Genomic DNA, 56,423 nt, shown 5'->3' on the forward strand with positions numbered 1-56,423 from the left:
GACTTGCATGTGTTAGGCCTGCCGCCAGCGTTCAATCTGAGCCATGATCAAACTCTTCAATTTAAGATTTTGTTCGGCTCAATGAATACTGAACATTACATAAAGTAATGTTTGAATTGACTGTGCTCTTATTGGTTTTCACTTTTAAAAAGTGAAATAAAACAGCTCAAGGCTGCTTTCCAATTCGAATGGTCACTTCGTTTCATTGAAACCTAATTTGAAGCCGAAGCTTCTAATTGGATTATCATCAACGAGTGCCCACACAGATTGATAGGTCTATATTGTTAAAGAGCTTGCTTCGTAAGCTTTGCTATCGAAGCGGAGGCGTATTCTAAGGAATTAACTTTCAGTGTCAAACACTTTTTTAAATTAATTTTTAGAAGCTTTTCTTTCGCCTTATTGCCAATTGCTTTTGCGTTTCCGCTTTGCCCTGACAACGGAGGCGCATTATAGAGAGATGATTTTTCTTGGCAACCCCTTTTTAGAAAAAAAACTAAAAAAAAGCGTCGAGTGATTAAATCTCACTCAAACGCTTAATTTTAGCACTCAGTTGTTAACTTCAAGTAGCAAATAGGCAATCAGTATGTGTCTACCCAGCTCTCTTTAAAGCTGGTGATATCAAGATCCAGTGATTGCTCCGCTTCGATTTGCTCAATTGCCTCTAATTCTTTATTTACACTACTCATCGTCAATGTGTTGTTGTCTAACTCAAACACTTGTTGTTGCGTTGTGTAATAGAACTTAAGCGTAGTGAGCGCTTTTACATCGTCATTGCTCGCGGCTGCTTTAATGCTTTTTAGTTTACGAAATATTTTGTTGTGCAGTTGCTTGAGCTTCCAAACGTACAACACCTCTTCCATGTATGGCCGAGTTTTAATTTGATTCAATAAAGAGAGGGAAGTTGCGACTGCGAGAAGGACACCAATCAAATTCCAATGAAAGTTTCCCGTTGATTGTTCAGGTACGACTTCAGTGTTGCCAAACAAAACAATAAGCAAGGTACTAAAGGCAAGAGATGAGATAGCGAGCAACGCAACAAAACCGCCAATCACCAGGTTTACTTTCTTTTTATAAATGTCTTTATTTATCTTTTTGATTTCCATATACCGCTCCTAACAGGGTTGCCTCCTATTCTAACCAGCACACTCCGCACGACAATCGAAGCTTTGTAAGTAAGTTCACATTTACTATTAAACTCGCATCCGTTCCCTGCTTGGGTATATACTTCCGCGCATTCACTCTTCCTATATAGAGGCTAAATTCATGCGCTCTTTTGTTTTACGAGCTCGCGCGGCGCCAACCACCAGCAAAGCACTATTAGAAGGTGTTGGTAACGAGGCGCATACCGAGATCCTTGCTCATACCATGATGAACACCATGTTCGTTGCACAATCTCACCGTGAAGATGTGGTTGTCCACTTAGTATTAGAGAGCACAAAGGATTACTCGCGCACGATTACCATTCGTTCAAACGACATTACCAATATTGGCGGTTTTCACGAGTCAACGTTGATTGCAGCAGTGGCTCGCGCTTTGGATGCTTCGGTTGGTATGGGTAAAGAGCAACTTCGTGAAGTCGAACTTGGTATTACCGTTCGTACAGTGAGCTTTGAACGCCTAGTACAAGAGCTGGCAGAAGAGCACCAACTATATATGCTGGATAAGAAAGGCGAATTTGTTCGTGATGCAGAAATTGGTGAAAATCCATGTTTCTTGCTAACTGACCATATACCGATGCCGAAAAAGTCTTTTAACAGCTTAAAGCGCCTTGGCACAGAGAAGATCAGCTTAGGTCCTAAGATGCTTTTCGCTTCTCAGTGTGTAGTATTGATCCACAATGAGTTGGACATCCGCGAATTTTAGTTATTCGCGTACACGTTGCTAGATGATGAAAGAGGACTCGATTGAGTCCTCTTTTTTTGTTTCTGACTTTCTATGCAACGCTTATTTACCACCAATGCTCAAACGAGCAAAGCGAACGTCTGGCGAGAAGAAAGTGCGGCTATCGTTGATTAGCTGAGTATCACCTACTGCCTCAACTTCTTGCAGCATCTTGTAGAAGTTACCCGCTACCGTGATCCCACGAACTGGTTGAACGCGCTCTCCATCACGGCACAAGAAGCCACTCGCACCAAATGAGAAATCACCACTGACAGCATCTGCACCAGAGTGAACTCCTTGCAGTTCGACTAATTCTAGGTATTCACCTGCTTTGACTTCTGGCGCACTGCTGTTGCCTGTCGCAATCACTTTATGATTTGCCGATACGTCTAGGCTCGATTTTGCACCGCGAGCGGCACTTGCTGTCGAGACTGCGCCCAAGTAACTTGCGGTCTGGCTGTTGTGTAGCAAGGTTTTCAACTCACCATTAGCAATCATCACATTATCTTGAGTAGCGAAGCCTTCACTATCAAAACTCGCGATTGCCATACCATTTGGCATGTAAGCCGCATCGGTAAAGGTGATCAGTTCACTTGCAACGCTTTGACCAAGCTTGTCACCCAGTGGCGAGATGCCTTTCATCGCACTCACACCAGAAAACGCACTGCCGAATGCACCAAACAGGCTGCTTAAAGCATTGATGTGGAAAATAGCAGGGTAGTTACCTGTCGCAACCGGAGCGCCTTCCAGAAGATCGCGAGCAAGGTTGTAACCGCCTTCTATACAATAAGCTGGATCCAACTCATCAAAACGGCGACCTAGCGACATTCTTCCCGCCATCGACTGTTTGCCGTCTTTTTCAAACAAGGTATACGCGTAACAAGTGAACGATCGCTCGAAATGTTGACATAACGTACCTTGAGTATTCGCGATGATGAGCTGAGTTTCACCGTCACTGTAACCATTGTATGGTGAGCTTGAAGCGTGAGGCAGAGCCACAACACCTTGCTCAAGCGCAAGGGACAGTTCAATTTTCTCATCGACCGATGTGGTATCGTCTTGCGCAATCTCAGCAACATCAGTCGCGATTTGGCTGTTCACGCAACTAATAGTCTGATGTTCATCTTGCTTGGAAAAGCGAGCGCTTTGCAGTGCGTTGGTCAGCATCAAATCTAAGCTTGGTTGCTCTAGTGATTCAGAATAACTTGTCGCGACACGAGCATCTTTCACAACACGAACACCCAGAACTTGGCTTGAGCTTACTTTGTACTCATCCAACTGCCCTTGGTTCGCTTTCAGAGAAAAGCTGCTGTTGCGGTTTACAATGACGTCCGCTTCTGCGCCTTGGCGTTTTGCTTCTGATAGGACGTAATCAACCGCATTAAGAAGTTGTTGTTCTTGGCTCATTAGTTACCGCCTCCTACCAGAATGTTATCGACTTTCAGCGTTGGCTGACCGACAGTTGTTGGTACTGAACCACTTACAGAACCACACATGCCCGGCGCAAGCGCCATGTCTTTGCCGACCATGCTGATTTCTTTCAGCACTTTTGGACCCGTGCTGATCAGCGTTGCTGTTTTTAGAGGCTTGGTGATTTTGCCATTTTCAATGAGGTAAGCTTCACGAACGGCAAAGTTGAACTCGCCCGTTCCCGGTTGAACCGAACCACCGCCCATCTTCTTCGCATAGATGCCGCGTTCGATGCCAGCCAGCATGTCATCAAGTGAATGCTCGCCTTCTTCGATAAAGGTGTTACGCATACGCGAGGTTGGTGCAAACTTGTAGTTTTGACGACGACCAGAACCCGTAGGTTGGTAACCCGTCTTCATGCCACCCATTTTATCAACCATAAAGCTGGTTAGCTTACCGTCTTTGATCAATTGAGTTCGCTGAGTCTTCATGCCTTCGTCATCAACGTGAATCGAGCCCCATTCGTTGGTCATGGTGCCATCATCGACTGCATTCACTGCGGTGTGAGCAATCATTTCGCCCATCTTGTCGTGGAATACGGACGCTTTCTTCGCAACTGAAGTGGTTTCTAGCAAGTGACCACACGCTTCATGGAAGATAACGCCGCCAAAGCCGTTACCAATTACCACTGGCATTTCACCTGATGGACAAGCATCCGCGCCAAGTTTCACTAACGCTTGCTGCGCGATAGTTTGACCCAGCTCTTTTGCATCAAGCTGTTCGCTGAACTCCCAACCAGCAAGAGCGCCAGGACCTTCCATACCAGAAGACTGCTCATTACCTTTTTGAGCAACGGTGTTACCCGCCACACGAATGTAGTGACGCGTATCGTCTACATGCAAACCTTCTGAGTTGAAGATAGACACTTGCTGCTCGCGCTGAAGCACACTACCAATGAACTGGCTGATGTAATCACTTTCTGCACGCGCAGCTTGGTCAACTTTCAATAGAAACGCGATTTTTGAATCTAAGTTGGCATCCTGACTTAACGGCATGCGGCAACCGTGTTGGATTGGGTAGCGGTTCAAATTTAAAGAACCTGCTGACGCGATTTGCTCACGCTTGTCTTTTGCCGCAAGCAATGAGGTTACGCGTTTTAGCTCGGCTTCGTCCGTGCTATTGGTGTATCCATAAAGCACTTTGTGACCGAAGAAGAGGCGAATACCGATACCAAAATCAATCCCCGAATTGATCTTGTCCACCTCACCAGATGCGATCTGGACGGTGTTAGTTTGATGATGTTCAACGAATAGTTCAGCGAAATCAGCCCCTAAAAAGAGAGCATGATCGATCACTGACTTCGCTGTTGCAGAATTAAGCATGAAGTCTCCTTGCTCGATGATCGTCTTAGCCTTCCTAATTAACTGTCGAAAAGTTCAACAAAGTTAAATTGGCAACGCGTTAAATTTTAACAGTTTTTTAACCTTGTTTTGTGCTAATCCTTGCTTAGCGAGACCACGATTATTTATTAAATATTCCAGGTTCAGCTCTTTCACCAGAGCGTTGCACTAGTAAATTCCACACGACGAACCATTTAGATGCTTACTCTATCACTCACCTCGCATAATTGAATACTCAATAATAATTACTCTCAAAAAACGTATCCCTTCTACAAGGGTCCTGCTATCATCCGAGCGAAATAGTCGGGGGGCCACGCGATAAGCGTTGGCTGAGATCGAGATTCGAGACCCGTTGAACCTGATTCAGTTAGCACTGACGTAGGGAACTATGCGCACTTTGCCTTTCGCCGCTCCTCTTTGGCGAGCGAAACGATCGAACAATCGATCTATCCACAACGGTCAAAGTCAGTTCCTATACGTCTTGTAGTAGGAGCGACCATGACGCAGCAATCACAGCCATCTTTACACCAGGCACAATCACCTATAAACACCCCTGTTGTCTTAACCATCGCAGGCTCCGACAGCGGCGGCGGCGCAGGCATCCAAGCCGATATCAAAGCGATGTCCGCCACTGGCAGCTTTGCCTGCTCAGTGATTACCGCCATCACCTCACAAAACACGCAAGGCGTTTCTGCGATTTTCCCGATCCCACTTGATCACGTTGAAAACCAACTCGATGCGGTGTTTACCGATCTCAATATTGTGGCGGTAAAAGTCGGCATGCTGGCGGATTCGAACATCATCAAAGTGGTGGCAAGCAAAATAAGACAGTACCAACCCAAGCATCTTGTGATTGATCCCGTCATGGTCGCCACCAGCGGTGATTTGCTACTTGAGCAATCAGCAATCAGCACATTAAAAGAAGAACTAATTCCACTGGCAGACATCATTACTCCTAACCTGCCAGAAGGTGCAGCATTGACGGGTAAGCCAGTGCCTCAATCAGAATCTGAAATGAACGATATGATTACCGACCTTCGTGCACTTGGTGCCAAAGCCATTCTGCTCAAAGGCGGTCACCTTGAAGAAGATGAAAACAGCAACGATCTGCTGATCATGCAAAACAGTGCCGAGTTAATCAGCGCCAAGCGTTTCCCAACCCAAAACACCCACGGTACGGGCTGTACACTGTCTTCCGCCATTGCGTCTTACCTTGGTCAAGGCAACAACCTGCACAAAGCCGTACATTTAGGAAAACAGTACATCAGCCAAGCTATCGCACACGCTGATGAATTGGAAGTGGGGAAAGGTCACGGCCCTGTGAATCACTTTTTTTCGGGTCATACTTATGTTCGCTAACGCGATTGGCATTCAGCTTTCCGACGCCAGTTTGCAATACAAAGACAGCCAAACACCGACTTTAGCGGGAGTGAACATGACCATTCCTGTCGGTCAATGGACGGTATTACTCGGACGAAGTGGCTGCGGGAAAACCACAATATTGCGTTACTTAGCTGGCCTACTGGATGACCAAGTTGACTGGCATGGCGAACTCATCACAACCGATGGCGCTGCACTGCATGACCGTATCGCTTACATGGCTCAACAGGATTTATTGCTACCGTGGTTGAATGTGTTAGACAACGTCTGCCTCAGTTCTCGATTTTCTCAAGAGCAAGCAACAGAGCAAAATAGACAACGTGCACTGACTTTACTCAGCCAAGTGGGACTCGCCGATTACGCGGATGCTAAGCCAGCTCAGCTCTCTGGCGGTATGAGACAGCGTGTTGCCCTTGCTCGTACTCTGATGCAAGACAAGCCTCTGGTTCTGATGGATGAGCCCTTCTCTGCGCTGGACGCGGTTACTCGCCATAAGTTGCAAACCTTGTCTGCCGAATTATTGAAAGATAAGACGGTTGTTCTGATTACCCACGACCCACAAGAAGCGGTGCGATTAGCTCACCAACTCTATGTGTTGCAAGGCACGCCTGCGCAAGCTCAGCACTTGGTCGTTCCAGACTCCAAGCCGCCACGGGTTCTCGATGGAGAGTGCGCGGCGCTGCAACAAGCGATTTTGGATCAATTGGAGAAAGACTATGAGTGATATGACTCAGTACAACTCCGTTTCGGCACGCATTAGTAAAAAAGAACGCGTGACCCATCCGGCTCTGCGCTTGGTCATTAGCACAGCGGTGATCTTGGGATTGTGGCAGTTGGTTGTTATGGTATTCGACATGCCAAGCTTCATCTTACCTTCACCAATTGAAGTGCTGGATAGATTGGTCACTCGTTACGATGTCCTGCTCAAACATACTTGGGTTACCGCGCAAGAGATTTTACTTGGCTTGGCGCTTGGATTATCGATGGGTTTGCTGTTCGCATTGCAAATGCTGATGTTCGAGCCGCTGAAGCGTTGGTTACTGCCCATTCTGATTGCTAGCCAAGCGATCCCTGTGTTCGCCATCGCGCCAGTGCTCATGCTTTGGCTGGGTTACGGCATTGCTTCAAAAGTTGTTATGGCGGCGATCATCATCTTTTTCCCCGTCACGACATGTTGCTACGACGGCTTACGCAATACACCAACAGGTTACCTCGACCTTGCCAAGACCATGGGCGCGTCTAAATGGCAGTTACTTCGTCATATTCAATTGCCAGCCGCCCTACCAACTTTAGCTTCAGGTATTCGTGTTGCTGTCGTTATTGCGCCAATTGGAGCAGTGGTCGGTGAGTGGGTAGGTTCAAGTGAAGGCTTGGGTTATCTGATGCTCCAAGCCAACGCTCGCATGATCATTGATGAGATGTTTGCGGCGCTGTTTATCCTCGCCGTGCTGTCTATCTCACTCTACTTCATCACCGATAAATTATTGAAAAAAGCCATCCCTTGGGAAAGCAAGTAATTACAGAAAATAACCAAAGAAAATTGGGAAAGAAAAGGAAGAACCCCGTGAATAAAAACAAACTTATGAGCGCTGCTGCTCTACTCGCTTCAGTGGTATCAACCAACGTGCTTGCTGCTGAAAAAGAGATGACACTGATGTTGGATTGGTTCGTCAATCCAAACCATGGCCCTATCGTTATTGCCAAAGAGCGTGGTTACTTCAAAGAGCAAGGTTTGAAGGTCAACATTCAAGAGCCGGCAGATCCAAGCACACCACCTAAGTTGGTCGCGGCGGGTAAAGTCGACATGGCGATTTCTTACCAACCAAGCCTGACCATCGATGTCGCGGCTGGTTTGCCACTAATCCGCTCTGCGACTTTGATTGCTACGCCACTCAACACGCTGATGGTGTTGGACAACGGTAAGAATGAAAACCTTGGCGACTTAAAAGGCAAGAAGATCGGTATTGCGATCGCAGGCAACGAAGAAGCAACAATCGGCACCATGCTTGCGCAAGAGAACGTGAAGTTTTCTGACGTACAAATCATCAACGTAGGTTGGGCGCTGTCTTCGTCCCTTGCGTCTGGCAAGGTGGATGCGATTTGGGGCGGTCTACGTAACTTCGAAACCAACCAACTGGCACTAGAAGGTTATAAAGCTAAAGCCTTCTTCCCTGAAGAACACGGAGTACCAGCGTATGACGAGTTAGTCTTCGTAGCCAATGCAAAAACCTACGACAAACAAGCCATCAAGGCATTCAACAAAGCACTAGAGCAAGCGACCACTTACATCGTTAACCATCCAAAAGAGTCGTGGAAAGAGTTTGTGGCTTATTCACCAGACACACTCAACAACGATCTTAACCAACGCGCTTGGAATGACACTCTAACTCGTTTCGCTCTTCGTCCATCTGCAGTAGATCTGAAGCGCTACGATGATTATGCCGAATTCATGTATTCACAAAAAATCATCGAAACACTGCCAAAAGCGAAAGATTACGTACCGAGCTTTGACTAATTCTACTGACCTTAGGATCTAAGCCTAGGGTCGTTTGATAACGAGATACCCATAATGAAATACCAAGATTTGATCGACGCTTGCCGCCAAGATTGGCAAGAATACACTGAGCATGCTTTCGTGCAGCAATTGGCGCGAGGCACTCTGGCTCAGCCTTGTTTTCTGCACTATCTAAAGCAGGATTTTCTTTTCCTAAAGCAGTACGCACGAGCTTATGCGCTGGCAATCTACAAAGCACGTACGTTAGACGACATGCGCCGCGCACTACCAAGTGTACATGCGCTTTTAGACTCAGAGATTGCCCACCATGTTACCTACTGCGGTCAGTGGGGATTGACGGAATCTGATCTCGAAAACGAGCCGGAAGATTTTGGCACGGTGGCTTACACGCGCTACGTATTGGATGCAGGCATGACGGGCGACTTAGTTGACTTGTATGCCGCGCTCGCCCCTTGCTCCATCGGCTACGCCGTCATTGGTAAAATGCTGATTGAAGATGAAAACACGGTATTCGAAGGCAATCCTTACGCAAGTTGGATTAACTTGTACGGCGGTGAAGAGTTCCAATCAGGCGTGGCAAGTGGGGCCGAACACTTTAACCAGTTGCTGGCTGAAATCGACATCCACAGCCAGCGCGGTCAAAACCTGATTCAGGTCTTCAAAACCGCAACGCGTATGGAAGTGGCGTTTTGGCAACAAGGTCTAAACGCACAATAAGGTTAATTGGAGAATCTCATGTTAATAGAACAAATCACTCAAGCATTAACCGCAGTGCGTCAGAAAAAGCCTTTAGTCGTGAACATTACCAACTACGTGGTGATGAACAACACGGCGAACGCTTTGCTGGCTATCGGTGCTTCGCCAATCATGGCGCATTCAAAGCAAGAAATGGCAGAAATGATGTCGTTTGCTGGCGCTTTGGTGATCAACATCGGCACCCTAGACAGCGTTTGGACGCCGCGCATGAGCTATGCCGTCGAGCAAGCCAACTCGAACGGTAAAATTGTTGTGCTCGACCCTGTCGGTTGCGGTGCAAGTTCACTACGCACCGAAACCTCGCGCGAAATCGCCCGCCTTGCAAACAAGTTAATCATTCGTGGTAATGCTTCCGAAATCATTGCTCTCGCTGGTGAGCAAGCGCAAAGCAAAGGTGTAGATGCACTCGACAGTAGTGATGCAGCCCTTGGGGCGGCTCACTTCTTAGTTGAAGAATACGGAGCGAGCGTGGTGATCTCCGGCGAAACTGACTACATCGTGACAAAAGAGCAAACCGTCCAGCTGAATAATGGTCACGAGATGATGCCATACGTAACGGGCATGGGTTGCACGTTAACCGCACTGACAGGCGCGTTCGCAGCAATCGGCGACGAAACAGGCCTTGCTGCGGCAGCGGTGCTTGGCGTTGTGGGTGAAATTGCGGCAGAGCAAGCGCGAGGGCCAGGTAGCTTGCAAATGCATCTTTTGGATGAGCTTTACCAACTGGATGAAGAAACACTGGCAACACGTCTTAAATTACAAGTGAGATAAATCACTTCTCAATGCTTTAAACGCCTCTCACTCCAAAGACAGTGGGAGGCAAAAGGAAACATAATGAACGCCTATCGTTTGTATTTGGTCACCGACGACCAACAAGATTTATCCACTCTCAAACACGTTGTAAGAAAGGCGGTAGAAGGTGGGGTAACCATGGTACAGGTACGCGAAAAACATGGTGACGTTCGTGCATTTATTGAACGAGCTCAAGCCGTAAAGACGGTCCTTGAAGGCACTGACGTCCCGTTAATCATCAATGATCGTGTTGATGTTGCCCTTGCCGTCGATGCCGATGGGGTTCACCTCGGGCAGTCAGACATGCCAGCAGAGATCGCTCGTCAATTGATTGGCCCAAACAAGATTCTAGGCTTGTCGATTGAGACTGAAGAGCAGTTGGCAGAGGCGGATTCTCTGCCCATTGATTACATCGGTTTGAGTGCCATCTTCGCTACACCAACCAAAACCAACACCAAAAAACACTGGGGTATTGAAGGTTTGAAGATGGCGCTGAACACCACGTCTTTACCAATCGTCGCTATTGGTGGCATCAACGAAACCAACATTCCTACACTGAGTGCGACAGGTGTGCATGGTTTGGCTTTGGTTTCTGCCATTTGTCATGCAGAAAACCCAACCAAAGCAGCAGAATACTTACGTTCTCTGATGGATTAAGACCCCAACGCTTAAGGATGAGCGCCTTTACCCTCCGGATAAATGTCATCAATTCATCACTCAGCCTTCATTCTCTCGTCAAATTGACAAAGCGTTGATAAGTTTTTCACGCCAGATAACGTAAGATAAGCCCCTTATTTTCACGTGGTTGAATAACCCTCAATAAAACAAAACGCTCTCAATGAAAACCAAAAAATATGGATTGATGATGCTCGCCTTGTTTGTTCTTGGCATCATCCCAATGTCGCTGTTTGGCTCTTATCACGATCTCACCTCACAGGTGCCAGAAAGTCTGGGTATTACTCTTACTTTGCTCACTGACTCTGCTGGCAGCAAAGGCTTTTTAATTACCTTAACACTGCTACTGCTTTCTTTATTTTGCTTTAAACCAAGTCGCACTGAGTGGATGCAAAAACTCTCAATGTTAGTGCTGTTACTTGTGATTGGCTTTGCCAGCAAAACGGGGCTAAAACTGATGACAGAAAGCCCGCGCCCGTACACGGAATTGCTCGCAGCAGAACAATTGATTGAAACACCAGAAACGTTTTATCAGTTAGATACAAAACAACAAGCCAACGTAATTAACCAGATTTCTGAACACGTCAGTGATTGGCGGACACGCCATTGGCAAGGCGAGAAAGACTATTCTTTCCCGTCCGGCCATACGATTTTCGTTTCGATTTGTTTGGCTTTCTTTGGTGGGTTGTTCTTACAGAACAAGTGCTATATCTCTGCACTGTCATTATGGATGTGGGGAATGAGCGTCGCATATAGCCGCTTATGGCTGGGCATGCATCGCCCTGAAGATTTAATAGGTTCGGTCTTGTTTGTCGCGATTGTATTTACTTTACTCCCGACATTTCAGATTAAGAAACAGATGCCGTTTGTTTCTCTCGCTTCGCGCTAATGCGAACGATGACTAGATAAAAAAGAAGCCAGCGATTCGCTGGCTTCTTGCTTTCAAGCGCTACTTTTTTCTAGCCATTTTTTGGTGGTTCAAACGCTGTTAGTTCTAATTCTGGGCCAGTGTATTTTTCAATACGAACCAGTGCCGAGTTCGCCGCACAGCCGTTTGCAAGTCGAGAGGTCGGAATATCCAACGTTAACACATTACAACCGCCGTTCTTACAAATGCCGGTTTTCGGATCCAGATCCGGCCAACCGCCTTCATGAATACACACTGAACCTTGCTTGATTCGGTCAGTCACTTCTGCGCCAACCAATACTTGGCCACGGTTGTTAAACGCACGAACTAGATCGCCCGTTTTAATACCACGCGCTTTCGCATCTTCAGGGTGAATCCAAATAGGTTCACGGTTTGCAATTGCGTACTCTTCTCGAATCTTCGCGTAGTTAAACTGGCTGTGTAGACGATGCGCTGCGTGCGCGGTCATTAGCTGCAACTCGCCATCTTTTGCATTGCCAGTGTACTCGGTTGGTGCCATCCACGTTGGGTGTGGAGGACAGTCTTCCAACTGGTAACCTTCAATCGTTTTCGAGAAGATTTCAATCTTACCACTTGGCGTACCTAGCGGGTTCATGATCGGGTCTTCACGGAAATCCGCGTAACGAACAAACTGTGCGTTCTTCTCGTTCCACTTCATCTCGATCAGTTGGTTATCTTCCCAGAACTTGCTGAAGTTCGGCATTGCTACGCGAGAGCCACGGCCACCTTGTTGCGCCGCCTTGTAGAAGCCGTACAGCCATTCCATTTCAGTCTTGCCTTCGGTGTACACGTCACGGCCACCCGGAGCTAGCATCTCTGCCATGTCCGCGAATACATCGAAGTCATTACGCGCTTCACCTTGCGGCTCAACCACTTTCTTCATTGGCACCAAGTGTTGGTTACTGTAGTCACCCGTCATCGTTAAGTCGTTACGCTCGAACGATGTGGTGATTGGCAGAACGATGTCCGCATGCTTCGCAGCCGCAGTCCAGTAAGGTTCTGAAATCACGATCAGCTCAGGCTTTTGCCATGCTTTAATCAAGCGGTTGGTGTCTTGGTGGTGAGTAAAGTTCGCACCACCTGCCCACCAAATCATCTTGATATCTGGGAACGTCAGTTCATGACCGTTGTGATGGTAGGATTGACCTGGGTTTTCCAACGCCTCGACAATACGCGCCACAGGGAAGCTTTGCACCGCGCCAGATACCGCCCAGTCGTTACCCGCAGAAGAGCCGCCACCCAGTGATGCTGAAATCGCAGGAAGCACGCCAGCGTCACGAGCAGGGTTACCACCGTTTGAGTAGTGGTAAGAGAAACCAAAACCACCACCCGGTAAACCGATTTGACCCAACATTGTTGCCAGTGTAACCAGCATCCAGTGACGCTGTTCACCGTATTGTTGGCGCTGCATGCCCCAACCCGCCATCAGCATGGTGCGGTTTTTACTGAAGATGTCAGCCAGTAGCTCAAGTTGCTTCGCAGGTACGCCACAGATTTGCGATGCCCACTCCGCTGATTTTTCTACGCCGTCTTCTTCGCCCATCAGGTACGCTTCAAATTTGTCGTAACCAGCGGTGTATTTATCGAGGAAGGCTTTATCGTGCTTACCTTGTTTCACCAAGGTGTGTGCGATACCCATCATCATCGCTACGTCGGTCATTGGGTGAGGAGCAATCCACTCCGCATTCTCACCAAAAAACTCAATGGTTTCAGAACGAATAGGGTCAATCGCAATAACCGTCTTGCCTGATTTTTTCAATTGATGGAAGAACTCAAGCCCCGCGCAGTCTGTTGAACTCCACGCGATTTTTAGGGTGTTGATCGGGTTTAAGCCCCAAAGCACAACCACATCACTGTGCTCTAGCACCACTGGGTACGTGGTTTGTTGCTCGTACACTTCGATAGAGCCCACAACGTGCGGCATGATGATCTGCGCAGCACCCGTTGAGTAGTCACCCAAGTGGCCTGAATAGCCACCCGCCATACTCATGTAACGTTGCAGCAAGGTTTGTGCTTTGTGCAGCACGCCACTTGAACGCCAGCCGTAAGAGCCTGCAAACACAGAAGCTGGGCCATATTCTTTACGAATGCGCATGTGCTGTTCGTGGATCAGCTTGTAAGCCTCATCCCAAGACACACGCACAAACTCATCACTACCGCGCACACCTTCTGGCGACGATGGGTTTGCCAAGTAGCCTTTACGTACCATTGGGTACTTCACACGCGCCTTGGTATGCACTTGGTCAGGCCCAGTAGTTTGTAGACTATTTGGTACAGTTTGTGGCAGAGCATTAGTGGTCGATACTAGCTTGCCATCTTTCACTTCACATAACATTGGGCCCATGCGGCCCGCAGTCAAAATGCCCTTACCACGCTGGTTTGAAGACGCAACAGACATAGGCGCAAAAGAAGTAAATGCCATGGCGCCAGCCGCCAGACCTGTGCCTTTTAGAAATCCACGACGGGTTAAATTAGTCATAATCTTATCCTTCTATTTATCGTTAGTGACCAACCACATCTTTCGCGTGGTGCTGGAAGAACTTAGTAAGAATTTCTAGGTTTTCGGCAGTGATGTCTGTTCGATCACCCATACTCTTCGCCACTGGTCCCCATGCGTTCACTGTGAAGTGATTTGAAGGAATTTTCGCGTGACAAGTTGCACAATAAACGTTGTCTAGCTCTTCTGCGTATGACCAAACTGGGTCAAGCGTATCCACAACAGGAGAATCGATCGTGCCTGTTAGTGACACTGCGCGCCATTCGTTGCCGTAAACGTCGGCCTTAAACTCACCGCCCTCAAGAGCTTGCTGACCTTGCTCGGTTAGCGTTGCTACGATGGCACGTTGACCTTCACCCATGTACAGCACTTGCTCTGCGCCTTTCATTTGGAATGCGTCCAACTTAACAGTACGCTCATCACCTTCAGAGCTGATTACTTCTAACTTCGTCGTTGGGTTAATTTTACCCATTTCACCCATTGCGATTTCAGTCACAGGGTAAACGACTTTGGCACCAGGTGATGTTTTTGTGGTGAAGCTCATCAACGTTTCAAATGCCTTGCTGTCTAGCTCAGCTTCTGGTGCAAAGTGAGCAACGCCTTTGTGACAATCGATACACGTTTGATCGTTCACTTTTGCGTACTCGTGCATTTTCGCTGCATCGCGAGATTGCTCAAATTCTTCCATCGCGTCAAAGTCGTGGCAAGAACGGCACGTTGCAGAGTCGTTTTCACGGAACTGCTCCCACACCATCTCCGCAAGCTCTTTGCGGTGCGCTTCGTATTTTTCTGGCGTGTCGATCTTGCCAGTCACGAACTCATGGTAGATGTCTTTCGATGCACGAATCTTCGTGATCAGGTAGTCCATCGGTTCTTGTGGGATGTGGCAATCAGAACACTCGGCACGAATGCCTTTCGCATTACTGAAGTGCACCGAGCCTTGGTACTCTTTGTAAGGGATTTCCATAGAGTGGCACGAGAGACAGAACTCAGTATCAGAGGTGTAATGCATTACCGCTGCAGTACCACCTAATGTTAACCAGCCCACACCAATGCCGGCAGCAACCAGCAGTGCAACATATCGTTTTTTTATTGACATAATTAGCAACACTTCCAAATAAAATGTAATTATAGATCGCAAAATACTACTTTATGGGTAGTTCTCTCTTGATCCACATCATTTCCGTGTTGCTCTAAGTGTCTCAAGTATGAAATTTCGTTATTTTCATCCCATAAATGAATATTCAGTAAGAATTCATTACCCAACCAGGCATTCACCACACAAATCACTTTTGTAAGTGCAACCGTTTGATTAAAGAGATAAGAGGATGAGAAACTGGCTCTCTACATAAATGCTGTAAGGACACGCATGTCAGTTTATATTGAGACTCACCGAAGCCGATTAAGACCTATCGAAGCCAGCGATTGGGAACTATTTCAGCGATTACATTCCGAACCAGAGCTCATTGAGCTCTGTTTTGAGCGCCCGAGCGAAAAACAAATAAAAGAAAAATTTGCTTCGCGATTATTACCATGGACACCAGACAGTCCGCACTGGCTTTGCCTCGTCATACTCGATAAGCAATCTGAACAACCGATTGGCGTCACTGGCCTTGCCATTGAAGAAGGTAACGCAGAGGTGGGTTACTTACTTTTGCCTGAATTTCATGGCCGACAGTTTGGAACAGAAACCCTTCAAGCGCTTCTAAATTGGGCGAGAGCAACACATGACATCGACCGCTTTTCCGCTACGGTCACTGAAGGGAATATTGCTTCAGAGCGTGTTCTCATGAAGTGCGGATTCGAGCTATCTGAAGTCATTCCTGACGCATACCAAATTGGCGACAAGCGTTACACCGACAAAATCTACTCGCTACAAAAATAAGGATGTATTTTGAATAAAGTAGTCATCGTTACAGGCGCAAGCCGAGGCATTGGAGCCGCAACGGCGAAAAAACTGGCCGAGCAAGGCTATGCCGTGTGTGTTAATTACCGTGCGCAAAGTGAAGCAGCTCACCAAGTGGTCAGAGACATACAAGCAAATGGCGGAAAAGCGATCGCCGTTCAAGCAGATGTATCTGACGAGCAACAAGTGCTCAACCTTTTCGATGCAACAGAAAACGCACTAGGCTCAGTCACCCATTTGGTCAACAACGTTGGCATTCTATTTACTCAGTCACCGTTGGCGGAAATCAGCTTAGAACGATTTCAGAAAGTAATGAACACTAATGTGAATAGCTGCTTTCTCTGTTGTAGAGAAGCGGCGAAGCGATTCAGTACTGGTGGTGCAATTGTGAATGTTTCTTCTGGGGCATCACGCTCAGGCGCGCCATTTGAATATGTCGATTACGCCACATCAAAAGGCGCAATGGATACCTTAACCAAAGGGCTATCGCTTGAATTGGCAGACCGAAATATTCGCGTCAATGGCGTTCGACCTGGTTTCATTTACACCGATATGCACGCCGATGGTGGAGAACCAAACCGAGTGGATAGGCTCAGCCCTCAAATTCCACTGAAACGGGGCGGTACGGTAGAAGAAGTGGCGAATGCGATCGCTTGGCTACTCAGTGATGAAGCTTCTTATGTTACAGGCTCTTTTATCGATCTTTCAGGCGGTAAGTAAAATGGAAGTCAACATTCGACAAGCAACTCCTGACGATTTGGATGCAATTTTTGAATTAAACCTACAAATCAACGTACTGCATTTTGCCAACGCGCCTGAAGCTTTTGTAGCACCTTCGGAAGACGACCGAGCGTTCCTCACTCAGGCTCTCGAGAATGATGAACGCTTGTTTTTAGTCGCAGAACATGAAAAGGAGGTAGTCGGCTTTTTAACCGCGATGATCACTCAGAATGAAACCGTCAGCTTTCTGATCAAAGATCCAATTTGTCGAGTAGGAACTATTGTCGTCAATGAAGAACAAAAACAGCAGGGTATCGGTCGCCAACTGCTTGAGGCCTGTGAGCAATGGGCGCGCGATGCCAATGCTACACAAGTTCGATTAGAAGTGATGGAATTCAATCAACCAGCACAGCGGTTTTACGACAAGCAAGGTTTTAAAACTAACTCACGCATTATGCTGAAACATTTGTAACGATAACGACAATTAAGCGCTTTTCACGACTAAAGCCACCTAAATCGCATTTATCGATGCAATTTATCCCCTGATTTTAGAAAAGACGATATGATGTGCGGATAAAGGAGATTCGAACATGATTTATCTTTTCGATTGGGGGAACACCTTAATGGTGGATTTCCCTCACGCACAAGGAAAAATGTGCGATTGGGAACACGTAGAAACGATCCCTCTGACCAAAGAAACACTGGCAACACTTTCCCAAAATCATGCTATTTACATCGCGACCAGTGCATCTGATTCCAACATGGAAGAGGTTCAGCGTGCATTCGTCCGCGTCGACTTAGACCAGTACTTAAATGGCTACTTTTGTTTTGCCAATCTCGGCATCGCTAAAAACCAATCTGAGTTTTATCTTGCTATCGCAAAACAGCTAAGGGTTAACGTGAGTGAGTTAACCATGGTTGGCGACTTGCCTCATAAAGACATTTACCCTGCAATGCAAGCTGGCGTAAATACGATTTGGTTTAATCCAACAGGAGCCAGTGCGCCAGCCGATCCCATTCCGAACCAAATTCGCTGTTTATCTGAACTCGTACCTTAACCATCACTAACCTGCACTAATCAAGGAAGATGAATGCAAATCAGACCCATCCAGGTAAGCGATATCGAGCGCTTTACCGAACTGTGGAACCGAGTCTATGCCGAAGGTAAATACCTGCGCAGTCCGGCTCCAGATAAAGACACCCTGACCAATATTTTACGTCGCGTAGAACTTGAATCGATTCCTCAATTTGTTGCTTTGGACAATCACGTTCTGATTGGTAGTGTAGAGGTTTTTCCTGCCGAACTGTGCGGTTATGAAGGCTGTCAACTCACTAGCACAGGCATTTTAGGTATTCATATCGATAGAACATTCAGAGGAAAAGGGCTAGGTAAGCAGCTATTGTCTGTCGCACTTAAAAGTGCCTGGGAATATGGTTACGACACCATTGTACTTAATGTTTATAAGGACAACCTTGCCGCGATAGCGTTGTACGAGCGATTTGGATTTGAGCACCATGGTGAACTAGGAGAAGTCACTCTCCCCAATGGCGAAGTGTTGATGAGTCAGAAGATGATGTTAAGCGCGCCTAACAACCCTCAGTAACGTGCCCTCGGACGATAGACTCTGTGGATGCTTGATTTACATAATAGAAATAGCATGCCTCTTCTGCCAAGGTATACCCTTGCGGCCAAATGTACACCACCCGATCAAGACCTGACTGGTCGACAAATTGATAATCGGGAATAGACACAAAGTGGGTACTGTTTGGGTGTTGCTGACCAATAATACAAAAGTCACTGCCTTTGCAGGGAACATCAATTTTGGACACGCCACTCTGCGGCAAATCGATTTCTAATAACGCGCCAATGCTATTGGCGCTCGCTTCTGGCATACCGCTTAAGGTTTTTACGTTCCTATCAATATAGTGGACTTGGTTTTGCTCGACGGCATTGTCTATCGCCACTCGGGCGTTGAAAAATTTAAGCGCGGTACCCAATGACGAATTGGAACTGTGTAACATCGACGCATAGGCTTGGCGATGAATGTGGAGTAGTGTTGGCAACGCAGCCAAAGCGATGAAAGCCAAAGTGGCGAGCACTATGGTGATTTCCATCAGCGTAAATCCCTTTAATCTCACTTTTTTATCTCAGCAGAATGAATGGTCGTTTGCCTCACATCCATGTGAGACCTTGCCAATATATCGCTGATTTAAAAGGTTTAAAGCCCTAGTAGATGACAAACAAGAGTCATGGGCCAAAGTTGAGACCGCTCGCCAAGTTAATATGCAAACGCACACATTTATGTGTCAGTTTTAGGACTTTATTTATCAATCACTTATTTACTGAAGCAGATTACCCGAGTAGTGGAACGTTATTACGCACAAGTCCGCGACGTACGTTAGTGCACATCTTCCCGAAACGACGGATCTCATCAAACTGCGGAATCACACCCCGCTCCATTGCCGACTCCCAATAAGTAACCTCTGAATCCACCATTTCCAGTAACTTCTTCGGACAACCGATGCACTGCCCCTCCGGCCCACACACAAAGGTTTCCGGTTCGTAAATCGGTAGTTCAGCTTTTACTTGGTCGATGATATTACGCATCGCGGTCATTCGGTCTGGCTTTGCCGTCATCACTCTGCTCCACGGATTAAGATGAAGCAGAATTGTACTCACTGGCACGTGAATGTCCCTACCTAATTTAGGTATACTCCGTTTTGATAGCCTTTTTTATCGTCAGATCTGGTTTTTTAACCACCAAATACACCGCCGTAGCCGCTAGGACAAAGCCAGAAATGCCCATCCAATCAAACGACTCTCCAAACGCGAGCCAAGCTTGAATCGCGGTTGTTGGCGGCACCAGGTAGAACACAGACGCCACACTCGAAGACGCGCCATTTCTCACCATGTACAGCAACAATAGAATCGCCACACAAGAGAGCACGACGACCAACCACAAGACGGTTAAAATAAACTCCAGTTCCCACTGAACTTGCATCGTTTCAAACTGCATCGCAACAGGCAGAAACATGATGAGTGCGGCCAAATATTGCACCGTCGCACCACCAACCATATCCACCTGTTGGCAATGTTTTTTCTGATACAGCGTCCCTAGCGTGATACCAACCAAAGACAGTAAACAGACTCCAATGGCTAAGAACTTATGTTGCTCAGACTGCCACTCCATGTTTCCCATCAGCACCATAGCGATGCCGACAAAGCCTAGAGCCAAACCCAGCCATTGCGAGGGTTTAAATTCCTCACGAACAAACACCACCAGCAAAGCCGCGGTTAAAATCGGCTGAATGCCCACCAACAACGAACTCAGCCCTGCAGGCATACCCAAATCAATAGCGAAATAAGTGCCGCCTAAATAGAAGCCATGGATCAACACACCCACCACACAGCTGTGCCAAAAATCGCTTCCTGTCGGCAACCTTCTACGCAATACCGCCACAAGAACCAAAAACAGTAAGACATTGAATGCCATACGGATAGAAAGTAGTGTCGCTGGCTCGGCATACTGCAAACCAAAACGCGCACCAACAAATCCAGAAGCCCAAAGGATGACAAATACAAAAGGGATGGCTCGGATTAACATGATCGCCTCACTCACGCTTGTTTTATGTTTTGAGATACTGTTAATGTAATTAGGTACAGTGTTTGCAAAAAGTGACAGATGGAAGTGTTTTTATGGGTACAGATTTGTTGGAAAACGGTGAAGGGAATAAGTACCTCGTGGTGGAAAAGCACCTTAAACAAGCCATCAATGGTGGCGTTTACCAAGTGGATGATCGACTGCCTTCCATTCGCTCATTGAGCCAAGAATTAAGCGTCAGCAAAAACACCGTGATTCGTGCGTATCAAGAGCTGGAAGCGCAAAACTTGGTGTACTCGGTTCCCAAGTCGGGTTATCGAGTGAAAATCACCTTGCCGACTTCTCGCCCAATTCCGGATCCGACTCGCGTGGATTTGCTCTCGATCTGCAAAGAAATCCTCACGTACCCTGAATACCAAGAGCGTTTGCCCGCAGGCTCTGCCCACCCAAACATTGACTCCCCCGCGATCAAAAGCTTGTACGCCGAGATTGGCCGCCACAGCCGCCAGCAAACGCATGTACCGAGCCATTACCAATTACCACCCGGTGATCACCTCTTAATCAAACAACTGGCGAAAATCACGCAAGATTTGGGCACGCCAGCCAAGTTGGATGAGATCATGGTGACGCACGGCGCGCAACAAGCAATTAGCCTAGCGCTGCGCGCAACGACACAAAAAGGCGATATTGTCGCGGTGGAGTCCCCTTGCTATTTTGGCAACTTATTGATGCTCGAATCACTCGGCCTCAAAGCGGTGGAAATTCCGAGTTGCCCACGAGACGGTATGTGCCCCGAAGCCTTAGCAAAAGCAATGGCGACATGGGACATAAAAGCGATCATCGTAACGCCAAACTTCACCAACCCAACTGGTGCCATGATGCCGCTAGAAAAGCGCCGGCAATTGCTATTGGCGTCTGGCAATATTCCTATTATCGAAGACGATGTGTTTGGCGGGTTAAGTTATAACAAGCCTTTGCCAAGCTTGAGGTTGCTCGATGACAAGCAACGCGTAATTTACGTGAATTCGTTATCCAAAACGCTCGATTCGCGTTTGAGAATTGGTTGGATGTTGGCGGGGCGATATAGAGATCAAATTGAGCAATATCTACTGTGTGAGAACATGGGCAGTTTGAACCTGATGCAATCAGCCGTGGCAACGTTTCTAACGTCAGGCAAGTATCGAACGCATACTTCGCGAATGGGTCGGGTTTATCAAAACAACATGCGCCGATTTATCCAGATTCTTCATCAATACTTGGATGAATACGAATCTCTAAAAAATCGATACCAGATCAACGCCGTGCAAGGTTCGTTCTTGCTTTGGTTGCGCCTGCCCAAAGAAACGGACAGCTATGCGTTGTATCAAGCGTGCAATAAGCACAGAATCAGCCTACTTCCCGGCACCGTATTTGGCACTCAAGAGCAATATCGACATTGCGTGCGCCTCAGCGTGGCAAACTTTGGTAGTGAAACCAATTGGATTCACGCGATGCAAACACTGGCAAAGTTGATAGCAAAGCATGTTCGTTAACTCGCTCTTGCTAAATGAACTTATGCCCGCATACGCAGACTGGTAACAACAAAAAACTCCACGCAAAGGTGGAGTTTTCTCGTATCGTTATCGCCCTCACTGCGACTTAATTTGCCACATTCTCGCGACGTTTTCGGCTAAATTGGCAACGTTGACGTCGGCCTCTTTCATGGCCTCAGATAAGCTCATCGCCCTTGGTACACAAGCAAACACCGCATCAATACAGCACTCATAGACCGCCTGATAGTTGTCGCCCACACAACCAGCCAATGCAACAACTGGTAAATCAAACTGCTTGGCCACCTGAGCAACTCCCATCGGCGTTTTGCCATGTGCGGTTTGATGATCGATTCGACCCTCGCCTGTGAATACAATATCCGCATCCGCAACATGCTGAGCAAGCTTGACCGTTTCAAGCACAATCTCAATTCCCGGTTGCAAACGTGCCGGCGTGTACCCGAGCAAGGCCGCCCCCATACCACCAGCAGCACCTGCGCCTTCACGCGTCAGTACGTGCTTACCCGTCGCTTGTTCCGTCAACTCGCCAAACTTGCGCAATGCGTTATCGAGCAGAGTGACGTCTGACGTCGTCGCTCCCTTTTGCGGGCCAAAGATAGCCGACGCGCCTTTGTCGCCACAGAGTGGGTTGTCAACATCGCATGCTACCAACACTTCACAAGTTGCTAAACGTGGGTCAAGACCAGAAATATCGATGGAGGCAAGCGCCGCTAACCCGCCTCCATTTGGGGTAATTGCATGACCAGATTCATCAAGAAACGTTACCCCTAACGCGGTCAACATGCCCACGCCACCATCATTAGTAGCGCTGCCGCCCAAACCAATGATTAAGCGTTGAATACCGCGGTCTAGCGCGTGTTTGATCAGCTGTCCGGTACCAATGCTACTGGTCAGTTTTGGGTCGCGAGCGTCACTCGGCACAAGGTGCAGCCCACTGGCCTCCGCCATTTCAATAACCGCGGTTTCGCCGTCGCCGAGGATGCCATAAAACGCTTCAACATCATTCCCTAATGGCGCGGTCACTGTTGTGAAGACTTGTTCGCCTTGAGTTGCATCTATCAAAGATTGAACCGTGCCTTCGCCACCGTCTGCGACCGGAACCGTAACAAACTCGGCATCATGCCATACGCGAGCAAGACCCGTTTTGATCGCCTCGCTCACTTGTTTGGCGGTTAAGCTTTCTTTAAATGAATCAGGTGCAATTACCACTTTCATACTTATTTCCAGAGACTTATAAGAGAACGAGACTCAAAATGTACACCAATGCCATTGCCGTGACACCTTGAACGAGCGTAGCCATGGTTTGTGCGCGATACGCTAAGCCCACCGACATGCGGCTAAACTGCGAAACTACCCAGAAGAAGCTGTCGTTTGCATGAGAAACCGTCATCGCACCAGCACCGATCGCCATCACTGTCAATACGCGGCCCATTTCTGAATCGAGCCCCAATTGCGTAAGCATAGGCGCAACCAAAGCCGATGTGGTCACCAATGCAACCGTTGACGAACCTTGCGCCGATTTTAGCGCAGCCGCAACGATAAATGGCATGAAAATGCCCACACCTAGCGCTGATAACGTCGTACCCAAGTATTCACCTAGCGGCGTTGCTTTTAATACCGCGCCAAATGCGCCACCCGCACCAGTAATCAAAAGAATAGGCGCAGCAGCCGTAATACCTTGGCTGATTCGCTCGCCAAATTCTTCAATCTTGTTGTCTGATTTTAGTAGGCGAACAGAAAGGAACAGGCCAATCACCAATGCCGTTAGTGGCTGTCCTAAGAAAGTCAGAACATCAAACACAAAACCTTCGCCCAGCGGTAAGCTTGGGAATTTCGCGATAGAGCCAAAACAGATCAATAAGATTGGAACAAAAATAGGAGCGAATGCTTGGCTCGCCGTTGGCAGTTGGCCGTAAGACGCTTTGAGTGCTTGCCAGTCATGCTGAATTTCATCTGCGGCTTCAATGCCATCTGGTTCAACATGTTGGAATCGGTTCGCCCACAACATACCCGCTAACGCCGCAACTGCTGCAACAAACACACCCACACCAATCACTAAACCAAGGTTAGATTCCAGGCCTAGGTTACCCGCAGCGGCAATCGGGCCAGGAGTTGGCGGCACAAACGTGTGCGTTGCGTATAGGCCAGTTGCCAACGCCACACTCATTGCAACGCTTGAGGTTTTTAAACGCTTCGCGAGTGATTCTTTGAGCGAGTTCAGAATGACAAAGCCTGAATCACAAAATACCGGAACAGAAACGATGTAACCGATGATGCTCATGGTCAATGTTGGGAAACGCTCACCCAGCACTTTGATGACCGTATCAGCCATGGTGATCGCCGCACCACTTTTTTCCAAAATAACACCGATGATGGTACCTAAAACGATAACCAAGCCAATGTAACCAAGGATGCCACCAAAGCCAGAAGCAATGGTTTTGGCAATGCTATCTGCCGGTAAGCCGTAAGCAAATGCCGCAAGGAACGCCGCGATGATCAGCGCTAAAAAGGGATGTAATTTGAATTTGGTGGTCGTGAGCACAATAAATGCGATCACCCCGAGCAGGATTAATATAAGGTTCATGATAACTCCATTTATTCTTATTTTGCTGAACGAGTCCGTGTTGGCTCACTCAACATGTAGGGACGCATGAATTATTAATCGTTTGCTTTCGAATTCCTTTAGGCGGAGTGACAAATGATGTGGTCAAAAAATGACGCGTATTGTGCAAATGCACAATATCAAGCCATTTTTGAGATCCGAGTCGCAATATAAAGCTCCGCTAACCCCACAAAATTGGTGGTTGGCAGCCCTGTTATCTCGGTGATTTTTTCTAACCGATAACGCAGAGTGTTCCGGTGAATAAACAGCATTTTAGAGCATTCCGTTACATTGCCATTGCATTCAAACAATGCATCTAGGGTTTTCAGTAATTGCCCAGATTTGTCTTTCTCTTTCAACCGTTTCACGCCATCAATAATTTGTTCACCTTGCCAAATATCCGCCAACGGCGCCAACAGCACAGGCAAACGAAGTTCATCGAACAGGTACTTACGTTTCTCTGGGTAGAATTGCTTGCCAATGGCTAATACCTGCTTCGCGCTTTGGTATGACAACGCGACATCTTTAGGTTCATTAAACAACTGCCCTAGCGCAATGTGAAACGTATGCGAATCGTGATCGCTTAAACGCGACATCAACTTATCAATGCGTTCACTTTCGATTTGGCTATCCCACTGCTTGGCGGAATGACACGGTTTCAGCACCACAATTTCATTCACTGAGACAATCGCAACTAGGTTGTTACGCTCTGGGTATTCAAGCAGCTCAACAATATTGCGCACACTCTTCATGCTTTTTGAGGCGGACGGCGTCGAGACTTCAATCACCGTTGCCACCCGTGGTTGAGTAACATCGATAGAAAGACGCATCGCCCAATCTTTCAGCTCTTCATCGGTCAATTTGCCATTGATCCAAGCCAGAATAAACTCTTCGCGATGACGTCTATCCCACTGAAATTTTTCCACCAGCGCGGCTTGCTCGATTGTCAATTCAGCGGTCATTTTGACCAGTTTGGCGAAATCTCGGATTTTCTCCGGCTCGCCTGTGACACCAACAATACCGACCACGTCACCATGCAATTTCAACAGCATATTGATTCCGGGTTTGACCCCCTGCAACGTCAAACATTGCTGCTCATTCAGCTCTAGCGAATCGCCGTGATTCAACGCCAATACCGCGCCATCATGCACTTGCCCAACGCGTTTAGGGTCGCCACTGCCAATGATGATGCCTGCCGAGTTCATCACATTCACATTGTGACCAATGATGGACATGGTTCGATCAACAATTTGTTGTGCTAAAGCGTGGTCGAGAATCACCATTTCGAGTTTCCAGATTGACAATTTAATCGTTCAATAAATCACAAATAACCAACTGTCGCGATGATGCAGTTAAAAATAACTGAAGCAGCTCAAAGCATTACTCAATTAACCACACGATAAAAATGGATTAAACCCTCATTTTGAGCTGAGAGTTATATACTTAGAACAAAGGTCACCGATGCATTCGTCACTGTGCATCGATACCGCTCGTCTACCTACAGAGGAGGAAACAACATGGAATTACGTAATAAATCGGGTGAAGTCGCAAAAATTGCAGATAATCTCACATTAAAGGAAATCACAGAAATGGGCTACACCGTAGATTTATGCGATGAAGCATTTGACCCCGGTGAGCATTGGAAAGCGGAAGGTAAAACGCAAGGTATGGGCGAGTACCCAGAGGAGTAAACGTCCTGACGGGCCAGCGCACGAAGCGCTCCATAAACAGAAAAACCGAGCGACTTAACGCTCGGTTTTTTACTTTTGAACTTCTTGAATAAACAAGCCCATCTCTTCAAGATAATTGCCGTTTGAGCATCCCCAATCGGTGACTTCAATCAGCTCGGTAACTAACTGTCCAGATTCATCATTTTGTACTCGCTGCACAAACGCTTCAAAGCGTTCTAACTGCGCCTGAGTCTTAATGCCATGCACAGCATATTCTACAAACAAGCCGTTGTATGTCTGCCAGCGCTGTTCACCTGAAACATCACTGCTTAAAATTACAGAGCACTTTTGTTGAATGTTCTCAACCGCATCATTTCTTGGCGGCGTGACTGAAGAGCATCCAACCAAAATCGTACCTAGCGCCAATAGCGTAACTTTTGTCTTATTTATCATATCGTTTCCATATGAACTGCCGCGATATAGAAATATTATTACACATGACAAAGATCATCGAGAGCGCCTCGCAGATTAATTACCTGATGAACTGTAAACCCCGTGCCAATCTTAACACTGCGCACTCCGAACTCGTAACAATTCTTGCTAACTCATTAAAATGTAAACAAATAGTAAAATCACGTTTACGCAGTACACTACCAGCAAATTAATTTGTCCCTCCTTTATTATCAACAAGCGTGCAATAATTAGGGGTCTACTCCCAACCATTTGAAGGATCAAAATGACCGCAACGGATTATCTCAACGACCTCAATCAACGTTACCTCGCGATTCACCGCACCAAAGAAGATTTCTTTTGGGAAACTTACATGGGGATCAGCGATGACCATGATGGCTCGACGCAAGCACAAACCGCATGGACAAGCTTTTTAAGCAACGCCGAGCAAATTACTGCCATCAAACAACAGCTTGAAGCCGCGGAATCAATTACCGACCCACAAGAGAAACAGCAAACCATTACGGGTCTTTCTGGTTGGCTGGCGATGTTTGAATCTCACGCAATCGAGGGCGAAAAGGCACAAGCGTTGAAAAATCAGCTCATTGCCTTTGAAGCTGAGCTGTTCGAGAAAAAACAGAACCACGTACAAACGTTTACCGATGAAAACGGCGAGCAAGTGGAAGGTTCACTGCCAGTATTGAGCTCAACCATTCGCACCAACAATCATGAAGAAGTTCGCCAATCGGCTCATCAAGCGTTGCTGAACCTTGAACAATGGCTACTGCAAAACGGCTTTATAGAACTGATCAAACTACGCAACCAGTTCGCTCGCTCACTTGGTTATGCGACCTTCTTTGATTACTCCGTGCAAAAAACGGAAAAGATGAGCTCTGAGCAGCTATTTGAGATTTTGGAAGATTTCGAACAACGCACGCGAGATGCACACCTAAACAGCTTAGAAAACTTGGCGAAAGAGAAAGGCGCAAGCGCGCTAACAGGCTTCAACTTTGTTTACTCGTTCGCGGGTGACGTCATGCGTGACCTTGACCCATACGTGCCGTTCTCAAAATCTCTGAGACGCTGGGTAGAGTCGTTTGGTCGTCTGAATATTGATTACTCTGGCGCGACGCTAACGCTTGATTTGTTAGACCGCAAAGGTAAGTACCCGAACGGGTTCTGCCACGGCCCTATCCCTTCTTTCTACAATCAAGGCGAATGGGTCGCAGCACAGGTAAACTTCACCAGCAATGCCAAACCAGACCAAGTGGGCAGCGGCTACGATGGCATTAACACGCTGTTCCACGAAGGTGGCCACGCAGCACACTTTGCGAACGTAAAAATGAACGCGCCTTGTTTCTCGCAGGAGTTTGCGCCGACTTCAATGGCTTATGCAGAAACTCAGTCGATGTTCTGTGACAGCCTGTTAACCGATGCCGATTGGCTAAAACAATACGCACTGGATGATGAAGGGAATCCGGTTCCTGATGAGATCATTCAAGCGATGATCAACAGTCGTCAGCCATTCAAAGCTTATGAAGAACGTAGCATCTTGGTTGTGCCGTACTTTGAACGCGCGTTATATCAACTTAGCGATGACGAGTTAACGCCAGAGCGCATCACTAAGCTGGCTCGCGATTGTGAAAAACAGATCCTTGGTTTGGAATGCAGCCCTCGCCCACTGATGGCGATTCCGCATTTGCTATCCGATGAAGCAGCTTGTGCGTATCAAGGTTATCTACTCGCGCACATGGCGGTGTATCAGACCCGCGCATACTTCCTTGAGAAGTTTGGCTATCTGACGGATAACCCAGAAATTGGCCCACTGTTGGCAAAACACTACTGGCACGCAGGCAATCACTTGTCGCACAACGAAACCATTGTCAGCCTGACTGGTGAAGGCTTTAACGCCAAGTACCTAGCGGACGTGTGTAACCTATCCCCAGAACAGGCATGGGAAGCGCAGCAGAAGAAAATCGACTCACTTGCGACGCGAGAACGAGCACCAGTCGCTTCATTGAACGCGACGATTAAAGTCGTCGACGGCAGTAAAGAACTGGCAAGCAACGTCATATCTGACGAACAAATGTGTGACGATTTTGAACGTTACATCGTAGAGACTTACGGTCGATAACACGCCAAGAGCCAGAAGCCACGCTTCTGGCTTTTTACTATTAAGGCATAACAAAAGGAAGCGCCATGCATCAACAAATCATCAAGTTCTGGTTCGAAGAGCTAACGCCTCAAAACTGGTTTGAAAACGACCCAGAACTGGACAAACATATTGCGTCACGATTTGCCTCGGTACTAGAACAAGCCGCTCGTTGTGAACTGTTTAATTGGCGTGACAGCGCACAAGGACGATTAGCCGAAATCATCGTCCTCGACCAATTTTCACGTAATGTGTATCGCAACACCCCAAAAGCGTTTGCGCAAGACCCGCTCGCATTAGCATTGGCTCAAGAAGCAATTCGGTTAGGACACGATCAAGAATTGGCGCCTGAGCAGCTAAGCTTTTTGTACATGCCGTTTATGCACAGCGAATCTCGACGTATTCATGTCGAAGCTGAGAAATTGTTTCGCGCATCAGGGCTTGAAAATAACTACGATTTTGAGCTAAAACACAAAGCCATCATCGACCAATTTGGACGTTACCCACATCGCAACGCCATCTTGGGTAGAGAAAGCACACCTGAAGAGTTAGCATTTTTGCAGCAACCCGGTTCCAGCTTTTAACCATCAATAACAACGAGAACGTTGAATGAAATTAGACGCCATATTGTGGGATTACGATGGGACACTCGTAAACTCTGTACCGAAAAACATCGACATCACCAAAGCGATCTTAGCCATCGTTGCCCCGCATTTAACTGGCGATAATTTACCGAAATATCTCCATTCAGAAGCCAACTATCACTACGCAAACCACGCGGCGAAAAACTGGCAAGAGCTCTACGTGGATTACTACGGCATGTCCCATGATGAAATGCTAAAAGCTGGTGGTTTATGGGCAGAGCATCAAGAGAAAAACCAAACACCGGTAACCCTGTTTGAAGGCATTAATGGCGTTATTAAAGAGTTTGCGCAGCTGCCTCACGGCATTTGCTCTCAAAACTCACAAAGCAATATTCGTCGAGTGCTGTCCGACAACGGCATCAGTGCGCCGTTTAAATCCATCATCGGGTATGATGACGTCTCGAACGGACACCAAAAGCCCGATGCGTACAGTGGTATCAAATGCGTTGAGTCGATTTTTGGTCACGCAGAAAATCGACAGCTGATGTACATCGGTGACCATGAAGCCGACACGCAATTCGCACGCAACATCGAACAGCAGTTGGGTGACCAAAGTAAAGTGATTGCCGTTGCAGCAGCGTACAGCGGCGCGATGCCAGAGCATTGGAGCGTGCAACCAGATTACGTGGCAAGAACGGTTGACGAGCTGTTTTCGATTATTGCTCAACACACGTAATTTTTGACTGCGGTTTAAGGCCAACACCTTGAATGCCAGCGCTCACCTTGCCCTTTCAGACATTGGAACAATTTTAGCCACTACACCGGAGGACCCATGGTTACATGGCCATGTTTATTGAAACTCGATGGCGACGATGAACTTATCTATTTGCGTTCTCATGCCGATCTTGATTCCGAATGCGAAGCGCTCATTTGGGGGCCAGATGATTACGTAATTGACTCAAATGGCAACACGTTCGGGTTGCAATACAACGATTCGAACACCACCGTTTTACAACCGGAAGAACGCACTCTGTCCGTCGAGGAAGTTACGTCACTCATCCAGTCGCATGAGTTTAGTCTCGCACAAAGATGCATCATCAAAATTCACTTCACCTCGGTACAGCAAGCTGTTGAGGCATTAGCCAATTAGCTCGAACCCCGCTCATGATGATTACACAAAATTATTATTTTTATAATTTATGATAATTTCATGTAATTAAAACCGCGCCATATACTCTCCCACATCGAAACAAAACAACGTTTAAGCACACATGTTGGGAGCAAACAAATGAAAATGAATCATGTCGGTATTATGGTCGGAGATATGGATAAAGCGGTTGAGTTTTACACACAAGCGCTTGGTCTAAAAGTCGTTATGGGCAGCACGAAAGTGATTGAAGAACGCGAAACCGCAATTGGCAGAATGTGTATTGCGGTCTTTGGTGAGGGCTTTAAAGGCTTCAACATTGCGCATCTAGTGACAAGCGATGGCATCGGACTTGAGTTATTTGAAATGAAAGAGCGTCAAGAGCGCCATGAAGTGGATTTTTCTCGCATCGGAATCTTCCATTTCTGTTTGCAGACGGACGACTTTGAAGGTGCAATCAAGCGCACTGAAACGTTGGGTGGCAAAGTGCGTATGGACATCATGCGTTACCACCCAGAAGACGATAACAAGCCTGCGAAAATGGTCTATCTAGAAGACCCATTCGGCAACCTGTTCGAGCTTTACTCGCACACTTATGAAGAAACTTACGCTTCTGATTACGAGTAATAGCCCCATCCATATTCCAAAAGGCTAGCAATACGCTAGCCTTTTTTGTTTGCTTTGAGTTGCAGTGTTTCTGCACTCGCTCTAGCAAAAAAACGTCTTGAATTTGATCATTTCTCTCACCACTTTTAAGGTCACTTTATACTTACCTCAACACAATGCCAAAAGGAGTGAAGCATGCCCACCAACAACCCAATCGCAATCCAAGCCCTTGATCATGTCGTGTTAAGAACGTGCAACCTCGACGCCATGTTGCATTTCTATCGAGATATTTTGGGCTGCCCTGTCGAGCGCGAAGTAATGGAGCTTGGTTTAACCCAGCTCAGGGCTGGTAACGCATTGATTGATGTGGTGACGGTGGACAGCGAGTTAGGGCAACTTGGCGGAAAGCCACCAGTTCAAAATGGTCGTAATATTGACCATTTTTGCCTGCAACTAGCGCCTTTTTCCGAAAATGAAATACTGGAATATCTGCGTTCGAACGGCATTGAAACCGAAGAGTTTGCGAAGCGGTATGGCGCACAAGGGTTCGGTAGATCACTCTATATACATGATCCGGAAGGAAATGTCGTCGAGTTAAAACCTCAAGTGATTGATGAGTAAGCTACACTTAACTGTGTTACTGACCATTTGTTTCTCATCATTGTAGAAGGCTCAAAAAAATGAACGCGATCTCGTTAGTCCAAGGCGACATTACCACCGCACATGTCGATGCCATCGTGAATGCAGCAAACCCGAGAATGCTCGGCGGAGGTGGCGTCGATGGTGCCATTCATCGCGCAGCAGGGCCTGCGCTTATCAATGCGTGTTATGCCGTTGATGATGTCGACGGTATTCGATGCCCGTTTGGTGACGCACGCATTACTGAGGCTGGCAATTTAAACGCGCGTTACGTCATTCATGCCGTTGGCCCGATTTACGATAAATTCGCCGATCCAAAAGCGGTGTTGGAATCTGCATATCAACGTTCGCTGGATCTCGCGCTCGACAAGCATTGCCAAAGTGTGGCGCTGCCTGCGATTTCTTGCGGAGTGTATGGTTACCCGCCCCAAGAAGCAGCAGAAGTCGCGATGGCCGTTTGCCAAAGACCGGAATACGCGGCACTCGACATGCGCTTTTACTTGTTTAGTGAAGAGATGCTTTCGATTTGGCAACGCGCCCTGACCCAGCACTAAAATCTGTGTGACAAGAGACATAAAAAAACCGGACTGCCAATACAGTCCGGTTTGTCTTATTTATCAATGAATTATCATTCGTTAAGCGCTACGAATACTAGGGGGGTCATCCAAAGCGCCTAATGTGTGCGATCTAGTTTTTGAAGAATCCGTTGTACATCATGTACAAATGCGCCGCAGACCAAGAGAAGTTCGACGCACCTTGTACCGCGCCCGTCTCTGGGTTGTAGTTTTCACGGATTGGCATGTCACCCGTCATACCTTCTGCGTTGTTAAACAGCTCATTCGCCATCGCAATCGCTTCTTCTTTGTAGCCGTAGTTTTCCATCGCACGGAAGCCAAAGTACACTTGGTCTAGCCACACGCGACCACGCCAGTACACATCTTTACCGTAAGCAGGGTTAGTTTGCGATGCGGTCGGCAAAGGCACACCCGTTCCTTGGAATTTATCTGGCGTGTTGAACTCGTCTTGATCACGCATCACCGCGATCACTTTATCGGCATGCTCTTGCGTTGCTGCACCATTAAACAGCGGCGACCAACCTTCAGGGCCACGTCCACGCTCTACAATAGGCAAACCCGCACAGCCATTTGCAAGAGGCGCAGGAGTAGTGCCATCTTCAGCCACATTTAAGTGAATGTCGTAGAAGAATCCTGTGCTTTCATCAAACATACATTGGTTAATGTAAGTCTTGATTTTTTCCGCGCCATTTAGGAATTCTTGCGCTCGATCTTTACCTTCTACGCCATCGGACACCAACTTCGCCATTTCCGCTAAGTATTTGTTGTCTGAGTACATGTAAGAGGCTTGATCCACCGATTCTTGCAGCATAGAGAAGCCAAGCAACTCGCCGTCCGCAGCATTATTGTTGGTGCGATTTTCTGCAAAACGAACTTCCCAATCTTTCTTCGCAAGATCGAGTTTCGCTAAGTTTTCCGCTGACGTATTGCTGTACACCCACTCTTCGCCTTCCAGCTTGATGCTGTTATCAAAGCCGTACGCACTTGCCGCGTAGCGACCAAGTTGATCCACATTTCTGTCTGGATTGCTGATGTCTTCAGCTTGCGAATTCATATTGTGGATGTTGTAGATAAAGCCAAAACGAGCCGCGTTATCCATGCCCGATTCCCAGCCCGCCGCTTCTTGTGCGCCGACGTGAATCGTCATGTAATCCACTTCATCGAGAATCTTATTGTAAGACGCCATGCCTTTTACTTTATAAGAATTACCGTTTTGCTCGATGATGTCTTCTGCTGGAATAATGGTCGTGAAGTTAGGATCGCGCGTTTCTACCCAAACGTACATCACGCCTTCTTCCGTGTTGTGTGCTGGGTCCACTGCCGCGCCGTATTCAGGCACACCATTTTGGTTGTGATCGCGGTTGGATAGCCACCAATCGTGGTATGCCACCAACTTCGGATACATTTCATCAATGAATTTTTGCGCGTCTTCTGGGCGATCAAACTGGTTCACGAGAGCGTAATACACCTCCATCACAGACCATGCCGCCAACGATGGTTTCGTATTGCGTTCGTTCCAGTTTTCAGAGCCAGCACCACCACGACTAACAGGTTTGGTGTACGTCAACACATCCAGCAAGTAGCCTTTGTCTTGCGGACGGATCTTGTCATCAGCTTGAACTTGCTCTTGGAATACCGTGCGAATGTTGTCCATCGCAACATCTGGGTTGAAATGCGCCATCGCGTACGCTTGTTTCCACGAATCCCACGGCCACGTTAAGTTACCAGAGAACCAACGCGCAGTGACCGATGGCGTGACTGTCGCTTGTTCAATATCGCCCGCCGCAGAGCGCCAGTTACCGTTTAGGGTCTCCATCGCTTTTACCGCTACGCGAGCTTGGTCTGCTGTCGCTTCTTTGTTGATAAGACCATTCGCTAAATAGCCGTCCCAACGCGCTTTCGACGCTTCCATGTATTGAGTTGGATTCGCCAATACATCTTGCAATTTCAACGATTCTGACTGCACTTCTTTCGCATTATGCAGGTTAGAATACGCCGTATAAACCGCCGATGTTTGCTCAGCTGGTAGGCTCATCTCCGCGGTAGAACTGAATGAGGTTTCGTTGGTGAACGTCTTCGTCGGTAGAGAACGAGTAATGCGGAACTCGGCATCGCGATCATTACGGATCGCCCAGTTGTCTTTCATCTCGCTAAAGTTAATTTTAATGCCGCTCTCGATGGTCGAAATCTGGCGCTTGTAATCTGGGTAGTACTGCGCAACGGTTTGGTCTTTGCGCGTCGACAGCGCGTATTTCACCAACTCGCCGTCCCACTCCAACGCCAAGTTCATATCACGATCAGTTTTGTTAGTGATGAGCGTTTCCACCAGCGAAGAGCGATCAGTGACGAAGCGCAGCACCATTTGCACGTGAATATCCTCCAAGTCCAACACCTGCACTAACGCACCTGGAATGGAATAGACTTTCGCTTCTGCGTTCGATAAGTCGTAAGTTTGGCCACTCACTTTGTCGGTCAACGTGAGCTTGTCGAACGTTTGGCCAGACATAAAATGCGCGTACTCTTGCGTCACTTGCATAATACCGCCGAAAGCGCCATAACCCGCCGCATCTTCAGGTAGCAAATGGCCATGCCACGCGCCGTTATCCGTCAACGCGTTGTACTTCAGGTTCGAATAACTGTCGTAATCACGCAGGTAAGTTGGATTACCAGTACGATCAATCACGTTAGTAAATTCCGAAGTTGGCGCCTGTGGTAAACGGATTTCAGTTTTATCATTGGAACCACATCCAACAAGCGAAATAGTAGCCCCGATCAGAATGGCAAGTGTGCTCTTTTTAAACATACTTTTTCCCTATTATTTACGTTATTTTTATATTCTCATTTATATAAATGAGTGTTTTTAGTGTGCAGAAGCCCGGCTCGCACTAAATAAGCACAAGCTTCCGATAATTATTCTTTTATTTTTCTTTAGCGATAGTGATGGCTTTTAATAAATCGCCATTAATATTCGGAATTGTGTCAGCCAAAAATATCTGATTACCAGGTGTAAAAGTGAGTAAAACGTTTTTTAGTCGTTGACTGTTTTCACTGGTTTTATTTTGAACATCAAACTCAATTAATTTGTTGTACACTTCATTTGCCAGCTTTTCTTCTTGTTCTTCGGTAATCGCAATACGTCCAACACAAATTGGGGGTCGAATATCGTGACTAAACACTTCTTCACGAAAGCGCTGTGCAAATAGCGTGTCTAAATTTGAACCTTCTTCAAAAATAAAGCGGCCTGTATCTTTAAATTGATAGTGTTTATCCCCTTTCAGTTCAATGTAATCCATCATTTCTAGTGCACGTAAATAGAGCGCAACGGAAGTATCACTCAGCTGGTATCTCCGTGCGATCTCTTCTAAAGACCACTCAGGTCGACGCAAAAGATAAAGAAAATCAAATAAGTGAGGATATTGATGAAAAATCTCACTGTTGGTGTCGGTGATAAACTGTTCACTCTCTTGCTGCAGTTGCTTACCTCGCATGGATAACTCAACCAAATCCGTATCAAGGTGCGTGGCGTACAACAAGATTTTATCTAAACCAAGAGACGTATTGTGAAGCTGCCTTTTTATAGTGGAAAGCGGGATTCCAAGTCCAATAGAAAGCTCGGAATATCCAATGCCTTTTTCTTTTATTTTTTCTCGTAAAGCAGCAAGTAAATACGTTGCAGAATTATTCATCTAACAATGCCTGTATTTTATTTATTCAGCATCCATGATGATAAATTCAAGAGAGTCCTACTCTTGTGATTTTGGTCTCAATATTCTATCTTGTTGGCGTAAAACATATCTTATCCATTAAATTTTTTACTTTTCTTTAACTGGATGTATTTTACCCACCCTGAACAAGTTATGGCCATTTCTCTATGGGCTTATCAAGATAATAGTCAGTATAATTGTTTTGAAGAGTAAAATTAAGATGGCAAAGATTTTTACTAAAACTTTTCTGATAAGAGCGCAAATTTTCAGATGAAAAGTATCAAAAAATGACACCAATCGATTTATAAAAGCGTGAGATCACAATTGGAAAGTGAACCTATGGAAATTTTTAATTTCAATGACCAGTAAAAACCTTGTTATATTCTGAAAATAACAAGGTTAATTTATAAAATAATTATTGAAGTAAGATCATATTATTAAGTCAAAATTATATCTGGCTCACATATTTCTTTTTCTCGCCACCATTGTTTATTTATATGTTCTTGATGAACGTAAAAACTCTCCCCCGGCATTGGCGTCAGCAGCGTTATATGTTCTTTTTGACAATGGGTAAGCAAATCTAAAATCGGTTCGTCCCAGCGGTGAGTAAACAGTTCGTATGTAGCCCAATGTACTGGCAACAGTTTTTTCGCATTTAAATCGCGAAACGCTTGCACGGTATGATGAGCCTGCATGTGCCCCCAGTTTTCGACCGGATAACCTTGGTCTTTCACATCGGCAGCCACTTCCAAACAGGCAATGTCGATTGGCCCACATCGCTGTGCGATCTCAGAAAAGTGCGAATCGTAAGCTGAATCGCCACTAAAATAGAGCGTCTCTTCTTTGCCTTTGATGACCCAAGAAGCCCACAAGGTCGAGTTTTTATCGAAATAAGTACGACCCGAATTATGGTTAGCGGGCGTACAAATCAGTTCGATTCCGGCATAGTGCACGCTATCCCACCAGTCGAATTCCACGATGTTGTCTGCGCAAACGCCCCACTTTATCAGATGCTTGCCAACCCCTAAGGGTACATAGAACGTCACGGGCTTATCGGCGTAGAAACGTATGGTCGATGCTTCTAAATGGTCGTAATGATCGTGCGAAATCACGATAATTTCAGGAATCGGCAAACAATCTCTGGCGTGAGTATTGGGAATATTGCGTTCAAACCACGCTTTTGCGATGAACGGAGAAGCGTAATCAAATACCGGATCGGTCAAAATTCGAATGCCATCTACCTCCACCAGCATAGTGGAATGGCCCAGCCAAGTAAGGCGCATCGATTCACTTCGCTGCGCAAACTGTGTAGGTTGAATTGGGGAATGTGGCAGATGTTGGTTAGGACTCAACGGCGTTCTACCACCAAGATAACTCCAACACACCTGCCAGAATGATTGCGGACTAGGCACATTTGGCATCTCGTTTTTAACGCGGCCGTTTTCAAATTGAGGCGAGTGGTGAACACGGTGCGCCAACTGCGCATGGTAGGTTTGAGGGGAAATCAGTGAACTTGGCTTTTGTGTCTTTTGTTCACTCGTTAGGTATGTGCGCTTAAGTATCGTTTCAGACATATCGTAGTTTTGTCTCGCTTGCGAACGCTCAACAGTAGGTTTATTAAAACGTGCGTGTATGTCTATTTCGTGACCAAAATGAGGTATAAGATGAAGATTCAGTTTCAATCAAACGTCTTCTATTTAAGGAAACGGTTCTCAAACCTTCTTAATACTGCGTCGGTTTGAAAGGAGAAAACTATGGTGACTTGCAGCCAATACGATTTTATTGAAATCGCCTGTATGTTTAAGCTCCCGATCGAGATCACACTAAAAAATGGTGAAACTCATCAGGGCAACGCGTTCGACACAGGCTACGACATGCAGCGACAAGAGTGCTTGTTTTTAGATATGGATGGTAAGCACATCGCCTTCCCGACTGAACAATTAGTCGCAATGCGCGCGCTCAAAGCCAATCCGCATTTTGACGAAGTGACGTTTGAGTAAACGTCCGTCTTTCATTGACACCGTCCAATAAAAAACACCTCTCAAGCAAATACAACTTGAGAGACGTTCTCTGACACGATTCACCGGAACTTGTTGTTATTCACGCGACCTGATGAAAACCAGCATCGGCATCATGATCACGAACATCACTCCCACAAGCTGGAAGGTGTGCACAAACGCGACCATTTGCGATTGCTGTTGCAACATCTGTTGGTATTGCTCTAACGCAACCGGATCGGTAATAGAAAGCCCCTGATTGGCCGCCCAGTCATGTAAGTTAGGATTATAAGGATTGATACCCTCTCCCAGCGCATGCCATTGCTGCTGACTATCACGATATTGGAACGTGGTGGCGATAGAGATACCAAACGAACTACCAATGGTACGGAACAAATTGTAAATACTTGCCGCCGCGACAGATTGCTCTTTCGGAATCGTTAAATACGCCAAGGTGGACAGCGTCGAGAAGGTTAAACCAAGCCCCATGCCCTGAATCATACTCGGCATCACAATCCAAAATGTATCGATCTGCAGTGAGTATTGCGTCATCAAATAACTACCAATCCCGATGCAGCTCAAGCCAAAGACTATTTTGATTCTGGGATCGAATTGCGGATTGAGCTTAATCACCAAAATCAACATCGCCGCTGACGCCAACCCACGCGGTGCCATTAATAAGCCAGTGGTTGAGACCGGATAATCCAGCAAACTTTCCAACAACATCGGTTGTTGAGTCGTCAGACCAAACATCGCCATCGACACCACGGCAATCATCAACGACGAGACCATAAGATTTCGGTCTTTAAGCAGCCATAATGGCGCTATTGGGCTTTTGGTTTTCCAACTACGATAGATCCACATCACCAATCCCATGACTGCGAGCAATATCGCCGTCTGGATCATGCGTGAGTTGAGCCAGTCTTCTTCGTTACCTTTATCCAACACAAACTGCAACGCGCCCACACCTAACGCCATGTAACCGATGATCCACCAGTCAAAGTTAGGTTTGGATTTGTTGTCGATGTGGATATAGCGATAAATCAAAGAGGTACAGATCAAACCGAATGGCAAGTTGATGTAAAAAATCCAGCGCCAGTTGATGTTGTCGGTGATCACGCCACCCACAACTGGGCCCAAAATAGGACCAAGCAAAATGCCGATGGAGAAAATCGCCATCGCTTTGCCTTTTTGCTCATACGGATAAATCTGCACTAACGTCGACTGCGCCAATGGAATCACCGACGCGCCGAAAGCGCCTTGGATAATGCGAAATAGCACCATCTCTTCAAGAGACTGTGCTTGCCCACAAAGCGCACTGGCAATCACAAAACCGATCACAGCAACCAGCATGACTTTGCGTTCACCAAAGCGCGACACCCAGAAACTGGTCATCGGAATGAAGATCGCTTCCGCCATGCTGTAACCCGTCAGCACCCACGTAATTTGGTCTGCTGTTGCGCCCAACGCGCCCATCATGTGCGATAGCGACACGTTCGCAACTGTCATATCGATTAACACCATGATGGCAGAAAGCATCACGGCGACGGTGGCAATTCCCCGTTTGTCTGCCGTAATTTGATGGTTCATTGCACGCTACTTTGCAAATCAATGGTGACTTCTGAGCTCGCACCCACGCGAAGTTGCGGCGCATCGGCTGGTACTTCTAATGCCAAACGTACAGGGAAACGCTGTTTGATTTTAACCCAGTTACCCGTTGCGTTTTCTGGTGGCATCAAGGAGAACGATGTACCACTCGCAGGCGACAGCTGTTCTACCGTTGCTTTCCACACCACGTCTGGGTACATATCAATCACCACATCCGCATACATGCCAGGTTTGATATGCGTAAGATCGGTTTCTTTAAAATTCGCGCGTACCCAGTAGCTGTCTTTTAAAATTACAGGGAACAGCGTTTGACCCACGCTAACGACCGAGCCCACGTGCGTATTGATTTCACCGGCAATGCCATCCACTGGTGACGTAATGTCGGTGTAACTCAAGTTCAGCTCCGCTTGCGCTAACTGTGCTGCCGCTTGTTGAACGACCGCAGCCTCTGCGCCTTCTTCACCACGGTTCGCAATGGCTTTTTCTACCGTCGCGCGCGCTTGCTCTAGGCTCGCTTGGGCATTGGCTAGTTTGTTTTTCGCCGTATCTAAATCTTGGTACGACGCCAGTTTGCGTTTCACCAGTGAGTCTGTACGTTTGTACTCCACTTGAGCTTCTGTCAGGTTAGAGCGCGCCGCATCTAAGCCCGCTACGGCTTCAGTTACCTGCTTATCGGCAACGTCATGTTGCTGGACCGCCAATTGGTATGCCGCTTTTGCTTGCTTCACTGCCAACAGATATGGGCGTGAATCTATCTTCAGCAGTAGGTCACCTTTATTAACAGATTGGAAATCTTTGGCATCCACAGAAACCACTTGGCCTTTTACCTGAGGCGCTACCGACAAAATTTTTGCCCTAACGTAGGCATCTTCCGTGCTTGGATGACTGTCAGAATACTGCCAAGACCAATACATCGCACCAAATGCGATAACACAGAGAGTAAAGAAAAGAGTTTTTACCAGCTTAGATCTGGAGGAAGAATGCTTCGCGATGTCGCCGCTCATTTATATTGTCCACTTGTTCAATTATGTGATCAGTGTAGGACTTTTCGATCTTCGGACAATAAAATGATCTGCAAGGTAAAGATCCAATTTTGCGTGTTGCTAAGTTGAGTAAATGATGTGCAATCAAAACGAGGATAAAAAAGAGGGGCAGTCCCCGTAACCGCCCCCAAAGTCATGCCAATAATAGTAATGTGCGTGTAACTACTGGTTTTTCTTAGAACTTGTAACCGCCGCTGATCATAAATACCCAAGGGTTAATTTTGACGTCGGTTTTTTGCTTCGCTCCACCTGCTTTGTAAGTTGCTTCTGTTTCAATGTTTGCGTACCACGCAGCAGCGTTGAGGAACCATTGATCGTTGATCATGTAATCCACACCAATATTCGCTGCTAGACCGAATGAGTCATCCAACTTAAGATCTGAAAGACCAGCGCCTTTACCCGTGCTATTGAAGCCCTCATCAAAGAACATGGTGTAGTTGAGACCTGCACCAACGTATGGACGGAACTTACTTTGTGGCTCGCCAAAGTAGTACTGCACCATTAGCGTTGGTGGTAAATGTTTGGTTTTCGCGATATCACTACCAACCAAATCTGTCGAAATATCGTGGCTGAATGGTGTTGCTGCTAGAAGCTCTAGGCTGATGTTATCTGTGAACATGTAGCCAAACGTCAAACCAAGCTGCGTATTTGAATCCACTTTCAATTCTTCTTGAGAACCAAGAATCTTATCGCTGCTGTCATTAGGAACGACAGACGCCGCACCAACACGAAGAACGAAGTCACCTTGTTTATGAGCGAAAACACTTGGTGACACGAGTGCAGCAACCACTGCTAGACTGCAGATTGTTTTTTTCATTTTTTATTTCCTTTTATAGGGCTTCGTTATGTCGTACCCAAAGGTGTGCCTGCTGACTGGCCTTAGATTTCAAGTAAACTCAGCGCCTTGAAGCACACGGGCATCTATATTTTTTTGAGCTGCGCGCAATCTAGCACATAGAAACCCTACTATTTTGATGGAAATCAATTTGTGAAAAATATAGGTTTTTTGTATAGAGAAACGCCATACCGATCAACAAATTATGCAAATCGGATACAATTCTGTAATGCAAACTGTGCGTGTGAGAAGCCATGCCTACTCAAAAACACGAATCCTCTCGCTAGGGCTCGTAGCCAGCAAAAACTTTTTTCTTCCTCTACGTCTTCTATTTTCAAAAAACAACCCCCTTAAAACGCTCGTTTGACCCCTTAAAATTGCGATTTGAGTGGTTTGTAAAACACTGAAATACAAGAAGTTATTTTTCTGGAAAATCAGTCACTTGGAGTGCTAGTCTGCTCGCAGCTAAGGAGAAGACATGTTAAAAACCGATCTCATTTTTGAACGAGAAAACTTTTCTCATCACGATTTTCAGAATGCCACCTTTAAAAACTGCCACTTTTATATGTGCAGTTTCGACCATGCCGATCTGCGCGATGCTAAGTTCATCGACTGTCGCTTTATCGAATCCAAAGCGCTAGAAGGGTGTAGTTTTCGCTTCGCGAACTTAAAAGACGCCAGCTTTACGAACTGTATGTTGGCGATGAGCCTGTTTAACGGCGCAAATTGTATGGGCTTGGAGCTGCGTAAGTGCGATCTCAAAGGGGCAAACTTCCAAGGTGCGAACTTTGCTAATCGCGTCAGTAACACCATGTTTTTCTGTTCTGCTTTTATTACTGGCTGCAACCTCACCTACTGTAACTTCGAGCGAGTGTTACTAGAAAAATGTGACCTCTTTGAAAACCGTTGGAACGGTGCGAACCTAGCAGGGGCAACTCTCAAAGGCTCGGATTTATCTCGCTGCGAATTCTCGCCAGAACAATGGGGAACCTTTAACGTTGAGCAATGTGATCTGACTCATGTCGAACTAGAGGGGCTGGATGTTCGTCGCGTTTCTCTATTTGGTGTTAAAATTTGTGATTGGCAACAAGAGCAATTGCTTGCGCCTTTTGGACTGATCATTATCTAAGGAAAGGCCATGAACCTGTTTAAAGACTTACCGAATAACCTCGACGAGGAAGTGTTCGAAGACCTGCTGACCCACAAAAACCTGCGTATAGAACGCATTGTCTCAACAGGGCAAACCTCGCCCAAAAGTGGCTGGTACGATCAAGAAGAACATGAATGGGTATTAGTTCTTCAAGGAACTGGAGAGCTGACTTTTGAATCAGGTGTAGTGCAACGGCTTGAAGCAGGCGATAACGTGACAATTCCGGCTCATACCAAACACAAAGTGAGCTGGACTGACCCAACGCAAGAAACCATTTGGTTGGCAGTGTTTTATCAATAAACACAAAACGATCTTAAATCGAAAAATAGGCTCTGAATTTGCTCGATACTACCAAGCCGTCACTGGCACTGTTTGATTTTGATGGCACCATCACCCGAGAGGATATGTTTAGCCTTTTCCTCCACTATTCTGCTTATGGCCTGCGCAAGCGAGTAGGAAAGGTCGCTATCATGCCATTTTATGCGCTGTACAAACTAGGAGTGTTACCCGCTCGTCTTATGCGTCCGCTCAGCAGTTTTATTGCATTTTCAGGGAAAGAAACGCAGCAAATTGAAGCGATTGGCGCTCAGTTTGCCCATGAAGTGATCCCGCTGTACTTACGGCCAGAAGCGATGGAAAGGTTGGCGTGGCATCAACACAGAGGCGATACCATTGTGGTGGTGTCGGCATCACTCAATGCGTATCTCAAGCCTTGGTGTGAAGCGAACGGTTACCACTTGCTGTGCAGTGAACTGATCTCAGAGCAGCCAAAACTGAGTGGCTTTTACCAGCAAGGTGATTGCAGTTTAGAAAGAAAAGTCTCGCGTGTTAAGGCGGCGTTTTCGCTCGACGAGTTTGCGTCTATTTATGCCTACGGTGATACACACGAAGACATTCCGATGCTCAAACTGGCAGACTACGCGATGCTCAACTGGATCGAGTGGAGAGCAAGCGAATAACGATATGTGCTCTGGTTTTCAAGACAACCACTCCGCCAAAGTGGTCGTTTTAGACTGAAAAAACAAACCCTTCTCACATGAGAAGGGTTTTATTGATCAGGGCCCGAATAACTGGCTTAACGCCATACACCCCATTGACCCGTTGTGCCTGGTTCCTCACCAGACGTCCACCACTGGGCAGTCCATTCTTTGCCGTTGTGCGTCACCACATCACCTTGGTTGTATACGGCCGCCTTGTCCCACAAGTTGGTTGGTTCAACTGGTGGCGTTACATCCGCTTTGATAAGTGACAACGCATAACTGAAGTCTGCACTTGGCGCTAATACTTGGTTCGCATTCACGTTGTTACTATCGAACATGTAGTGGCTCATCTCTTGATGCCAAATGCCCACGTACCAATCGCCCGTTTGCTGCGCATTAAATTGATCCGCAATTTCTGCCGCCCAAGTCGTCGTATTGTTTGCGCTGATTGGTAGTGAAATATCAACAATTTCATTGCCTGTCGCATTAAACGTACGGAAACGGATGGTGTCACCCGCTTCTACTGGCCCAAAACCCTGCTGAACAAAGTAGCCCAGAGATGTCAGATTGTTGCCCGGTTCGGTGGGATCAACAGGGTCAGTCGGTGGCGTCGTGCCCGTTCCGTTTAACGTAATGTCACTACAGTTGTAGAAACCTTCCCCAGCAACATCAATGCGCTGCCAACGAGTATAAAGCACCGCGTCGCCGGAACGATCAGCAGGGAAAGTCACCTGAATACGGTAGCGTTTTTCCGCATCAACATACACATCACCTGCGGTGTCGATCAGCTCTAAATCACTCCAAGTAAGAGGTTTTGAATCATCATAAGTCGGCTTGGTGAGATAGAATTCCCAGTACGATGGGTTGTGCGGCGCCTTGCCGTAAAACACCAATTCAATCTGGTTATTTGCATCTGGCGTAACATTGGTGCGCTGCCAGTTTGGAGAAGGAATGTTCAAACCTTTTTTAGCCGCGTCTCCAGCAGAACACAGTTCGCCATCACGGACTACGGCTTTAACATGCTCCATATCTCGGTAATTTGGTACGTTTGCTGCAATTTCACTGCGCTGCACAAACGGGTAAGCACCAGATTCTTCAAAAGCCGCTTGACACGCTTGGTTGGGGATCTCATTAGTCCAAAAGCCACCGTCTAAATAACACGTATTTTGACGAGCGCTTGGAAATTCTACCCAGCCGTGGGCATTGACGTTAAATGAGCTCAATGCGGCAACAGCGCTTAAGCTCAAAAGAGGAAGTGTTACATGTGATTTCATCGTTCATCCTTAAATTTGCTGACTCGCCGCTCATGAACACAAGCGGTTTAAGCAAAACTAGCAGGATGAGATTATTTCGAAGGTGAGAATAAAGGTGGAAATTGTAAGAGTGCCATCTGCTTTCCAGCATTTGTTGTGTACTTATCTCATACTCGACTGACTCTTTCGAGTCACTTCAAATTCATGTGCCACAAAACCATGCCATTCTTGACCGACTAACGTTCGTCTTTCGGTGTGTCCATTACTACCATGGTTGTGATCGACTTGACGTGCTCACACTCACCCAGTACATCGGCATGGAACGCTTTATATGCGGCTAAACTTTGCGTTTCTACACGTATTAAATATTCGTTGGCTCCCGTAATGTTGTGACATTCCACCACTTCATCCACAAAGCGCACGTGTTCTTCAAAACCAAGCTGTGCTTGCTTAGAGTGCGAGGCCAAACCAATCGACACATAAGCAACAAAACCCACGCCAAGTTGCTGATTATCCAGTACCGCTCGGTAGCCTTTGATCACGCCTTTACGCTCTAAATCTTGCACTCGGCGTAAGGTTGCAGACGGAGATAAACCAACGCGTTCCGACAGCTCCACATTGGAGATTCTTCCGTCTAGCTTGAACACTTGCAATATTCTTTCGTCAAATCTATCCATGATGATGTTTCATTGCTTATTTAGTTTCTAATCATCAAATAAAAGCACAATATTGACCTCAGTTCTACTTATAGTTGTTCTCAACTTATCGAGAACTGATTCAAGGAACAATCTATGGAATATCATCAACTAGGCGCTTTGGCGTTGTTCGCTTTTGTCTCCACTTTTACGCCGGGTCCCAATAACATTATGTTGATGACCTCAGGGGCAAATGTTGGCTTTAAACGCACCATTCCACACATGTTGGGCATTACCTTCGGTTTTGGTGCCATGCTGATTTTAGTAGGCATTGGTTTGATGAGCCTCTTCAACGCTTACCCGATTACTCACTCCATTTTGAAAGTATTGAGCTTGAGTTATTTGCTGTACTTGACGTACAAAATCGCCACGAGCGGCAAAACCGAAGCAAAACACGATTTTCGCCCAATGTCTTTTTTAGGGGCGGTGGCATTCCAATGGGTGAACCCAAAGGGTTGGTCGATGGCGTTAACGGCTATTACCGTGTACAGCAGCGGTGGCGCATGGCTAGAGCTGACTTTTATCGCGGGTATCTTCTGCTTAGCTAACTTGCCATCGGTAACATTTTGGACTGCGGCAGGCATGCAACTTCAACGCTGGTTGACCACATCTAGGCGTGTAAAAGGGTTTAACTATGGGATGGCAGCGCTTTTACTGCTGTCGACTATCCCAATGATATAGAAGACAAAATAGCCGTAAAACCGTGATCTAATACAAAGTTCAGGTAGATACTGAATCAATAATCACAATCTAACGCCACTTTTGGACAATGCCAGGGTCATAGTAGCGAAGCAATGCGCTATTTATTAAAGGCACACTAATCATAAGCCACAGCTATTTTTAATGTTCGTTGCTTGCTCGCAGTAACTGCGATGAATCTATCACCCTGGCCAAAAGCTCATGAGCTTAAGGTCCTTTACACAAGGAGCGTTACACAATGCACACTCGCAAGCTTATTCTTGCTGCCACTTTTGGATTATTATTGGCGGGTTGCAGTCAAACATCCACCACAACCAATGCTGAAATGATTCCACCCGAGTATCCAGTGGATTATTTCTTTAAAAACAGCGAAGTTTCTAGCTATCAAATCTCTCCTGCTGGTGACTACATCTCAATGATGAAGCCATGGCAAGACCGTAAGAACGTCTTTGTTTATCCCACAGATAACCCCGATCAGATAAAACGCGTCACATCCGTAACAGGGCGCGACATTGCATACTACTACTGGGTTGGCGAAGACACCGTAATTTACTCTCGTGATACGGGAGGAGATGAGAACTTTTATCTCGTGACGGTTAATGTCAAAACAGGCGAAGAGAAAACCATCACACCGACATCCGGTGTTGTGGCATACGTTATCGACACACTAGACAATCAACCCGATGACATTTTGATTTCGAGTAACGAGCGTAACCCGCAAGTCTTTGATGTCTATCGACATAATCTAAAAACAGGCGAAAATACTCTCGTCGCGCAAAACCCGGGCAATGTGCGCTCATGGGGTACCGATCACGATGGCAACATTCGTGTCATCACCACATCAGATGGTGTTAATATCTCCGTTTTATATCGCGATACGGTTGAAGATGAATTTAAGCCGCTAAAGAATCTCACTTTCAAAGAGAGCTTTAGCCCCATTTCATTCACGCCGGACAACAAAAACTTATATGTGGCATCACGAATTACGCGTGATAAATCAGCCATCGTTGAATACGATGTAAAAGCCAATAAAGAAATACGAGAAATCTTCTCTCACCCGGAAGTTGACGTGAATAGCGCTCACTACTCTGAAGCGCTTAATAAGCTGGTTTCAGTCTCTTACGTGACAGATAAAAACCACTATCACTTCTTAGATGATTCTTACCAACAAACCTTCGAGCGCCTCTCAGAGAAACTGCCAAATGTAGAAATTTCTGTAACTAGTGCGACGCGAGATGAAAGTAAAATGATTGTCGTCACCTACAGCGATGTCGATCGACCAAATTACTACTTCTACGATCGTAAAGCAGACAAATTGGAGAAATTGGCAGAAAACGCTCCATGGCATAAGCCAGAACATATGGCGAAGATGACGCCTATCCAATACACCGCTCGCGATGGAGAAACCATTCATGGGTACCTAACGCTGCCGAAGGGTCGAGAGGCCAAAGATCTGCCTTTGCTTGTGCTCCCACACGGCGGTCCATGGGCTCGTGATCACTGGGGATTTCAGCCTGAGGTACAATTATTCGCTAACCGTGGTATCGCAGTGCTGCAAATGAACTTCAGGGGCTCAACTGGTTATGGTCGCGAGTTTTGGGAGAAGTCGTTCAAGCAATGGGGACAATCCATGCAGGATGACATTACCGACGGTGTCAAATGGGCTACCGAACAAGGTTACGCACAAGATGGCAACGTATGTATTTATGGTGCCTCTTATGGCGGCTACGCAACTCTGGCGGGGGTGACATTCACTCCTGATTTATATAAGTGCGGAATCGACTACGTTGGCGTATCTAACTTATTTACCTTTATGGACTCCATTCCACCTTATTGGGCACCATTCCTTGCAATGTTACACGAGCAAGTAGGCAATCCGAATGATCCTGAAGACGCGAAAATGATGAAAGCCTACTCACCAGTGTTCCATGTCGACCAAATTAAGGCACCTTTATTGGTCCTACAAGGTGCACAAGATCCACGCGTGGTGAAGAGCGAGTCAGACCAAATCGTTGATGCACTGCGCGAACGAGGCGTCGAGGTCGAATACATCGTGAAAGAAAATGAGGGGCACGGATTCCGCTCTTTGGAGAACCGTCTTGATGGTTACCAAGCGATGGATAGATTCCTAAAAACACATTTACTTGAGCAGACTCAGTAAGCCTTTACATCGTTAAGTTCGAAAGGGCATGTTAGCGTGCCCTTTCTTATTTTTTCTACGTATTTTGCTCGACCCAGTCCCCAGTACTACTGCAATACTCCAATAATCCAGCTCAATTCACAGTGTAAATTTATATAAAGACACTACCCTCTTATGAGAGATCTTGATAACCTTAAATGAGAAAGAGAATAATTATCGAGTAGAGTCAAAGATGAAGAAGAAGCCTCAACCTAAAACGATTGTTGTCACAGATACAGAGACAATTACCCCAAATATGCAGCGTATTACTTTGCAAGGTGAAGCGCTAAGCCAGTTTCCACGCGACTGCGAAGGTAGCTACATCAAGCTATTGTTCAATGAGATGGGCGGTACCGATTTGAGTACGCTAAGCGACGATGACCGACCATTAATGCGAACCTATACTATTCGTCGTTTCCATCCGGAAACACACACCATCGAAGTCGATTTTGTCCGCCACACCACACAAGATTTACAGTGTGGCTTTGCCGCGCGTTGGGCGATGGCCGCACAAAAAGGCGATACGATTAATATCGTAGGTCCAGGCAGTATCTCTAATTTGAATACCGAGGCTGACTGGTTCTTTATGGCCGCCGATATGACAGCACTTCCTGCTCTTTCAGCGAAAATTCGTACGCTACCAGAAGAGGCAAAAGGCTACGCCGTGATCAGTGTGATGTCTGCGGCAGACATCCAGCCTCTGCCCGCACCAACTGATATGGAGCTAATTTGGCTTACAGAAGGTCAAACCCTAGCAGAAGCGGTACGCGAACAAAAATGGCTAGATGGGGACGCTTCGATATGGTGTGCCTGTGAGTTCGATTCAATGCGCGCGCTACGCCAATACTTCCGCAACGAGAAAGAAGTTGATCGTGAAAATATCTACATCAGCAGCTATTGGAAGCAAGGCGTGTCGGAAGACGGGCACAAAGTGATTAAACGTGAAGACGCGGAATCCAATCAATAGTAATTCATGTCTGTGTAATTCAGGCTCTCACCCAAATTAATAACGCCCGGCATCACCGGGCGTTTTAGCAACATACCTTGTAATGAGGTACTTTAAACCGCTAATCAACAAGCTCTTGCGCCAAAAAATCGATCAATAACCGCACTTTTGGCGACAAATTGCGACTTTGCGGATACAGCGCCCAAATGCCTTCGCGATCATCACGGTAATCGGTCAGCACTTCGACCAACTCACCACTGTCTAATGCTTCTTGAACGTAGTAATCCGGCAACTGCACTAAACCCAGACCGCGTTTCGCTGCGTCCACCAAAGCAAAACCGCTGTTGCATTTAATCCGTCCCGACACGCGCAAAGACTTATCGCGTTTATTTTCTTTAAAGTGCCAATAGTCGACAGAGCCAACCAAGCACTGATGCCGCCCCAATTCCGACAACGTATGTGGCTCACCAAAACGCTCCAAATACATCGGACTGGCACACACATAGTTTTGGCGCGACGAAAGACGTTTAGCAATCATGCTGGAATCTTGCAAGCGGCCAAGACGAATCGCCACGTCCACACCTTGCTCAATCAAATCCAGCTTTTGGTTGGTCAGCACTAAATCAAGATCCACACGCGGGTACTTTTCCAAAAACTGATGCAAAAGCGGCGCGAGGTTCATTTCCCCATACGTCACAGGAGCCGTCACGCGCAGCAAACCGCGCGGTTCGGTCTGCATTTGCGTGACGGCAAGCTCGGCCAGTTCTAACCCTTCCACCAAATGTTTACACTGCTGGTAATAGAGTTGTCCGGCTTCAGACAGGGAGACTTTTCGCGTCGTGCGATGCAGCAATTTCACCGCAAGTCGTTCTTCAAGTGCTGATACCCGACGACTGATTTGTGCCACCGATGTTTTCAGCTTAGCTGCTGCTCCGGTAAAACTGTTGGTTTCCGCCACAGCAACAAATTCGCTGACCCCTTCCCAATTCGCCATGCTGTATTCCTGTCGACCTCTTTTAGACAAATAGTGATGAAAATATTCTCGTCGCGCTACGCTTTGAAAACGGGAGAACTTTACGCGTCAGGCAACGGACGAAGATCGCCGTACTGCGCATCAAGTTCAATGCCGAAGTGTTCTTTCAAGGCATCCAGATAAGCTTGGCCTGGCTCTAACTCCAATTCTGTCTGCTCACCTTGGCTGGTGTATTTGAGTGTGTAGTTAAGCAATGTCACCAACCCACTTTCTGTTGCTTTCGCCGCGACTCTTGCGCTGGTAAAACGCGAGTGAGGAGAAGTGGAAGTAAAAAAGTTGCCACACGCGATATCACCCGCAAACACAAACTCTAAATCGAAGCTATAAAGGTTGTTCCATGTGTCCGTTCCATCCGTTGACAACACTTGAAGGAAGTAACCAAACTGAGCATCTTCGACAAAGCGGAAGGTTTGTAAATCCGTCTGAATCACTTGGTTGAGGATAAACGGCAATGGCGCGCGCGGCGTATTGGAGCCAAAGCCCACATCGACAATCCATGCTTGTTCATCCAGCGTCACCAACGTGATTTGATGACTACGGCCCGTTGGTGTGCCCGACACATGCACACGTCCTAGTAAACTGCGTGCTTCAAATCCGAGAGTATTGAGTACCTCAAGCATTAAGCCATTCAATTCAAAGCAGTAACCACCGCGAGAGTGATACACGGTTTTTTGAATGATGTCTTCAATCTCAACAGAGATGCCGCGCTGCAACGCAATATCAAAGTTCTCAAACGGCAGGCTGCGGTGCTGTGCCACGTGTACTTTATGTAATGTTTCTAAATCGGCAGGTAGCTCTCTTGGCATACCGAGCTTGGTTAAATAGGCATTCAGATCCGTCTTGTTCATAATCACTCTTACTTCGCTGATGGGTTGATTGCGTTCTACTCTAGCCCCTCTACCTAACTTCAGGTCAACTGCCTTTTCCGCTTTCCCTTCCGCGTTGAGGAGGCATCACACTCTTGTTGTCTACTCACCTTACCATTATTACGTATATGTAAAAATCATTTTCAAAATGGACGGATTATCATTTTTATTGAAACACCTAGAATGGACATCAACAAAACGACGCAGCGCAGTAAGCAAACCTTAACTACGCTTATTACGTCACTCCATATACTGAGAATATAAAGGAAAATCCAATGACTGTTGAAATCAAACCTGGTCAAACTCACATCAAATCCAAGGCAATGGTTGCATGGGCCGCTGGCGAACCACTGAAAATGGAAGAAGTGGATGTACAGCTTCCTAAAGCGGGTGAAGTGCTAGTGCGCATCGTCGCAACAGGTGTTTGTCATACTGATGCGTTCACTCTGTCAGGCGACGATCCAGAAGGCATCTTCCCTTCTATTCTTGGTCACGAAGGTGGCGGCATTGTTGAAATGGTGGGCGAAGGTGTCACTAGCGTTAAGGTAGGCGACCACGTAATTCCACTGTACACCGCAGAATGTGGCGAGTGTAAGTTCTGTAAATCGGGCAAAACCAACCTTTGTCAGGCCGTGCGTGAAACACAAGGTAAAGGTCTGATGCCCGATGGTACAAGCCGTTTTTCTATCAACGGTGAAACCATCTTCCACTACATGGGTTGTTCTACTTTCTCTGAGTACACGGTACTCCCTGAAATCTCTCTAGCGAAAGTAAACAAAGATGCACCACTTGAAGAAGTGTGTCTGTTAGGTTGTGGCGTAACAACCGGTATGGGCGCAGTTATGAATACGGCAAAAGTTGAAAAAGGCGACACGGTTGCGATATTCGGTCTGGGTGGTATCGGTCTTTCAGCGATCATCGGTGCACGCATGGTGGGTGCAAGCCGCATCATCGGTATCGATATCAACGAAAGCAAATTCGATCTTGCAAAACAGCTAGGCGCAACCGATGTGATTAACCCACAGAAATTCGACAAGCCTATCCAAGAAGTGATTGTTGAAATGACTGACGGTGGTGTTGACTACTCTTTCGAATGTATCGGTAACGTAAACGTGATGCGTCAGGCACTTGAGTGTTGTCACAAAGGTTGGGGTGAGTCGGTGATCATCGGTGTTGCGGGTGCAGGTCAGGAGATCTCAACTCGTCCATTCCAGCTAGTAACTGGTCGTGTATGGCGTGGCTCGGCTTTCGGTGGTGTTAAAGGCCGCTCTGAGCTTCCAGAAATCGTAAACCGCTACATGGCGGGTGAGTTTGGCTTGCAAGAGTTCATTACTCACACGATGGGATTGGCAGACGTAAACAAAGCGTTTGATCTGATGCACGAAGGTAAGAGCATCCGTACTGTTATTCATATGGATCAATAATGCTGCCTCAGGCTCTCCTTTTGGGGAGCCTGAATTCATTCTGTTGTTAGAGAGTTTATTCATGACCATTGAAAATGTAAGCCAGGCCAAAGTGTTTGGCGGTTGGCACAAACAATATACACACGAATCCAAAGCCCTAAACTGCACGATGCGCTTTGCGATTTTCTTACCACCGAATGCCACTAAATCGAACCCCGTACCCGCTTTGTACTGGTTGTCGGGCTTAACCTGCACCGATGAAAACTTTATGCAGAAAGCGGGCGCATTTCGTATGGCGGCCGAGCTTGGCATTGCGATCATTGCTCCGGACACGAGTCCAAGAGGCGAAGGTATCGCTGACGATGAAAACTATGACCTGGGTAAAGGAGCTGGCTTTTACCTTAATGCGACTCAAGCACCTTGGTCACTGCATTACTTCATGTACGATTACGTGACTAAAGAGTTACCAGAGATCATTGAAAGCAATTTCCCTGTCTCAGAAGTAAAATCGATTTCTGGGCACAGCATGGGAGGTCACGGAGCATTAACCATTGGTCTGAAAAACGCAGAACAATATCGCTCAATATCGGCGTTTAGCCCTATCTGTAACCCAGTCCAATGCCCTTGGGGACAAAAAGCCTTTACTGCCTACTTAGGCAAAGATATTGAGAGCTGGAAGCAATACGATGCAAGTGAGCTTCTCAAGCAAAAACCATCACCACTTCCTATTTTGGTTGATCAAGGTGATGCTGATGGCTTCCTTAACGAGCAACTTAGGCCAGAAGCGCTGGTTGCTGCAGCAAAAGTGCATGATTCAAACCTGAACTTAAGAATGCAATCTGGTTACGACCATAGCTATTATTTCATCTCAAGCTTTATTGACGATCATCTCAACTTCCATGCGAAGTATTTGTTTGCCTAATTCATAGAAGTAACTTGATGAATTAAAAAATAAAGTCACCTACCTAGGTGGCTTTATTTTTGGTGCGTATTAACATACCAATCTTAAATAACATTGGAATAAAGATTGAGAACAATGTAAGGATGAAATCGGATTTGCTTGTACCTCAATCATTAACCCTTCTAATTCTCATTCACAATACAAATCATCGGTTGAAAATAGGATTAATTTCCATTAAAAATCTGCGAACTGACACGAACTCGTTATAGAGCGAAATAATAACGCATATTTCTGACCTTTTAATTAAGAAGTCACTTAATAACCTTGACGTACAGTAAACCGACAGTTACTTTTCAAACATAACATATTATAAAATCTCATCCGGTTGGCTCTATTATTACAATTACAAATAAAGTACCGCTAGCACCTTTGTCCTAGCTCAGCAAAAAGAATAAAACTCAAAGGGCATATGATGAAAAAGATAGTCGCGCTAGGTCTGTTTTTTGTTGCGCCATTCTTATCTGCAAGTACGATCGTATTTAGCAGTAGCCAACAACCTAGTGTCACATTAAAACTGGAAGAGATTCAATCTTTACCAACCACCAGCTACACAACCACGCTGCCTTGGATCCCTGCTTCTTCTGAATTTCTTGGGGTCAAACTTAGCACGCTCCTCACCCACGTCTATGGCAAAGTGCCAGAACAAGTTGATGTCAGTAGCTTGAATGACTATCACTCGACACTGTCTCGACAAGACATTCTTAGATACCAACCAATACTGGCTTACCAACAAGATCAACACTATATAAAAGTCAGGAATAAGGGGCCATTTTGGGTAATATACTCTCTTAGTCTCTATCCTGAGCTCAACTACAATAAATATCACGCGCAAATGGTCTGGCAAGTAAATGAGATGAAAGCAAAATAATAAGAATGAAGTTATCAGAACCCACCCCTCCAAAGCAGAGAGCACCACAATACTCTACAACCAGTAAAATGTTACTTGTGGTGTTTGCCACTTCTTTGCTTCTCGCAAATGTATTGCTTCTGCAGCAGACACGCGCACTGTCACAAAACTTTAATAATGAGCAAAAACAAGCAACCTGGTTTTTATTCCAACTCTCTAAAGAGCTTTCGGAACTTGTCGGAGAAGCGAGACGAGTCGATGAAAATGTATTAAATATCGAAGGTGCAGAGCTGCAATATGAATTGGCCTGGAGTAGATTCGATTTATTAATTAGTAGTAATGAAGCCTACACTTTTTTCTCTCGAAATAATATGCATCAGTATTTCATTGATCTTTTTGAGGAATTTCAGGGTCTGGAAGCGCAATTAGTTGAAGCAAGAACTGGCGATAGCCAAGCTGCGGCTCAATTTTATCGATCCACTCAAACACTGTACTTAAGCTTGGTCGATTTCGTTAATCAGAACTTTCGCCTAAGCAGCAAAGTCTATGAGGCTCAGAAAGGAGAAACGCAACGGTTAATGCAAGCGCAGTATATGCTGTTTGCTACGTTCGTTTTGTCGATCCTGTCTCTGACTTATTTCTTTTATCGTGAATCCCATTTCCATAGAAAACTGGCGCTCAGCGACCCACTGACTCATCTTGGAAATCGCAATGCACTATTTATCAACCTGAATGAGCTCACTCAAGAGAAAAGGCCTTTTTCTCTGTGGATTTTAGATTTAAATGGTTTTAAAAGCGTCAACGATACACACGGTCATCAAGTGGGAGACACCGTACTGCGTGAAATTGCTAGACGGCTTAAATCTATGGCGTTGAATGATTTTACCGTCTATCGCATGGGAGGCGATGAGTTCGCCGTCATCCTCGAAGGGGAGCATGTTGATGAAGAAGGCGTTCGTGAGCATATCAATGCGGTATTTGATGCGCCAATACTAAACTCCGACAACGTCGCAACACTATCAACCAGCATGGGCTTAGCCCAATACCCAAAAGACAGTAACAATGTTGACTTTCTTATCAGCATAGCGGATAAGCGCATGTACAAAATGAAATTTCAACGTTAAACGGTATTTATGATGAGAAAGTTCATGCAAATACTGCTTCTACTGGCAGTCATTGCGGCAGGTGTGTTGGCTTGGGTATTTATTCCATCGCACGAAACCATCGGGCAAAAAACGCTTGAGCAGGCACTCAACGACGACTACAGCCTCGTTGGGCATCGAATCTACTCAACCGATCCGGATGCTGGCAACCGATTCGGCTACTTCGTATTGGCAACGGGCCAGAGCATTGAAGAGCAAGAGCCGTTTTTGGTCACTTCGGATCAGTTTATTCGCATGGAACAAACGGGTGATAACACCTTGTCTGTGACCGTCAATGGCCGTATCTACCAATACCACAACGACTTGTGGGTACCAAAATCGAATGGAAAGTTGCAGCACTTTTTGGTCAGCGCAACCGCTAAGTACGTGCGCTAAAAAACGGGAACATTACTACCCCCCTCCCACCACACAAAAAACAAAGCCCCGCATACACTGCGGGGCTTTTTACGTTAACAAGAAAAGAACATCGAAAGGATGAGCGTTACTTCGCTAACACTTTCTCTTTAATCACTTTGAGTACCCCTGCCTCTTGGTTGCTTGGCGCAGAATAACGAGCGATTTTCTTAATCTCGTCATGCGCATTGTCAACCGCGTACGAATGCTCACTGACTTGCAGCATTTCAA

The 56,423-nt window shown here is 46.5% G+C and carries 58 protein-coding genes, 1 rRNA gene and 1 riboswitch (1 of these 60 running past the window's edge); of the genes, 35 read left to right on the plus strand and 24 right to left on the minus strand.

From position 1 onward, the window contains the following. A 16S ribosomal RNA gene (locus tag FKN08_RS14605) occupies nucleotides 1-63 on the minus strand; the annotation flags it as partial. A 515-nt stretch (nucleotides 64-578) separates the two neighbouring features. After that, nucleotides 579-1,103, minus strand: a complete 525-nt coding sequence (locus tag FKN08_RS14610) for a DUF3087 domain-containing protein (protein ID WP_005391841.1) — start codon at nucleotides 1,101-1,103, stop codon at nucleotides 579-581. Between the two features lie 160 nt (nucleotides 1,104-1,263). Between FKN08_RS14610 and trmY the strand changes: the two genes are divergently transcribed. Next, the gene (trmY, locus tag FKN08_RS14615; RefSeq protein WP_170892383.1) at nucleotides 1,264-1,863 is read left to right on the plus strand and encodes a tRNA (pseudouridine(54)-N(1))-methyltransferase TrmY; all 600 of its coding nucleotides are present in this window, start codon (nucleotides 1,264-1,266) and stop codon (nucleotides 1,861-1,863) included. Between the two features lie 81 nt (nucleotides 1,864-1,944). On the opposite strand, the gene FKN08_RS14620 is transcribed toward trmY, so the two are convergent. Both FKN08_RS14620 and FKN08_RS14625 read right to left on the minus strand, forming a co-directional pair. Next, on the minus strand, nucleotides 1,945-3,288 hold the full coding sequence (locus FKN08_RS14620) for a TldD/PmbA family protein (protein WP_170892384.1): 1,344 nt from the start codon (nucleotides 3,286-3,288) through the stop codon (nucleotides 1,945-1,947). Next, nucleotides 3,288-4,673 carry a TldD/PmbA family protein gene (locus FKN08_RS14625; RefSeq protein ID WP_170892385.1) on the minus strand — a complete coding sequence of 462 codons (1,386 nt, stop codon included), beginning with the start codon at nucleotides 4,671-4,673 and terminating at the stop codon, nucleotides 3,288-3,290. The genes FKN08_RS14620 and FKN08_RS14625 overlap by 1 nt, the downstream gene beginning before the upstream one ends. A gap of 312 nt (nucleotides 4,674-4,985) precedes the next feature. Next, a riboswitch (TPP riboswitch) is annotated at nucleotides 4,986-5,093 on the plus strand. Between the two features lie 96 nt (nucleotides 5,094-5,189). On the opposite strand from FKN08_RS14625, the gene thiD reads away from it, so the two are divergent. From thiD to FKN08_RS14665, 8 genes are all read left to right on the plus strand, one after another. Further along, nucleotides 5,190-6,050, plus strand: a complete 861-nt coding sequence (gene thiD / locus FKN08_RS14630) for a bifunctional hydroxymethylpyrimidine kinase/phosphomethylpyrimidine kinase (RefSeq protein ID WP_170892386.1) — start codon at nucleotides 5,190-5,192, stop codon at nucleotides 6,048-6,050. Then, a complete protein-coding gene (locus tag FKN08_RS14635) occupies nucleotides 6,040-6,795 on the plus strand; it encodes an ABC transporter ATP-binding protein (RefSeq protein WP_170892387.1) in 756 nt (251 codons plus the stop codon). The genes thiD and FKN08_RS14635 overlap by 11 nt, the downstream gene beginning before the upstream one ends. Continuing rightward, nucleotides 6,788-7,588 carry an ABC transporter permease gene (locus FKN08_RS14640; protein WP_170892388.1) on the plus strand — a complete coding sequence of 267 codons (801 nt, stop codon included), beginning with the start codon at nucleotides 6,788-6,790 and terminating at the stop codon, nucleotides 7,586-7,588. The genes FKN08_RS14635 and FKN08_RS14640 overlap by 8 nt, the downstream gene beginning before the upstream one ends. Nucleotides 7,589-7,635: 47 nt before the next feature. Next, a complete protein-coding gene (locus FKN08_RS14645; protein ID WP_170892389.1) occupies nucleotides 7,636-8,586 on the plus strand; it encodes an ABC transporter substrate-binding protein in 951 nt (316 codons plus the stop codon). 54 nt (nucleotides 8,587-8,640) lie between these two features. Continuing rightward, a complete protein-coding gene (gene tenA, locus FKN08_RS14650; protein WP_170892390.1) occupies nucleotides 8,641-9,303 on the plus strand; it encodes a thiaminase II in 663 nt (220 codons plus the stop codon). Between the two features lie 18 nt (nucleotides 9,304-9,321). Then, nucleotides 9,322-10,113, plus strand: a complete 792-nt coding sequence (gene thiM, locus FKN08_RS14655; RefSeq protein WP_020841677.1) for a hydroxyethylthiazole kinase — start codon at nucleotides 9,322-9,324, stop codon at nucleotides 10,111-10,113. Between the two features lie 63 nt (nucleotides 10,114-10,176). Beyond that, nucleotides 10,177-10,791, plus strand: a complete 615-nt coding sequence (gene thiE / locus FKN08_RS14660) for a thiamine phosphate synthase (RefSeq protein WP_170892391.1) — start codon at nucleotides 10,177-10,179, stop codon at nucleotides 10,789-10,791. A 181-nt stretch (nucleotides 10,792-10,972) separates the two neighbouring features. Further along, nucleotides 10,973-11,698: a phosphatase PAP2 family protein gene (locus tag FKN08_RS14665; protein WP_170892392.1), complete on the plus strand. Its 726-nt coding sequence runs from the start codon at nucleotides 10,973-10,975 to the stop codon at nucleotides 11,696-11,698. 70 nt (nucleotides 11,699-11,768) lie between these two features. On the opposite strand, the gene FKN08_RS14670 is transcribed toward FKN08_RS14665, so the two are convergent. After that, nucleotides 11,769-14,216, minus strand: a complete 2,448-nt coding sequence (locus tag FKN08_RS14670; protein WP_170892393.1) for a trimethylamine-N-oxide reductase 2 — start codon at nucleotides 14,214-14,216, stop codon at nucleotides 11,769-11,771. 22 nt (nucleotides 14,217-14,238) lie between these two features. After that, entirely contained in the window at nucleotides 14,239-15,333 is a 1,095-nt protein-coding gene (locus FKN08_RS14675; RefSeq protein ID WP_170892394.1) for a NapC/NirT family cytochrome c, read from the minus strand. Between the two features lie 270 nt (nucleotides 15,334-15,603). Between FKN08_RS14675 and FKN08_RS14680 the strand changes: the two genes are divergently transcribed. The 5 genes from FKN08_RS14680 to FKN08_RS14700 all read left to right on the plus strand — a co-directional run bounded on the left by FKN08_RS14680 (nucleotide 15,604) and on the right by FKN08_RS14700 (nucleotide 18,464). After that, complete coding sequence (locus FKN08_RS14680; protein ID WP_170892395.1) at nucleotides 15,604-16,119, plus strand: GNAT family N-acetyltransferase; 516 nt, start codon at nucleotides 15,604-15,606, stop codon at nucleotides 16,117-16,119. 9 nt (nucleotides 16,120-16,128) lie between these two features. Next, nucleotides 16,129-16,860, plus strand: coding sequence for a glucose 1-dehydrogenase (locus FKN08_RS14685; protein ID WP_006740993.1), 732 nt, complete (start codon nucleotides 16,129-16,131; stop codon nucleotides 16,858-16,860). 1 nt (nucleotide 16,861) lies between these two features. Then, the gene (locus FKN08_RS14690; protein WP_170892396.1) at nucleotides 16,862-17,332 is read left to right on the plus strand and encodes a GNAT family N-acetyltransferase; all 471 of its coding nucleotides are present in this window, start codon (nucleotides 16,862-16,864) and stop codon (nucleotides 17,330-17,332) included. A 118-nt stretch (nucleotides 17,333-17,450) separates the two neighbouring features. Continuing rightward, the gene (locus tag FKN08_RS14695) at nucleotides 17,451-17,918 is read left to right on the plus strand and encodes an HAD family hydrolase (protein ID WP_170892397.1); all 468 of its coding nucleotides are present in this window, start codon (nucleotides 17,451-17,453) and stop codon (nucleotides 17,916-17,918) included. 33 nt (nucleotides 17,919-17,951) lie between these two features. Further along, nucleotides 17,952-18,464 (plus strand): GNAT family N-acetyltransferase, encoded by a 513-nt coding sequence (locus FKN08_RS14700; protein ID WP_170892398.1) that lies wholly within the window; start codon nucleotides 17,952-17,954, stop codon nucleotides 18,462-18,464. Here FKN08_RS14700 and FKN08_RS14705 read toward each other — a convergent pair. From FKN08_RS14705 to FKN08_RS14715, 3 genes are all read right to left on the minus strand, one after another. Further along, nucleotides 18,448-18,975: a hypothetical protein gene (locus tag FKN08_RS14705; protein WP_170892399.1), complete on the minus strand. Its 528-nt coding sequence runs from the start codon at nucleotides 18,973-18,975 to the stop codon at nucleotides 18,448-18,450. The two genes, FKN08_RS14700 and FKN08_RS14705, sit on opposite strands and share 17 nt — an antisense overlap. Nucleotides 18,976-19,213: 238 nt before the next feature. After that, complete coding sequence (locus FKN08_RS14710; RefSeq protein ID WP_006740989.1) at nucleotides 19,214-19,498, minus strand: hypothetical protein; 285 nt, start codon at nucleotides 19,496-19,498, stop codon at nucleotides 19,214-19,216. A 67-nt stretch (nucleotides 19,499-19,565) separates the two neighbouring features. Next, on the minus strand, nucleotides 19,566-20,465 hold the full coding sequence (locus tag FKN08_RS14715; RefSeq protein WP_170892400.1) for a DMT family transporter: 900 nt from the start codon (nucleotides 20,463-20,465) through the stop codon (nucleotides 19,566-19,568). A gap of 92 nt (nucleotides 20,466-20,557) precedes the next feature. Between FKN08_RS14715 and FKN08_RS14720 the strand changes: the two genes are divergently transcribed. Then, nucleotides 20,558-21,994, plus strand: coding sequence for a PLP-dependent aminotransferase family protein (locus FKN08_RS14720; RefSeq protein WP_170892401.1), 1,437 nt, complete (start codon nucleotides 20,558-20,560; stop codon nucleotides 21,992-21,994). A 96-nt stretch (nucleotides 21,995-22,090) separates the two neighbouring features. Here the strand turns inward: FKN08_RS14720 and FKN08_RS14725 are convergent, their stop codons facing one another. The 3 genes from FKN08_RS14725 to FKN08_RS14735 form a co-directional block, all read right to left on the minus strand. Further along, nucleotides 22,091-23,227, minus strand: coding sequence for a glycerate kinase (locus tag FKN08_RS14725; protein ID WP_170892402.1), 1,137 nt, complete (start codon nucleotides 23,225-23,227; stop codon nucleotides 22,091-22,093). A 16-nt stretch (nucleotides 23,228-23,243) separates the two neighbouring features. After that, nucleotides 23,244-24,596 carry a GntP family permease gene (locus tag FKN08_RS14730; RefSeq protein WP_065645272.1) on the minus strand — a complete coding sequence of 451 codons (1,353 nt, stop codon included), beginning with the start codon at nucleotides 24,594-24,596 and terminating at the stop codon, nucleotides 23,244-23,246. Nucleotides 24,597-24,754: 158 nt separating this feature from the next. Beyond that, nucleotides 24,755-25,897 (minus strand): sugar diacid recognition domain-containing protein, encoded by a 1,143-nt coding sequence (locus FKN08_RS14735; RefSeq protein ID WP_170892403.1) that lies wholly within the window; start codon nucleotides 25,895-25,897, stop codon nucleotides 24,755-24,757. A 234-nt stretch (nucleotides 25,898-26,131) separates the two neighbouring features. On the opposite strand from FKN08_RS14735, the gene FKN08_RS14740 reads away from it, so the two are divergent. Beyond that, nucleotides 26,132-26,305, plus strand: coding sequence for a hypothetical protein (locus tag FKN08_RS14740; RefSeq protein ID WP_005391896.1), 174 nt, complete (start codon nucleotides 26,132-26,134; stop codon nucleotides 26,303-26,305). A gap of 69 nt (nucleotides 26,306-26,374) precedes the next feature. Here the strand turns inward: FKN08_RS14740 and FKN08_RS14745 are convergent, their stop codons facing one another. After that, a complete protein-coding gene (locus tag FKN08_RS14745) occupies nucleotides 26,375-26,737 on the minus strand; it encodes a hypothetical protein (RefSeq protein WP_170892404.1) in 363 nt (120 codons plus the stop codon). Between the two features lie 283 nt (nucleotides 26,738-27,020). On the opposite strand from FKN08_RS14745, the gene FKN08_RS14750 reads away from it, so the two are divergent. The 7 genes from FKN08_RS14750 (at nucleotide 27,021) to FKN08_RS14780 (ending at nucleotide 32,416) form a co-directional block, all read left to right on the plus strand. Then, a complete protein-coding gene (locus tag FKN08_RS14750) occupies nucleotides 27,021-28,868 on the plus strand; it encodes a M3 family metallopeptidase (protein ID WP_170892405.1) in 1,848 nt (615 codons plus the stop codon). A gap of 65 nt (nucleotides 28,869-28,933) precedes the next feature. Then, on the plus strand, nucleotides 28,934-29,470 hold the full coding sequence (locus FKN08_RS14755; protein WP_170892406.1) for a DUF924 family protein: 537 nt from the start codon (nucleotides 28,934-28,936) through the stop codon (nucleotides 29,468-29,470). A gap of 25 nt (nucleotides 29,471-29,495) precedes the next feature. Continuing rightward, nucleotides 29,496-30,206, plus strand: coding sequence for an HAD hydrolase-like protein (locus FKN08_RS14760; protein WP_006740980.1), 711 nt, complete (start codon nucleotides 29,496-29,498; stop codon nucleotides 30,204-30,206). Between the two features lie 96 nt (nucleotides 30,207-30,302). Continuing rightward, nucleotides 30,303-30,620 carry a DUF4144 domain-containing protein gene (locus FKN08_RS14765; RefSeq protein ID WP_005460842.1) on the plus strand — a complete coding sequence of 106 codons (318 nt, stop codon included), beginning with the start codon at nucleotides 30,303-30,305 and terminating at the stop codon, nucleotides 30,618-30,620. A 138-nt stretch (nucleotides 30,621-30,758) separates the two neighbouring features. Next, nucleotides 30,759-31,244 carry a VOC family protein gene (locus FKN08_RS14770; RefSeq protein WP_047009758.1) on the plus strand — a complete coding sequence of 162 codons (486 nt, stop codon included), beginning with the start codon at nucleotides 30,759-30,761 and terminating at the stop codon, nucleotides 31,242-31,244. 174 nt (nucleotides 31,245-31,418) lie between these two features. Continuing rightward, on the plus strand, nucleotides 31,419-31,844 hold the full coding sequence (locus FKN08_RS14775; protein WP_005391937.1) for a VOC family protein: 426 nt from the start codon (nucleotides 31,419-31,421) through the stop codon (nucleotides 31,842-31,844). 59 nt (nucleotides 31,845-31,903) lie between these two features. After that, a complete protein-coding gene (locus tag FKN08_RS14780) occupies nucleotides 31,904-32,416 on the plus strand; it encodes an O-acetyl-ADP-ribose deacetylase (RefSeq protein ID WP_046875590.1) in 513 nt (170 codons plus the stop codon). Between the two features lie 133 nt (nucleotides 32,417-32,549). On the opposite strand, the gene ygjK is transcribed toward FKN08_RS14780, so the two are convergent. The 3 genes from ygjK to FKN08_RS14795 form a co-directional block, all read right to left on the minus strand. Continuing rightward, nucleotides 32,550-35,240, minus strand: a complete 2,691-nt coding sequence (gene ygjK, locus FKN08_RS14785; RefSeq protein WP_170892407.1) for an alpha-glucosidase — start codon at nucleotides 35,238-35,240, stop codon at nucleotides 32,550-32,552. Nucleotides 35,241-35,355: 115 nt separating this feature from the next. Continuing rightward, the gene (locus FKN08_RS14790) at nucleotides 35,356-36,123 is read right to left on the minus strand and encodes a hypothetical protein (protein WP_020841655.1); all 768 of its coding nucleotides are present in this window, start codon (nucleotides 36,121-36,123) and stop codon (nucleotides 35,356-35,358) included. A gap of 455 nt (nucleotides 36,124-36,578) precedes the next feature. Beyond that, the gene (locus FKN08_RS14795; protein ID WP_170892506.1) at nucleotides 36,579-37,715 is read right to left on the minus strand and encodes an MBL fold metallo-hydrolase; all 1,137 of its coding nucleotides are present in this window, start codon (nucleotides 37,713-37,715) and stop codon (nucleotides 36,579-36,581) included. A gap of 180 nt (nucleotides 37,716-37,895) precedes the next feature. Between FKN08_RS14795 and FKN08_RS14800 the strand changes: the two genes are divergently transcribed. Then, nucleotides 37,896-38,141, plus strand: coding sequence for a Rho-binding antiterminator (locus FKN08_RS14800; protein WP_170892408.1), 246 nt, complete (start codon nucleotides 37,896-37,898; stop codon nucleotides 38,139-38,141). 96 nt (nucleotides 38,142-38,237) lie between these two features. Here FKN08_RS14800 and FKN08_RS14805 read toward each other — a convergent pair whose 3' ends face one another. The 3 genes from FKN08_RS14805 to ompW all read right to left on the minus strand — a co-directional run bounded on the left by FKN08_RS14805 (nucleotide 38,238) and on the right by ompW (nucleotide 41,606). Beyond that, a complete protein-coding gene (locus FKN08_RS14805; RefSeq protein WP_170892409.1) occupies nucleotides 38,238-39,728 on the minus strand; it encodes an MDR family MFS transporter in 1,491 nt (496 codons plus the stop codon). Next, nucleotides 39,725-40,750 carry an HlyD family secretion protein gene (locus FKN08_RS14810; RefSeq protein ID WP_170892410.1) on the minus strand — a complete coding sequence of 342 codons (1,026 nt, stop codon included), beginning with the start codon at nucleotides 40,748-40,750 and terminating at the stop codon, nucleotides 39,725-39,727. The genes FKN08_RS14805 and FKN08_RS14810 overlap by 4 nt, the downstream gene beginning before the upstream one ends. A 214-nt stretch (nucleotides 40,751-40,964) precedes the next feature. Then, a complete protein-coding gene (gene ompW / locus FKN08_RS14815) occupies nucleotides 40,965-41,606 on the minus strand; it encodes an outer membrane protein OmpW (RefSeq protein ID WP_054575255.1) in 642 nt (213 codons plus the stop codon). A gap of 496 nt (nucleotides 41,607-42,102) precedes the next feature. On the opposite strand from ompW, the gene FKN08_RS14820 reads away from it, so the two are divergent. From FKN08_RS14820 to FKN08_RS14830, 3 genes are read left to right on the plus strand one after another with little or no spacing between them, the layout of a single operon-like run. Beyond that, on the plus strand, nucleotides 42,103-42,753 hold the full coding sequence (locus tag FKN08_RS14820; RefSeq protein ID WP_170892411.1) for a Qnr family pentapeptide repeat protein: 651 nt from the start codon (nucleotides 42,103-42,105) through the stop codon (nucleotides 42,751-42,753). A gap of 9 nt (nucleotides 42,754-42,762) precedes the next feature. Further along, a complete protein-coding gene (locus FKN08_RS14825; protein WP_170892412.1) occupies nucleotides 42,763-43,074 on the plus strand; it encodes a cupin domain-containing protein in 312 nt (103 codons plus the stop codon). 38 nt (nucleotides 43,075-43,112) lie between these two features. After that, nucleotides 43,113-43,733 carry an HAD-IB family hydrolase gene (locus tag FKN08_RS14830; protein ID WP_170892413.1) on the plus strand — a complete coding sequence of 207 codons (621 nt, stop codon included), beginning with the start codon at nucleotides 43,113-43,115 and terminating at the stop codon, nucleotides 43,731-43,733. A gap of 116 nt (nucleotides 43,734-43,849) precedes the next feature. Here FKN08_RS14830 and FKN08_RS14835 read toward each other — a convergent pair whose 3' ends face one another. Together FKN08_RS14835 and FKN08_RS14840 are read right to left on the minus strand one after the other, a co-directional pair. Beyond that, nucleotides 43,850-45,028, minus strand: coding sequence for a lytic polysaccharide monooxygenase (locus FKN08_RS14835; RefSeq protein WP_170892414.1), 1,179 nt, complete (start codon nucleotides 45,026-45,028; stop codon nucleotides 43,850-43,852). A gap of 215 nt (nucleotides 45,029-45,243) precedes the next feature. Next, nucleotides 45,244-45,684: an Lrp/AsnC family transcriptional regulator gene (locus FKN08_RS14840; protein ID WP_170892415.1), complete on the minus strand. Its 441-nt coding sequence runs from the start codon at nucleotides 45,682-45,684 to the stop codon at nucleotides 45,244-45,246. Between the two features lie 114 nt (nucleotides 45,685-45,798). Between FKN08_RS14840 and FKN08_RS14845 the strand changes: the two genes are divergently transcribed. The 3 genes from FKN08_RS14845 to FKN08_RS14855 all read left to right on the plus strand — a co-directional run bounded on the left by FKN08_RS14845 (nucleotide 45,799) and on the right by FKN08_RS14855 (nucleotide 49,547). Then, nucleotides 45,799-46,383, plus strand: a complete 585-nt coding sequence (locus FKN08_RS14845) for a LysE family translocator (RefSeq protein WP_048625534.1) — start codon at nucleotides 45,799-45,801, stop codon at nucleotides 46,381-46,383. Between the two features lie 256 nt (nucleotides 46,384-46,639). Next, the gene (locus FKN08_RS14850) at nucleotides 46,640-48,562 is read left to right on the plus strand and encodes a S9 family peptidase (RefSeq protein ID WP_170892416.1); all 1,923 of its coding nucleotides are present in this window, start codon (nucleotides 46,640-46,642) and stop codon (nucleotides 48,560-48,562) included. A 211-nt stretch (nucleotides 48,563-48,773) separates the two neighbouring features. Next, nucleotides 48,774-49,547: a siderophore-interacting protein gene (locus FKN08_RS14855; protein ID WP_114322655.1), complete on the plus strand. Its 774-nt coding sequence runs from the start codon at nucleotides 48,774-48,776 to the stop codon at nucleotides 49,545-49,547. 100 nt (nucleotides 49,548-49,647) lie between these two features. On the opposite strand, the gene FKN08_RS14860 is transcribed toward FKN08_RS14855, so the two are convergent. Further along, entirely contained in the window at nucleotides 49,648-50,520 is an 873-nt protein-coding gene (locus tag FKN08_RS14860; RefSeq protein WP_005391982.1) for a LysR family transcriptional regulator, read from the minus strand. An 80-nt stretch (nucleotides 50,521-50,600) separates the two neighbouring features. After that, nucleotides 50,601-51,407 (minus strand): arylamine N-acetyltransferase, encoded by an 807-nt coding sequence (locus tag FKN08_RS14865; protein ID WP_170892417.1) that lies wholly within the window; start codon nucleotides 51,405-51,407, stop codon nucleotides 50,601-50,603. A gap of 293 nt (nucleotides 51,408-51,700) precedes the next feature. Between FKN08_RS14865 and FKN08_RS14870 the strand changes: the two genes are divergently transcribed. From FKN08_RS14870 to FKN08_RS14890, 5 genes are all read left to right on the plus strand, one after another. Continuing rightward, nucleotides 51,701-52,849, plus strand: coding sequence for an S-(hydroxymethyl)glutathione dehydrogenase/class III alcohol dehydrogenase (locus FKN08_RS14870; protein WP_046875600.1), 1,149 nt, complete (start codon nucleotides 51,701-51,703; stop codon nucleotides 52,847-52,849). 61 nt (nucleotides 52,850-52,910) lie between these two features. Beyond that, a complete protein-coding gene (gene fghA, locus FKN08_RS14875) occupies nucleotides 52,911-53,750 on the plus strand; it encodes an S-formylglutathione hydrolase (RefSeq protein WP_047009747.1) in 840 nt (279 codons plus the stop codon). A gap of 451 nt (nucleotides 53,751-54,201) precedes the next feature. After that, nucleotides 54,202-54,657, plus strand: coding sequence for a hypothetical protein (locus tag FKN08_RS14880; RefSeq protein ID WP_005391987.1), 456 nt, complete (start codon nucleotides 54,202-54,204; stop codon nucleotides 54,655-54,657). A 5-nt stretch (nucleotides 54,658-54,662) separates the two neighbouring features. Next, the gene (locus FKN08_RS14885; protein WP_170892418.1) at nucleotides 54,663-55,760 is read left to right on the plus strand and encodes a GGDEF domain-containing protein; all 1,098 of its coding nucleotides are present in this window, start codon (nucleotides 54,663-54,665) and stop codon (nucleotides 55,758-55,760) included. 24 nt (nucleotides 55,761-55,784) lie between these two features. Continuing rightward, nucleotides 55,785-56,174: a hypothetical protein gene (locus FKN08_RS14890; RefSeq protein ID WP_006740947.1), complete on the plus strand. Its 390-nt coding sequence runs from the start codon at nucleotides 55,785-55,787 to the stop codon at nucleotides 56,172-56,174. 106 nt (nucleotides 56,175-56,280) lie between these two features. Here the strand turns inward: FKN08_RS14890 and FKN08_RS14895 are convergent, their stop codons facing one another. Continuing rightward, nucleotides 56,281-56,423, minus strand: partial view of an HAD family hydrolase gene (locus tag FKN08_RS14895; RefSeq protein ID WP_170892419.1) — the 3' end only. Its footprint extends 661 nt past the window's final position; 143 of the gene's 804 nt are visible here — the last part of the coding sequence; the start codon falls outside the window, past its right edge; its stop codon occupies nucleotides 56,281-56,283.

The organism is Vibrio sp. 1-2 (7-a) (assembly GCF_013048515.1).
Classification (GTDB): domain Bacteria; phylum Pseudomonadota; class Gammaproteobacteria; order Enterobacterales; family Vibrionaceae; genus Vibrio; species Vibrio diabolicus.

Excerpts from the sequence above, each read along its gene's own strand:
- FKN08_RS14610 (WP_005391841.1), bottom strand. The coding sequence starts at position 1,103 with ATGGAAATCAAAAAGATAAATAAAGACATTTATAAAAAGAAAGTAAAC.
- trmY (WP_170892383.1), top strand. The coding sequence starts at position 1,264 with ATGCGCTCTTTTGTTTTACGAGCTCGCGCGGCGCCAACCACCAGCAAA.
- FKN08_RS14620 (WP_170892384.1), bottom strand. The coding sequence starts at position 3,288 with ATGAGCCAAGAACAACAACTTCTTAATGCGGTTGATTACGTCCTATCA.
- FKN08_RS14625 (WP_170892385.1), bottom strand. The coding sequence starts at position 4,673 with ATGCTTAATTCTGCAACAGCGAAGTCAGTGATCGATCATGCTCTCTTT.
- thiD (WP_170892386.1), top strand. The coding sequence starts at position 5,190 with ATGACGCAGCAATCACAGCCATCTTTACACCAGGCACAATCACCTATA.
- FKN08_RS14635 (WP_170892387.1), top strand. The coding sequence starts at position 6,040 with ATGTTCGCTAACGCGATTGGCATTCAGCTTTCCGACGCCAGTTTGCAA.
- FKN08_RS14640 (WP_170892388.1), top strand. The coding sequence starts at position 6,788 with ATGAGTGATATGACTCAGTACAACTCCGTTTCGGCACGCATTAGTAAA.
- tenA (WP_170892390.1), top strand. The coding sequence starts at position 8,641 with ATGAAATACCAAGATTTGATCGACGCTTGCCGCCAAGATTGGCAAGAA.
- thiM (WP_020841677.1), top strand. The coding sequence starts at position 9,322 with ATGTTAATAGAACAAATCACTCAAGCATTAACCGCAGTGCGTCAGAAA.
- thiE (WP_170892391.1), top strand. The coding sequence starts at position 10,177 with ATGAACGCCTATCGTTTGTATTTGGTCACCGACGACCAACAAGATTTA.
- FKN08_RS14665 (WP_170892392.1), top strand. The coding sequence starts at position 10,973 with ATGAAAACCAAAAAATATGGATTGATGATGCTCGCCTTGTTTGTTCTT.
- FKN08_RS14670 (WP_170892393.1), bottom strand. The coding sequence starts at position 14,216 with ATGACTAATTTAACCCGTCGTGGATTTCTAAAAGGCACAGGTCTGGCG.
- FKN08_RS14675 (WP_170892394.1), bottom strand. The coding sequence starts at position 15,333 with ATGTCAATAAAAAAACGATATGTTGCACTGCTGGTTGCTGCCGGCATT.
- FKN08_RS14680 (WP_170892395.1), top strand. The coding sequence starts at position 15,604 with ATGTCAGTTTATATTGAGACTCACCGAAGCCGATTAAGACCTATCGAA.
- FKN08_RS14690 (WP_170892396.1), top strand. The coding sequence starts at position 16,862 with ATGGAAGTCAACATTCGACAAGCAACTCCTGACGATTTGGATGCAATT.
- FKN08_RS14695 (WP_170892397.1), top strand. The coding sequence starts at position 17,451 with ATGATTTATCTTTTCGATTGGGGGAACACCTTAATGGTGGATTTCCCT.
- FKN08_RS14700 (WP_170892398.1), top strand. The coding sequence starts at position 17,952 with ATGCAAATCAGACCCATCCAGGTAAGCGATATCGAGCGCTTTACCGAA.
- FKN08_RS14705 (WP_170892399.1), bottom strand. The coding sequence starts at position 18,975 with ATGGAAATCACCATAGTGCTCGCCACTTTGGCTTTCATCGCTTTGGCT.
- FKN08_RS14710 (WP_006740989.1), bottom strand. The coding sequence starts at position 19,498 with ATGACGGCAAAGCCAGACCGAATGACCGCGATGCGTAATATCATCGAC.
- FKN08_RS14715 (WP_170892400.1), bottom strand. The coding sequence starts at position 20,465 with ATGTTAATCCGAGCCATCCCTTTTGTATTTGTCATCCTTTGGGCTTCT.
- FKN08_RS14720 (WP_170892401.1), top strand. The coding sequence starts at position 20,558 with ATGGGTACAGATTTGTTGGAAAACGGTGAAGGGAATAAGTACCTCGTG.
- FKN08_RS14725 (WP_170892402.1), bottom strand. The coding sequence starts at position 23,227 with ATGAAAGTGGTAATTGCACCTGATTCATTTAAAGAAAGCTTAACCGCC.
- FKN08_RS14730 (WP_065645272.1), bottom strand. The coding sequence starts at position 24,596 with ATGAACCTTATATTAATCCTGCTCGGGGTGATCGCATTTATTGTGCTC.
- FKN08_RS14735 (WP_170892403.1), bottom strand. The coding sequence starts at position 25,897 with ATGGTGATTCTCGACCACGCTTTAGCACAACAAATTGTTGATCGAACC.
- FKN08_RS14740 (WP_005391896.1), top strand. The coding sequence starts at position 26,132 with ATGGAATTACGTAATAAATCGGGTGAAGTCGCAAAAATTGCAGATAAT.
- FKN08_RS14745 (WP_170892404.1), bottom strand. The coding sequence starts at position 26,737 with ATGATAAATAAGACAAAAGTTACGCTATTGGCGCTAGGTACGATTTTG.
- FKN08_RS14750 (WP_170892405.1), top strand. The coding sequence starts at position 27,021 with ATGACCGCAACGGATTATCTCAACGACCTCAATCAACGTTACCTCGCG.
- FKN08_RS14755 (WP_170892406.1), top strand. The coding sequence starts at position 28,934 with ATGCATCAACAAATCATCAAGTTCTGGTTCGAAGAGCTAACGCCTCAA.
- FKN08_RS14760 (WP_006740980.1), top strand. The coding sequence starts at position 29,496 with ATGAAATTAGACGCCATATTGTGGGATTACGATGGGACACTCGTAAAC.
- FKN08_RS14765 (WP_005460842.1), top strand. The coding sequence starts at position 30,303 with ATGGTTACATGGCCATGTTTATTGAAACTCGATGGCGACGATGAACTT.
- FKN08_RS14770 (WP_047009758.1), top strand. The coding sequence starts at position 30,759 with ATGAAAATGAATCATGTCGGTATTATGGTCGGAGATATGGATAAAGCG.
- FKN08_RS14775 (WP_005391937.1), top strand. The coding sequence starts at position 31,419 with ATGCCCACCAACAACCCAATCGCAATCCAAGCCCTTGATCATGTCGTG.
- FKN08_RS14780 (WP_046875590.1), top strand. The coding sequence starts at position 31,904 with ATGAACGCGATCTCGTTAGTCCAAGGCGACATTACCACCGCACATGTC.
- ygjK (WP_170892407.1), bottom strand. The coding sequence starts at position 35,240 with ATGTTTAAAAAGAGCACACTTGCCATTCTGATCGGGGCTACTATTTCG.
- FKN08_RS14790 (WP_020841655.1), bottom strand. The coding sequence starts at position 36,123 with ATGAATAATTCTGCAACGTATTTACTTGCTGCTTTACGAGAAAAAATA.
- FKN08_RS14795 (WP_170892506.1), bottom strand. The coding sequence starts at position 37,715 with ATGTCTGAAACGATACTTAAGCGCACATACCTAACGAGTGAACAAAAG.
- FKN08_RS14800 (WP_170892408.1), top strand. The coding sequence starts at position 37,896 with ATGGTGACTTGCAGCCAATACGATTTTATTGAAATCGCCTGTATGTTT.
- FKN08_RS14805 (WP_170892409.1), bottom strand. The coding sequence starts at position 39,728 with ATGAACCATCAAATTACGGCAGACAAACGGGGAATTGCCACCGTCGCC.
- FKN08_RS14810 (WP_170892410.1), bottom strand. The coding sequence starts at position 40,750 with ATGAGCGGCGACATCGCGAAGCATTCTTCCTCCAGATCTAAGCTGGTA.
- ompW (WP_054575255.1), bottom strand. The coding sequence starts at position 41,606 with ATGAAAAAAACAATCTGCAGTCTAGCAGTGGTTGCTGCACTCGTGTCA.
- FKN08_RS14820 (WP_170892411.1), top strand. The coding sequence starts at position 42,103 with ATGTTAAAAACCGATCTCATTTTTGAACGAGAAAACTTTTCTCATCAC.
- FKN08_RS14825 (WP_170892412.1), top strand. The coding sequence starts at position 42,763 with ATGAACCTGTTTAAAGACTTACCGAATAACCTCGACGAGGAAGTGTTC.
- FKN08_RS14835 (WP_170892414.1), bottom strand. The coding sequence starts at position 45,028 with ATGAAATCACATGTAACACTTCCTCTTTTGAGCTTAAGCGCTGTTGCC.
- FKN08_RS14840 (WP_170892415.1), bottom strand. The coding sequence starts at position 45,684 with ATGGATAGATTTGACGAAAGAATATTGCAAGTGTTCAAGCTAGACGGA.
- FKN08_RS14845 (WP_048625534.1), top strand. The coding sequence starts at position 45,799 with ATGGAATATCATCAACTAGGCGCTTTGGCGTTGTTCGCTTTTGTCTCC.
- FKN08_RS14850 (WP_170892416.1), top strand. The coding sequence starts at position 46,640 with ATGCACACTCGCAAGCTTATTCTTGCTGCCACTTTTGGATTATTATTG.
- FKN08_RS14855 (WP_114322655.1), top strand. The coding sequence starts at position 48,774 with ATGAAGAAGAAGCCTCAACCTAAAACGATTGTTGTCACAGATACAGAG.
- FKN08_RS14860 (WP_005391982.1), bottom strand. The coding sequence starts at position 50,520 with ATGGCGAATTGGGAAGGGGTCAGCGAATTTGTTGCTGTGGCGGAAACC.
- FKN08_RS14865 (WP_170892417.1), bottom strand. The coding sequence starts at position 51,407 with ATGAACAAGACGGATCTGAATGCCTATTTAACCAAGCTCGGTATGCCA.
- FKN08_RS14870 (WP_046875600.1), top strand. The coding sequence starts at position 51,701 with ATGACTGTTGAAATCAAACCTGGTCAAACTCACATCAAATCCAAGGCA.
- fghA (WP_047009747.1), top strand. The coding sequence starts at position 52,911 with ATGACCATTGAAAATGTAAGCCAGGCCAAAGTGTTTGGCGGTTGGCAC.
- FKN08_RS14880 (WP_005391987.1), top strand. The coding sequence starts at position 54,202 with ATGAAAAAGATAGTCGCGCTAGGTCTGTTTTTTGTTGCGCCATTCTTA.
- FKN08_RS14885 (WP_170892418.1), top strand. The coding sequence starts at position 54,663 with ATGAAGTTATCAGAACCCACCCCTCCAAAGCAGAGAGCACCACAATAC.
- FKN08_RS14890 (WP_006740947.1), top strand. The coding sequence starts at position 55,785 with ATGCAAATACTGCTTCTACTGGCAGTCATTGCGGCAGGTGTGTTGGCT.